The sequence below is a fragment of the Stappia sp. ABD4_338 genome, assembly GCF_056312175.1.
This window is the reverse complement of the sequence record NZ_CM149982.1, coordinates 2,772,632-2,830,302: the sequence shown is the minus strand read 5'-3', so window position 1 is coordinate 2,830,302 and position 57,671 is coordinate 2,772,632. Positions and strand designations below refer to the sequence as shown.

43 protein-coding genes and 1 tRNA gene (1 of these 44 cut by a window edge) are annotated in these 57,671 nt (G+C 64.1%); 28 read left to right on the top strand and 16 right to left on the bottom strand.

Annotated elements, in window-relative coordinates; all coding sequences use genetic code 11:
• Positions 1-66: 66 nt before the first annotated feature.
• Positions 67-3,588 (bottom strand): sensor histidine kinase, encoded by a 3,522-nt coding sequence (locus ACYX4S_RS12750; RefSeq protein ID WP_476360444.1) that lies wholly within the window; start codon positions 3,586-3,588, stop codon positions 67-69.
• 236 nt (positions 3,589-3,824) lie between these two features.
• On the opposite strand from ACYX4S_RS12750, the gene mscL reads away from it, so the two are divergent.
• The 6 genes from mscL (at position 3,825) to ACYX4S_RS12720 (ending at position 8,893) form a co-directional block, all read left to right on the top strand.
• Complete coding sequence (mscL, locus tag ACYX4S_RS12745; protein ID WP_476360443.1) at positions 3,825-4,262, top strand: large-conductance mechanosensitive channel protein MscL; 438 nt, start codon at positions 3,825-3,827, stop codon at positions 4,260-4,262.
• A gap of 58 nt (positions 4,263-4,320) precedes the next feature.
• Complete coding sequence (locus tag ACYX4S_RS12740) at positions 4,321-5,526, top strand: pyridoxal phosphate-dependent aminotransferase (RefSeq protein ID WP_293717777.1); 1,206 nt, start codon at positions 4,321-4,323, stop codon at positions 5,524-5,526.
• Between the two features lie 84 nt (positions 5,527-5,610).
• A complete protein-coding gene (locus ACYX4S_RS12735; RefSeq protein WP_293717737.1) occupies positions 5,611-6,780 on the top strand; it encodes a two-component system sensor histidine kinase NtrB in 1,170 nt (389 codons plus the stop codon).
• A gap of 5 nt (positions 6,781-6,785) precedes the next feature.
• Positions 6,786-7,394, top strand: coding sequence for a response regulator transcription factor (locus ACYX4S_RS12730; RefSeq protein WP_476362867.1), 609 nt, complete (start codon positions 6,786-6,788; stop codon positions 7,392-7,394).
• Positions 7,395-7,622: 228 nt separating this feature from the next.
• Positions 7,623-7,961, top strand: coding sequence for a response regulator (locus ACYX4S_RS12725; protein WP_476360442.1), 339 nt, complete (start codon positions 7,623-7,625; stop codon positions 7,959-7,961).
• A 224-nt stretch (positions 7,962-8,185) separates the two neighbouring features.
• Positions 8,186-8,893: a helix-turn-helix domain-containing protein gene (locus tag ACYX4S_RS12720; protein WP_476360441.1), complete on the top strand. Its 708-nt coding sequence runs from the start codon at positions 8,186-8,188 to the stop codon at positions 8,891-8,893.
• A gap of 85 nt (positions 8,894-8,978) precedes the next feature.
• Here ACYX4S_RS12720 and hemN read toward each other — a convergent pair whose 3' ends face one another.
• On the bottom strand, positions 8,979-10,328 hold the full coding sequence (gene hemN, locus ACYX4S_RS12715; protein ID WP_476360440.1) for an oxygen-independent coproporphyrinogen III oxidase: 1,350 nt from the start codon (positions 10,326-10,328) through the stop codon (positions 8,979-8,981).
• 199 nt (positions 10,329-10,527) lie between these two features.
• Between hemN and ACYX4S_RS12710 the strand changes: the two genes are divergently transcribed.
• From ACYX4S_RS12710 to ccoP, 5 genes are all read left to right on the top strand, one after another.
• Positions 10,528-11,601 (top strand): AbrB family transcriptional regulator, encoded by a 1,074-nt coding sequence (locus ACYX4S_RS12710; RefSeq protein ID WP_476360439.1) that lies wholly within the window; start codon positions 10,528-10,530, stop codon positions 11,599-11,601.
• Positions 11,602-11,931: 330 nt separating this feature from the next.
• Positions 11,932-13,587, top strand: a complete 1,656-nt coding sequence (gene ccoN / locus ACYX4S_RS12705) for a cytochrome-c oxidase, cbb3-type subunit I (protein WP_476360438.1) — start codon at positions 11,932-11,934, stop codon at positions 13,585-13,587.
• A 16-nt stretch (positions 13,588-13,603) separates the two neighbouring features.
• Entirely contained in the window at positions 13,604-14,338 is a 735-nt protein-coding gene (ccoO, locus tag ACYX4S_RS12700) for a cytochrome-c oxidase, cbb3-type subunit II (RefSeq protein WP_422068167.1), read from the top strand.
• A 12-nt stretch (positions 14,339-14,350) separates the two neighbouring features.
• Entirely contained in the window at positions 14,351-14,506 is a 156-nt protein-coding gene (locus ACYX4S_RS12695; RefSeq protein WP_293717721.1) for a cbb3-type cytochrome c oxidase subunit 3, read from the top strand.
• Positions 14,507-14,509: 3 nt separating this feature from the next.
• Complete coding sequence (ccoP, locus tag ACYX4S_RS12690) at positions 14,510-15,388, top strand: cytochrome-c oxidase, cbb3-type subunit III (RefSeq protein WP_293717719.1); 879 nt, start codon at positions 14,510-14,512, stop codon at positions 15,386-15,388.
• A gap of 168 nt (positions 15,389-15,556) precedes the next feature.
• On the opposite strand, the gene ACYX4S_RS12685 is transcribed toward ccoP, so the two are convergent.
• Together ACYX4S_RS12685 and ACYX4S_RS12680 are read right to left on the bottom strand one after the other, a co-directional pair.
• Positions 15,557-16,606 carry an AraC family transcriptional regulator gene (locus ACYX4S_RS12685; RefSeq protein ID WP_476360437.1) on the bottom strand — a complete coding sequence of 350 codons (1,050 nt, stop codon included), beginning with the start codon at positions 16,604-16,606 and terminating at the stop codon, positions 15,557-15,559.
• A 92-nt stretch (positions 16,607-16,698) separates the two neighbouring features.
• Positions 16,699-18,708 (bottom strand): copper amine oxidase, encoded by a 2,010-nt coding sequence (locus ACYX4S_RS12680; RefSeq protein ID WP_476360436.1) that lies wholly within the window; start codon positions 18,706-18,708, stop codon positions 16,699-16,701.
• Positions 18,709-19,526: 818 nt separating this feature from the next.
• Here ACYX4S_RS12680 and ccoG point away from each other — a divergent pair.
• The 5 genes from ccoG (at position 19,527) to ACYX4S_RS12655 (ending at position 24,584) form a co-directional block, all read left to right on the top strand.
• Positions 19,527-20,984 carry a cytochrome c oxidase accessory protein CcoG gene (gene ccoG / locus ACYX4S_RS12675; RefSeq protein ID WP_476360435.1) on the top strand — a complete coding sequence of 486 codons (1,458 nt, stop codon included), beginning with the start codon at positions 19,527-19,529 and terminating at the stop codon, positions 20,982-20,984.
• Between the two features lie 87 nt (positions 20,985-21,071).
• Complete coding sequence (locus ACYX4S_RS12670; protein ID WP_476360434.1) at positions 21,072-21,602, top strand: FixH family protein; 531 nt, start codon at positions 21,072-21,074, stop codon at positions 21,600-21,602.
• 34 nt (positions 21,603-21,636) lie between these two features.
• The gene (locus ACYX4S_RS12665) at positions 21,637-23,847 is read left to right on the top strand and encodes a heavy metal translocating P-type ATPase (protein ID WP_476360433.1); all 2,211 of its coding nucleotides are present in this window, start codon (positions 21,637-21,639) and stop codon (positions 23,845-23,847) included.
• Positions 23,847-24,038, top strand: a complete 192-nt coding sequence (gene ccoS, locus ACYX4S_RS12660; RefSeq protein WP_293717707.1) for a cbb3-type cytochrome oxidase assembly protein CcoS — start codon at positions 23,847-23,849, stop codon at positions 24,036-24,038. The genes ACYX4S_RS12665 and ccoS overlap by 1 nt, the downstream gene beginning before the upstream one ends.
• Before the next feature lie 51 nt (positions 24,039-24,089).
• Positions 24,090-24,584: a response regulator gene (locus tag ACYX4S_RS12655; RefSeq protein WP_293717705.1), complete on the top strand. Its 495-nt coding sequence runs from the start codon at positions 24,090-24,092 to the stop codon at positions 24,582-24,584.
• A gap of 90 nt (positions 24,585-24,674) precedes the next feature.
• On the opposite strand, the gene ACYX4S_RS12650 is transcribed toward ACYX4S_RS12655, so the two are convergent.
• Positions 24,675-24,872: a hypothetical protein gene (locus ACYX4S_RS12650; protein ID WP_476360432.1), complete on the bottom strand. Its 198-nt coding sequence runs from the start codon at positions 24,870-24,872 to the stop codon at positions 24,675-24,677.
• A gap of 348 nt (positions 24,873-25,220) precedes the next feature.
• On the opposite strand from ACYX4S_RS12650, the gene ACYX4S_RS12645 reads away from it, so the two are divergent.
• From ACYX4S_RS12645 to ACYX4S_RS12635, 3 genes are read left to right on the top strand one after another with little or no spacing between them, the layout of a single operon-like run.
• Positions 25,221-25,451 carry a YtcA family lipoprotein gene (locus ACYX4S_RS12645; protein ID WP_293717701.1) on the top strand — a complete coding sequence of 77 codons (231 nt, stop codon included), beginning with the start codon at positions 25,221-25,223 and terminating at the stop codon, positions 25,449-25,451.
• A 3-nt stretch (positions 25,452-25,454) separates the two neighbouring features.
• Entirely contained in the window at positions 25,455-26,507 is a 1,053-nt protein-coding gene (gene mdtN, locus ACYX4S_RS12640) for a multidrug transporter subunit MdtN (protein ID WP_476360431.1), read from the top strand.
• Complete coding sequence (locus ACYX4S_RS12635) at positions 26,497-28,326, top strand: FUSC family protein (protein ID WP_476360430.1); 1,830 nt, start codon at positions 26,497-26,499, stop codon at positions 28,324-28,326. The genes mdtN and ACYX4S_RS12635 overlap by 11 nt, the downstream gene beginning before the upstream one ends.
• Positions 28,327-28,364: 38 nt before the next feature.
• On the opposite strand, the gene ACYX4S_RS12630 is transcribed toward ACYX4S_RS12635, so the two are convergent.
• Positions 28,365-29,900, bottom strand: coding sequence for a TolC family protein (locus ACYX4S_RS12630; RefSeq protein ID WP_476360429.1), 1,536 nt, complete (start codon positions 29,898-29,900; stop codon positions 28,365-28,367).
• Positions 29,901-31,691: 1,791 nt separating this feature from the next.
• On the opposite strand from ACYX4S_RS12630, the gene ACYX4S_RS12625 reads away from it, so the two are divergent.
• The 4 genes from ACYX4S_RS12625 (at position 31,692) to ACYX4S_RS12610 (ending at position 39,955) form a co-directional block, all read left to right on the top strand.
• A tRNA-Thr gene (locus ACYX4S_RS12625) sits at positions 31,692-31,766 on the top strand.
• A gap of 373 nt (positions 31,767-32,139) precedes the next feature.
• Positions 32,140-33,345, top strand: a complete 1,206-nt coding sequence (locus tag ACYX4S_RS12620) for an AGE family epimerase/isomerase (RefSeq protein WP_476360428.1) — start codon at positions 32,140-32,142, stop codon at positions 33,343-33,345.
• A gap of 471 nt (positions 33,346-33,816) precedes the next feature.
• On the top strand, positions 33,817-39,099 hold the full coding sequence (locus tag ACYX4S_RS12615) for a glycosyltransferase family 9 protein (protein WP_476360427.1): 5,283 nt from the start codon (positions 33,817-33,819) through the stop codon (positions 39,097-39,099).
• A 61-nt stretch (positions 39,100-39,160) separates the two neighbouring features.
• A complete protein-coding gene (locus ACYX4S_RS12610) occupies positions 39,161-39,955 on the top strand; it encodes a hypothetical protein (protein WP_476360426.1) in 795 nt (264 codons plus the stop codon).
• Here the strand turns inward: ACYX4S_RS12610 and ACYX4S_RS12605 are convergent.
• From ACYX4S_RS12605 to ACYX4S_RS12570, 8 genes are all read right to left on the bottom strand, one after another.
• Positions 39,952-40,632 (bottom strand): HAD-IIIA family hydrolase, encoded by a 681-nt coding sequence (locus ACYX4S_RS12605; RefSeq protein ID WP_476360425.1) that lies wholly within the window; start codon positions 40,630-40,632, stop codon positions 39,952-39,954. The genes ACYX4S_RS12610 and ACYX4S_RS12605 overlap by 4 nt on opposite strands.
• The gene (rfaE1, locus tag ACYX4S_RS12600) at positions 40,629-42,074 is read right to left on the bottom strand and encodes a D-glycero-beta-D-manno-heptose-7-phosphate kinase (protein WP_476360424.1); all 1,446 of its coding nucleotides are present in this window, start codon (positions 42,072-42,074) and stop codon (positions 40,629-40,631) included. Before rfaE1 ends, ACYX4S_RS12605 begins: the two co-directional genes overlap by 4 nt.
• Before the next feature lie 39 nt (positions 42,075-42,113).
• A complete protein-coding gene (rfaD, locus tag ACYX4S_RS12595) occupies positions 42,114-43,097 on the bottom strand; it encodes an ADP-glyceromanno-heptose 6-epimerase (RefSeq protein WP_476362866.1) in 984 nt (327 codons plus the stop codon).
• A 150-nt stretch (positions 43,098-43,247) separates the two neighbouring features.
• Positions 43,248-44,741 (bottom strand): glycosyltransferase family 4 protein, encoded by a 1,494-nt coding sequence (locus ACYX4S_RS12590; RefSeq protein ID WP_476360423.1) that lies wholly within the window; start codon positions 44,739-44,741, stop codon positions 43,248-43,250.
• Positions 44,735-45,985 carry a glycosyltransferase family 4 protein gene (locus ACYX4S_RS12585; protein ID WP_476360422.1) on the bottom strand — a complete coding sequence of 417 codons (1,251 nt, stop codon included), beginning with the start codon at positions 45,983-45,985 and terminating at the stop codon, positions 44,735-44,737. Before ACYX4S_RS12585 ends, ACYX4S_RS12590 begins: the two co-directional genes overlap by 7 nt.
• 128 nt (positions 45,986-46,113) lie before the next feature.
• Entirely contained in the window at positions 46,114-46,767 is a 654-nt protein-coding gene (locus tag ACYX4S_RS12580) for an ABC transporter ATP-binding protein (RefSeq protein WP_476360421.1), read from the bottom strand.
• A gap of 9 nt (positions 46,768-46,776) precedes the next feature.
• Entirely contained in the window at positions 46,777-47,565 is a 789-nt protein-coding gene (locus ACYX4S_RS12575) for an ABC transporter permease (RefSeq protein WP_293718634.1), read from the bottom strand.
• A 55-nt stretch (positions 47,566-47,620) separates the two neighbouring features.
• Positions 47,621-48,940: a KpsE/RkpR family capsule polysaccharide export protein gene (locus ACYX4S_RS12570; RefSeq protein ID WP_476360420.1), complete on the bottom strand. Its 1,320-nt coding sequence runs from the start codon at positions 48,938-48,940 to the stop codon at positions 47,621-47,623.
• Positions 48,941-49,319: 379 nt separating this feature from the next.
• Here ACYX4S_RS12570 and ACYX4S_RS12565 point away from each other — a divergent pair, with 379 nt between their 5' ends.
• Positions 49,320-50,498: a GGDEF domain-containing protein gene (locus ACYX4S_RS12565; protein ID WP_476360419.1), complete on the top strand. Its 1,179-nt coding sequence runs from the start codon at positions 49,320-49,322 to the stop codon at positions 50,496-50,498.
• 58 nt (positions 50,499-50,556) lie between these two features.
• Here ACYX4S_RS12565 and ACYX4S_RS12560 read toward each other — a convergent pair whose 3' ends face one another.
• Positions 50,557-51,468 (bottom strand): LysR family transcriptional regulator, encoded by a 912-nt coding sequence (locus tag ACYX4S_RS12560; protein ID WP_476360418.1) that lies wholly within the window; start codon positions 51,466-51,468, stop codon positions 50,557-50,559.
• A gap of 132 nt (positions 51,469-51,600) precedes the next feature.
• On the opposite strand from ACYX4S_RS12560, the gene ACYX4S_RS12555 reads away from it, so the two are divergent.
• Entirely contained in the window at positions 51,601-52,839 is a 1,239-nt protein-coding gene (locus ACYX4S_RS12555; RefSeq protein WP_476360417.1) for an aromatic ring-hydroxylating oxygenase subunit alpha, read from the top strand.
• A gap of 4 nt (positions 52,840-52,843) precedes the next feature.
• Positions 52,844-53,905 carry an FAD-binding oxidoreductase gene (locus ACYX4S_RS12550; RefSeq protein WP_476360416.1) on the top strand — a complete coding sequence of 354 codons (1,062 nt, stop codon included), beginning with the start codon at positions 52,844-52,846 and terminating at the stop codon, positions 53,903-53,905.
• Here ACYX4S_RS12550 and ACYX4S_RS12545 read toward each other — a convergent pair.
• Entirely contained in the window at positions 53,870-54,520 is a 651-nt protein-coding gene (locus ACYX4S_RS12545; protein WP_476360415.1) for a TetR/AcrR family transcriptional regulator, read from the bottom strand. The two genes, ACYX4S_RS12550 and ACYX4S_RS12545, sit on opposite strands and share 36 nt — an antisense overlap.
• A gap of 136 nt (positions 54,521-54,656) precedes the next feature.
• On the opposite strand from ACYX4S_RS12545, the gene ACYX4S_RS12540 reads away from it, so the two are divergent.
• Complete coding sequence (locus ACYX4S_RS12540; protein WP_476360414.1) at positions 54,657-56,693, top strand: oxidoreductase; 2,037 nt, start codon at positions 54,657-54,659, stop codon at positions 56,691-56,693.
• Positions 56,694-56,821: 128 nt separating this feature from the next.
• Positions 56,822-57,671, top strand: partial view of a hypothetical protein gene (locus ACYX4S_RS12535; RefSeq protein WP_476360413.1) — the start only. Its footprint extends 6,896 nt past the window's final position; only the first 850 of its 7,746 coding nucleotides appear in the window; it begins with the start codon at positions 56,822-56,824; its stop codon lies beyond the right edge, outside the window.

Here is a 57,671-nt window from a genome sequence, read left to right as displayed (position 1 = left end):
AAGGCGGTTGACTACAAATCCAGTTGATCACAGTGGCTTGCGCACTCACGCGGGACGAGGCGCGACCTACTCCGCCGCCACGAGCGCCTGGACACGGGCGAGGTGGGCGCGCAGCGCGGCGGGCTTCACCGGCTTGTTGAGCAGGTCTATTCCCTTGTCGGCGGCCTCGGAGCGTACCGCCTGCGAGCGGTCGGCGGTGATCAGGATCGCCGGGGTCTCGGAGCCGAACAGCCAGCGCAATTGCACCGCGGCCTCGATGCCGGTGCCCTCGTCGAGATGGTAGTCGACGAGGAGCACGTCCGGACGGAACCCGCCCTCCGTCGCCTTGCGCGCCGCCTCGCGCGGGTCGAGCGCGGTCTCCACCCGGCACCCCCAGCCGCTGAGCAGCACCTGCATCCCGTCGAGGATCTGGGGTTCGTTGTCGATCGCCATGACCTTGAGCCCGGTCAACGCGCCCGGTGATGCCGGGGCGGGGGCTGCCCTGGGCGCATCGGGCAGGCTGGCGGCAGCGGGCACCTCGATCGCGAAACGCGAGCCGTGGCCAGGCTTCGACGAGAGCGTCACCGGATGGCCGAGCACCCGCGAGATCCGCTCCACGATGGACAGGCCGAGCCCCAGCCCTCGTGCTTCCCGCGCGCCGTCGTCGAGACGATGGAACTCGAGGAAAATGATCTTCTGCTTGGTCTCCGCGATGCCGATGCCGGTGTCCAGCACCTCGATCACCGCCTTGCCGCCGCGCCGGCGCGCGCCGACGAGCACCCGGCCTTCGCGGGTGTATTTGATCGCGTTGGAAACAAGGTTCTGCAGCAGCCGGCGCAGCAATCTTCGGTCCGAGCGCACGCTGAGGCTAGATTCGAGGATGCGCAGGTCGAGGGCCTTTTCACGTGCCACGGGTTCGAATTCGAGCCGCAGCGGGCCGAGCACCTCCTCGATGCGGAAGACGCTCAGCTCGGGCTTGAGCGCCCCGGTGTCGAGACGCGAGATGTCGAGCACGGCACCGATGATCTCCTCCACCGATTCCAGCGAGGCGTCGACGTTCCGCACCAGGTGCTTCAGCTCCCCTTCGGCGAAGCGCTCGTTCAAGGTGGAGGAGTAGAGACGCGCGGCGTTGAGCGGCTGGAGGATGTCGTGGCCGGCGGCGGCGAGGAAGCGAGTCTTGCCCAGGTTGGCCTCCTCGGCGAGCCGCTTGGCCTGGCTCAGTTCCTCGTTGACGCGTGTCAGTTCCAGCGTGCGTTCGCGCACCCGGCGCTCCAGGGTCTCGTTGGCCCGCGCCAGCGCCTCCTCGCCGAGCACGCGCTCGGTGATGTCGGTGTAGGTGGTGACGATGCCGCCGTCGGGCATGGGGCTGGTGCGGACCTCCAGCACCAGTCCGGAGGTCGCCAGATGCTCCTGAAAGGTCTCCTGGCGCACGGCGAGCTTGGCGATGCGCTCGCCCACCAGCGCCTCGACGGAATCGGAGCCGAAGGCGCCGCGCTTGGCGTTGAAGCGTATGATCGCGTCGAGCGGCGTGCCGACCTGTCCGTATTCGGCCGGCAGGCCGAGCAATTCGCGGAACTGGCGGTTCCAGCAGATCAGCCGCAGGTCCCGGTCATAGACCGAGATGCCCTGGCGCACCTGGTCGAGGGCGGTCTGCAGCAGGTCGCGATTGTACTGGATCGCGACCGTCGCGTCGTCCAGCAGCTTCATCGCCCCCTTGCCGCTCGGGTCGCGCCGCTTGACCAGAAGCGACAGCACCAGCCGTGACGAGGCCGCCCCGATGGCGCTGGCCAGAAGCTGCTCGGAAAAGCGCAGGATCTGCGCGTCCGCCGTGGCGGTGAGGTCGTAGTCCCGCCCGCGTTCGCGCGCGAAGCGCTGGAAGGACCGCTCGGTGCGCTCCTCGCCAAGGTAGCGGGCGATGGTCGCCTTGAGGTCGCCGACGGTGACCGAGGTGCGCCACAGCCTGAGACCCGGCGCCGGCGAAAGCTCGGACGGCACGAAGATGTTGGCCTGCAACCGCTCGATGGGTTCGGGCGCCCGCGACAGGGACACGAGCACATAGGTGGCCAGATTGACCGCAAGGCTCCAGAACACGCCGTGGGTGAGGGGATCGAAGGCCAGCGAGAACAACGCCTGGGGCCTGAGCAGCCACAGGCCGAAGGGGCCGTTTTCCAGGAAATGGAGCGGGATCAGGCCGGACTGGGCGAAGGTCGGCAGAAGCAGCGTGTAGACCCACAGCGCGAAGCCGGCGAGCATTCCGGCAATCGCACCGCGCGCCGTGCCACGCCGCCACAAAAGGCCGCCGAAGAAGGCGGGCGCGAACTGCGCCACGGCCGCGAACGACAGCAGGCCGATGGAGGTCAGCGCGGCGGTGTCGCCGGCGGCGCGGAAATAGGCGTAGGCCAGCAGCAGGGTGAGAAAGATCGAGACGCGGCGGATGAGCAGCAGCAGGCGGCTCATGTCCTCGCCCTTGGAGGCGATCACGGTGTCCTCGCTGGAGCGGCGCAACACCAGCGGCATGACCAGGTCGTTGGAGATCATGATCGCCAGGGCGACGGTGGCCACGATCACCATCGCCGTGGCGGCGGACAGGCCGCCGATGAAGGCGAAGAGCGCAAGCCACGGAGACTCGAAGGCGATCGGCAGCGCCAGCACATAGGTGTCCGGGTTGACCGAGGGCGAGAGCAGCAGCATTCCGGCCGCCGCGATGGGGACCACGAACAGGTTGATGGCCACCAGATACAGCGGGAAGAGCCAGGTTGCGCGCCTGAGTTCCGCACCGGAATTGTTCTCCGTCACCGTGACGTGGAACTGGCGTGGCAGCAGGATCACCGCGAAGAACGACAGCAGGGTCATCACGACCCAGTTGCCGCCGGCAAGCTCGCCCGTCATCACCTCCATGACCTGCGGATCCGCGGCCATTTTCGAGACCATCTCGCCGGGGCCGTCATAGACCCAGTAGGTCACCCAGATGCCGATGGTGAGGAAGGCGACGAGCTTGACCACCGCCTCGGCGGCGATGGCGAGCATCAGTCCCTCCTGATGCTCGGTTGCGTCGATGTGCCGGGTGCCGAACAGGGCCGCGAAGATCGCCATGCCGATGGCGATCACCAGCGTGATGTCGTTGAGCCACGGCAGATGGGCCGCGCTGGCCGGAAGATCGAACCGCGCGACCATGGTGGTCACTGAAAGCGACACGGCCTTGAGCTGCAGGGCGATGTAGGGGATCACGCCGATCACGGCGATGATGGCCACAACGGCCGCCACCGGCTGGCTCTTGCCGTAGCGGGCGGCGATGAAATCGGCGATCGAGGTGATCCGCTCGCTCTTGGCAAGCCGGATCACCCGGCGCAGCAGCGGGTAGCCGAGCGAGAACAGCAGCACCGGACCGATGTAGATGGTCAGGAACTCCAGCCCCGCATGGGAGGCGGTGCCGACGGAACCGAAGAAGGTCCACGACGTGCAGTAGACGGAGATCGACAGCGCGTAGATAAGCGGCCGGCCCTCGCCGGAACGGATCAGGCGCGTCGTGCGATCGCCGAAACTCGCGATCGCGAACAGCAGCAGCACGTAGCCGACCGCCGCCACGAGCACGACCCAGCCCTCGATCATCTCCGCTGCATCCTCCCTTCGGCCCGGCATGCCGGCCTTGCCGCCTGTTTTGGAGCCGGGATGCGAGCATGTTTGCCGGCCCTTGTCCATTGCCACAAGGGGGAAGCCGGCCGCCCGCGCAAGGGGGAGGGGGCGCGTGAACTTCTGCGATACCGGTCCGTCGCGGGGCGTGCTAAAGCAAAAATGACGGTTGCAGCGGACGGTTGCCTGCGGCCGGGTCGAAAAGGGGGTGCGCGATGCTTGCGGAATTCAAGAAATTCGCCCTGAAGGGCAACATGCTGGACATGGCGGTCGGCATCATCATCGGCGCGGCCTTCAGCGCCATCGTGTCGTCGCTCGTCGATGACATCCTCATGCCGCCGATCGGGCTTCTGCTTGGCGGCGTCGACTTCTCCGATCTCTTCGTGGTGCTGAAATCCGGCACGCCGGCGGGTCCCTATGCCACCGTGGCCGCCGCCACCGAGGCGGGAGCCGTGACCTGGAACGTCGGTCTTTTCGTCAATGCGATCATCAAGTTCGCCATCGTCGCCTTCGCGCTGTTCATGGTGGTGCGCGGCATCAACCGGCTGCGCCAGGAAAAGGAAGTGGCACCGGCGACCCCGCCCGCGCCGAGCAAGGAAGAAGTGCTGCTGACCGAGATCCGCGATCTTCTGAAGGATCGGCCCGCCGCCTGACGCGGCACAAAGACCGACGCGCCGGGAGGGTTGTCTGTTGAGAAATGTGAACGACACAATGCCGGGTGCGGCGGCGGATGGCCTTCGCGACGTGACACCGGCCGCGCTGGAGTCGCTTCGCCGGGAGGCGCGCTGCGCTCCCGAAAGCGGCATCGTCGAGGTGGTGAACTTCGCCCGGGACCGCTCCGACCTGATCCCGCTGTGGGTGGGCGAGGGCGACCTGCCGACGCCCGAGTTCATCAACCGGGCCGCGATGGCCTCCCTGGCGCGGGGCGAAACCTTCTACACCTACCAGCGCGGCATCCCGCCGCTGCGCGAAGCGCTGTCGCGCTATCATCTGGAGCATTTCGGACGGGACTGGGGCGCGGAGCGCCACTTCGTCACCGGCTCGGGGATGCAGGCGATCCAGATCGCCGTCTGCGCCATCGCGGGCGCCGGCGACGAGGTGGTTTATCCATCCCCCGCCTGGCCGAATTTCGCCGCCGCGCTGGAGCTTGGCGGCGCGCGGGCGGTTCCCGTCGCACTCGACTTCGCGCCCGAGGGCTGGAGCCTCGACCTGGAGCGGCTCGAGCGGGCGATCACGCCGCGTACCCGCGCCATCTACCTGAATTCGCCTTCCAATCCGACTGGCTGGGTGGCCGACAGGCAGACGCTGGCCAGCCTGCTGGAACTGGCACGCCGTCGCGGCCTGTGGATCATCGCCGACGAGGTCTACGCCCGCTTCGTGCCGGAAGGCATGTCCCGTGCTCCCTCGTTCATGGATGTGGCCGACCCGGAAGACCTGGTGCTCTATGTGAACACCTTCTCCAAGAACTGGGCCATGACGGGCTGGCGTATCGGCTGGCTGTCCGGTCCTCCGGTGATCGGACAAACGGTCGAGAACCTCATCCAGTACGCGACCTCGGGTGTCGCGCAGTTCATGCAGGCGGCGGCTCTCGCGGCGATCGAGGAGGGCGAGCCCTTCCTGGCCGAACAGCGCGCGCGCGCCGATGCCGGCCGGCGGATCGTCACCGAGGCGCTGGCCGCGAGCGGCCGCGTGCGCATGGCCGAGCCCAAGGGCGCCTTCTACCTCTTCTTCGGCATTGAGGGGTATCCGGACAGTCGGGCGCTGGCCAAGCGCATCGTCGCCGAGACCGGCGTCGGCCTGGCCCCCGGGATTGCCTTCGGCGATGCCGGCGAAGGCTTTCTCCGGCTGTGCTTCGCCCGCTCGCCACGGCATCTTGAAGAGGCGGGAGAGCGGCTTTTCAACTGGATAACGCGTTGACCGACTCGCGGCTCCTGGGCTACGCCTTTCTCAGTAGGAACCCGTAGACCGCAGGATCATGCGGCGCGAAAGGCTGGGTCAGGCATGAGCGAAAACGCCGAGCGCGCAGGGGGCGCGCCGCCGACCGTGTCGGAAGCCCAGCTTCTGAGTGTGCTCGACACGGCGGTGGACGGCATCGTCGTGATGGACGATCGCGGTCGCATCATCCTTTACAACAAGGCGTGCGAGACGCTTTTCGGCTACACCGCCGACGAGGTGCGCGGCAAGAACGTGAAGGTGCTGATGCCGGCGGACTACGCCCGTGCCCACGACGGCTATGTCTCCAACTATCTGTCCACTGGCGAGAAGAAGATCATCGGCATCGGGCGCGAGGTGCGTGCGCGCCACCGTGACGGGACCGAGTTTCCCATCGAGCTGTCGGTCGGCGAGGCAAAGACGCCGGACGGACGGCAGTTCATCGGCATCATGCGCGATATCCGCTCCCGCAAGCAGGTGGAACGGCGGGTGGCCGAACTCCAGTCCCAGCTTGTCAGCGCGACACGCATTTCCGCGCTCGACGAGATGGGCGCGGCGATTGCCCATGAACTCAACCAGCCGCTGACGGCCATCATGCTCTATCTGCAGGCCGCAAAGCGCAAGGTCGCGGCCGAGAGCAACGACGGAAAGCTCGTCGAGATCGTCGACAAGGGGGTTCGCGAGGCGGAACGCGCGAGCCAGATCATCCAGCGCATGCGCCGTTTCGTGGAAAAGCGCGAGCCGGAGCGGCGCCAGGTCTTCGTGCCGCGCCTGATCGAGGAATCGCTGGAACTGGTACAGCTCGGCACCGCCGTCGACGGCCTGAGTGTCGAGATCGACGTTCCGGAAGAGCTTCCCGAGATCAGCATCGATCCGGTCCAGATCCAGCAGGTGCTCATCAATCTGCTGCGCAATGCCGTGCAGGCGGTGCGTGAGGCATCGATTCGCCGGATCGGGGTTTCGGCCGCCGCGCAGGACCACGACATCGTCATTCGCATCACGGATTCCGGCGGGGGCGTGCCGGCGGAGGTCGTTCCGACACTTTTCAAGGCCTTTTCGGGCCAGAGGAAGGGTGGGCTCGGCCTGGGGCTGGCGATCTCCCGCTCAATCGCGCAAAATCACGGCGGGGATCTGTCGGTCGAACCGAAGGGATCGGAGCTGGGGGCGGCCTTCGTGCTGCGCCTGCCCATCGACACGACGGAACAGTCGAGCCAGGACGAAGAGGGAACCTCGTCATGAACGCCATGCCGCATGTCATCCATATTGTCGACGATGATCCGGCGATCCGTGACGCGCTGACGGTGGTGTTCGAACTCGAGGGCTTTGCCGTTCGGGAGTTCGACGATGGCGAATCCTTCCTCGGCGTGGTCGACGGGGAGCGGCCCCACTGCGTCATCATGGATGTGCACATGCCCGGACAGTCCGGCATCGAGATCCTGCGCCGCCTTCATGCCGCGGGCTTCGACGTTCCCGTCTTCGTCATCTCCGGCCAAGGCGACATCCCCATGGCCGTGGAGGCGATCAAGCACGGCGCGCATGACTTCATCGAGAAGCCCTTCGATGCGGACACGGTCGTGGGGCGCGTGCGCGATGCCATCGCCGCGGCCGAGAAGTCCGGCAACGGCAAGGGGCTCGCCGCCGACTTCCCCGGATCGGACAGCCTGACGCCGCGCGAACGCGAGGTTCTGGCCGAGATCACGGGCGGAGCCTCCAACAAGGAGGCGGGGCGCACGCTCGGCATCAGCCCGCGCACGATCGAGGTCCATCGTGCCCGCATCATGGAAAAGCTTGGCGCGCGCAATGCCGCCGACCTGGTGCGTATCGTGCTTTCGCGCGAGGGCACGGCTCAATAAGGCGCAGCCACGAGCGAGGCGCCGGAGCATCGCGCGCCTGTTTCCCGGGAGCGGAGATGCGTACCGGCGTGGCCGCGACTGCGTGTTCCTCCCAAGTTCGCGTCTTCCCCAAAAGGCCTATATTCGCCGCGTGCTGTCCACTGGATGGCCTGCCGCAACGACTTGCGGTCCGGCGACGTGTTTCCCGCATGCCGGATACCGCAAGGGCCTTCCGAATGGGGAAAACAGGTGTTCGTTCACATCGTCGAGGATGATCCGGGCGTAGGCGACTCGCTGGCTTTGTTGCTGGCGCAGATCGGCCACGAGTCGCGTGTCTATCCCGACGCCGAATCCTTTTTCGAGTGCCATCCGCCCGATCCCGATGACACGGTGATCGTCGACCTCGGCCTGCCCGGCCTCTCCGGAATGCAGGTCGTGCGCTGGCTGTCTGGCCTCAAGACCCCACCGAAGGTCATCGCCATCACGGGGCAGCCGAGCCGCGCCATCGCCGAGGTCGTGGACGGTCATCTGCCCGCGATCCTGCTGCGCAAACCCCTTACCGAGGAATCTCTCGTCTCTCACCTGTGAGCCGGGCGAGGGGGCCCTTCGCCGACCGGATTTTGCACCGCGGTAGGTAGATGGTCGTACGAAAACGACCGAATTTCTCTTCCTCCCCGGGAGGCATAGGGTCGGGACAGGTCGATGGACAGTTTCGCACCGGACGGGGTGCGGGCTGAGGCGCGAAGGATGGACGGTCCGTACGCGCCGGAAAAATCCTCCAGCCGACCACCTGCAGCCAAGGAGGGGACATCATGGCCTATTTCGAGCATTCGGTCGCGCATTCCGACAGCGCCGCAAGCGGCGCCGATCGCGGCCTTGCCGCTCTGGCTGCGGACACGGCACGCCAGAGCCGTACCCAGCGGCTGGGCCAGCACAGCATCATCTTCTACGAGGGCGACACGGCGGATCGGGTCTACGAACTCAGCGCCGGCACCGTGATGCTCTACAAGCTTCTGCCCGATGGCCGTCGCCAGGTGGTGGAGGTTCTCACCCCCGGCATGGTGTTCGGCGTGTCCGCCGGCGAGACCTACGACTGCTCGGCCGAAACCCTGACGCCCTCGGCGGTCCTGTCTCACGAGCGGCGGGAGGTCGAGGAGACCGCTTCCCTGCAGCGCCATGTGTCCCGTTGCCTGATGGCGCAGATGGAACGCATGCACGACCATGCGGTTCTGCTGGGGCGCAAGTCGGCGCTGGAGCGTGTCTCCACCTTCTTCATCCGCATGGTGCCCAACCGGGGCGGCGAGGGATGCATCGGCCCGGCCGACGCGGATGTCGACACCCATGACATCGTGCTGGCCATGACCCGCCAGGAAATCGCCGACTACCTCGGCCTCACCATCGAGACCGTGAGCCGTGTGATCTCCGAACTCAAGCGGCGCGGGCTCGTGCGGGTCGAGCGCCAGGACAGCATTCACATCACTCGCGTCTGCGGCATCTGCCAGCTTTCCGGGATGCACTGACCGGTCATCCCGCTCGCCAAGAAGGCCTGTTTCCCGCCCCCGGACGGTTCGACGTCCGGGGGTTTTTCGTTGTCGGACCGTCAGGTCACACCGCCACCGAGTGGCGGGCGGTGCCGCGTTCCAGATAGGCATCGAAGGCGGCTGCGGCGACACGCGCGTAACGCTGGCCCGCCTCGCTCACCTCCACGAGGCCGCTCGTGCGGCGCACCAGCCCGTCGGCAACCATCTCCTCGAGCTGCGCGAAGGCCGTTGCGAACTGGGAGAGCGGGAAGCCGTGACGGGCCGCGATCTCGGCGACGTCGGCGCGATGGTCCGTCATGAGCCGCTCGATGATCTCGGCACGGCAGCGGTCGTCGGCGTCGAGCGCGATGCCGCGGGCGACCGGCAGTTCGCCCGCATCCACCGCACGGCCCCAGCCGCCGATGTCCGGCATGTTCTGAACGAAGCCCTGCGGGAGGCGGCCGATGGAGGAACAGCCCAGGCCGATCAGCGCATCCGCCGTGTCGGTGGTGTAGCCTTGGAAATTGCGCCGCAAGGTGCCGTCGGCATAGGCGATGGCCATGCTGTCGTCGGGAAGCGCGAAATGGTCGAGCCCGATGGCCGTGTATCCGGCCTCCGCGAGGCGCGCGCGTGCGAAGTCGGCGGCCGCGATGCGGGCGTCGGCGTCCGGCAGGCTTTTCTCGTCGATGAGGCGCTGGTGCTTCTTGAACCAGGGCACATGAGCATAGCCGAACAGGGCGATGCGGCCCGGGCGCAACTTGCGGGTCAGCCGGATCGTCTCGGCGATCGTGTCGAGTGTCTGGTGCGGCAGCCCGTACATCAGGTCGAAATTGATGGCGTCGATCCCGACCGCCCGCAACGCGCCGACGGCGGAAGCCACCTGCTCGAAGGGCTGGATCCGGCCGATGGCCTTCTGCACGGTATGATCGAAGTCCTGAACGCCCAGGCTCGCGCGGGTGACGCCCGCCTCGCGCAGGGTCCCGGCCAGCTCCGGCGTGACCGTGCGCGGGTCCAGCTCGATGGCGTGCTCGTGGTCTTCGGTGAAATCGAAGCGCTCGCGCAGGACCCGCATGATATCGAGGAAGCTCTCGCGCGGCAGCAGGCTCGGTGTGCCGCCGCCCCAGTGGATGTGGCTGACGGAGCGCCTGTCGCCGAGCCTGTCGGCAACCAGGGCCACCTCGCGCGCCAGTTTCAGGGCGTAGGCGATCACCGGATCGTCACGCCGCGCGCCCTTGGTGTGGCAGCCGCAGTAGTTGCAGATTGACCGGCAGTAGGGGACGTGCAGGTAGAGCGAAAGCTCCATGTCCCGGGGCAGGTCGGAAAGCCAGCCGCCGAGCGTCTCCGCGTTCACGCCCGCATGGAAATGCGGCGCGGTGGGATAGCTCGTGTAGCGCGGTACGGCGCGGGTGGCGTAGCGGTCATCGATCGTGCTCATGGGGCGACTTAACCCCATTTGCAGGCCCGCGACGTTGATCTGGCTCAAGCTTCGCGGGCTTTTGAGCACGCCCCTTCGCGGCGCGCTGGCGGCGCATATTTCTGCCGTTCGGGACGATGAGAAAGATGCGCCCGGGCGTCAAGGCGCGTAGGATCGCCTTGCCCGCCACGCAACCGACTCGCCCCCGACGATCCTCCTCATGACCCTGTTCCCCCAGGCTTCCGCCGTTCTTCTCGTGACCCTGAGAACTCTCGCGATCGGCGCTGCCGGAGGCTATGCCTTTCACGCGCTGGGCTTTCCCGCCGCCTGGCTCGCGGGGCCGATGATCGTCGTCGCCGCGGCCGTCCTTTCCGGGATGTCCGCGAATGTTCCCTCCCGCCTGCGCGACCTGCTCTTCGTCGTTCTGGGCCTGACCATGGGCAGTGGCGTGACACCCGAAACGGTGGAGCGGGTCGGGGAGTGGCCGGTGACCATGGCCTTCATCATCGTGGCCGTGGTGGCAATCCTGCTGGCGACCTATGTCTACCAGCGGCGTATCGCCGGCTGGGACCGGGAAACCGCCTATTTCGCCGCGATTCCCGGCGCGCTTTCCTATGTCATGGCGCTGACGCTCGACTATCCGCGCGCCAACGTGCTGCGCGTCGCGGCATCGCAGAGCCTGCGCGTGTTCCTGCTCGTGGCGGTGCTGCCCATGGTGGTCACCGGCAGCGAGGGCGGGCTGCACGAGGTCGTGCGGACAAGCGTGCCCATGGCGCCGCTCGCTCTCGCCCTGCTTCTGGCGGCGGGGCTGGCGGCGGGGGCCGTGACCCAGCGTCTGGGCGTTCCGGCCGGCTGGCTGACCGGCCCGTTCGTCCTGAGCGCCGTGCTCAACGCCAGCGGCCTCGTGGCCGTCAGCCTGCCGGACTGGCTGAGCATTCCCGCGCTGATCGGGCTCGGCAGCGTCATCGGTTGCCGCTTCTCCGGCGTTACGCCTATGGAACTGGTGCGGATGCTCGGCGTGTGCCTGGGGGCCTTCGCCGTGGGCATGAGCATCTCGGTGGTGGTCTGCGTGGTGATCTGGGCGACGCTCGGACTGCCCTTCGGACAGCTTCTGCTGGCCTATGCCCCCGGCGGCCTGGAGGCGATGACGCTGCTTGCCTACCTGCTCGACCTGGATCCGGCCTTCGTCGCCGCGCATCAGCTCGCCCGCTACATGGGCATGGTCCTGATTCTGCCGCTGGTCACCCGTCGCGTTCTCGGCCCGCCGTCGCGCGACCCCGCTTCGCGCTCCTGAGCGCGGACACCTCTGCCCGGACATCGCTGCCTGCTAGGGAATAATACGGGGGGCTTTGACTTCCCTGCGTTATTCATGGACCTTTCGTCGCAGGGAACCTGCGTCGCAGCGACGTTGTCATGGGCATATCGTAACGTCGCTTGACCTGGATCAAGGTGGGTTTCGCTGCATGCGTCATACCCGACCAGGAACCCATTGGGGTTTGGATCGCCGGCCCGCCCGCCTTCCTCGGGATGTGGGCGCAAGCTTCGGCAAATGCAAGCGATCGGTTTCGTGCGGTGGGCATCCTGATGCCGCGCGGATCGGTCTGAGAGAATTTGGGGCGCTGACATGGCTCACGCAAAAGCCAAATACCTGTCGATCGAGGAGGGGCTCTTTGCCGCATTCCTCGTTCTTCTAGCCTTCGTCTGCCTGATCATCGCGGGAAAGACCTACGATCAGGTGATGGCGTTTCACACCGCTATTGGCTCTCTGTTTGCGGCCATCGGTGCGTTCATCATCTTCAAGAACTATTTTGACGATGGTGGCGTGGTCGTGCCGCAGGAGATCGACGGCAAGCCGAACTACAATCTGGGACCGATCAAGTTCGGTGCCTGGGCGGCCGTCTTCTGGGGCATCGCCGGCTTCACGGTCGGTCTCATCATCGCCCTTCAGCTCGCCTACCCGGTGCTGAACTTCGACCTTCCCTGGACAAACTGGGGCAGGCTGCGCCCGCTGCATACCTCCGCCGTGATCTTCGCCTTCGGCGGCAACGTGCTGCTTGCCACGTCCTTCTACGTGGTGCAGCGCACGTGCCGCGCCCGGATGCCCGGCAAGATCGCGCCTTGGTTCGTGATTCTCGGCTACAACGCCTTCATCGTCATCGCCGGCACGGGCTACCTGCTCGGCGCGACCCAGTCGAAGGAATACGCCGAGCCGGAGTGGTACGCCGACCTGTGGCTGACCATCGTCTGGGTGGCCTACCTGCTGGTCTTCCTCGGCACGCTGTGGAAGCGCAAGGAAGCCCACATCTACGTGGCGAACTGGTTCTACCTCGCCTTCATCGTGACGATCGCGATGCTGCACATCGTCAACAACCTGACGGTTCCGGTGAGCGTGTTCGGCACCAAGTCCTACATCGTCTGGTCTGGCGTGCAGGACGCCATGGTGCAGTGGTGGTACGGCCATAACGCGGTGGGCTTCTTCCTGACCGCGGGCTTCCTGGCGATCATGTACTACTTCGTGCCCAAGCGCGCCGAGCGGCCGGTCTATTCCTACCGCCTGTCGATCGTGCACTTCTGGGCGCTGATCTTCCTGTACATCTGGGCCGGTCCGCACCACCTGCACTACACCGCCCTGCCGCAGTGGGCCTCGACCCTCGGCGCCACCTTCTCCATCATGCTGTGGATGCCCTCCTGGGGCGGCATGATCAACGGCCTGATGACCCTGTCGGGGGCCTGGGACAAGCTGCGCACCGATCCGGTCCTGCGCATGATGGTGGTGTCGGTCGCCTTCTACGGCATGTCGACCTTCGAAGGCCCGCTGATGTCGCTGCGTGCGGTGAACTCGCTGTCGCATTACACCGACTGGACCATCGGTCACGTGCACTCCGGTGCGCTCGGCTGGGTCGGCTACATCTCCTTCGGTGCCCTCTACTGCCTGATCCCCTGGCTGTGGAACAAGAAGCAGGTCTATTCGCTCAAGCTGGTGAACTGGCACTTCTGGATCTCCACCATCGGCATCGTGCTCTACATCTGCGCGATGTGGGTGTCCGGCATCATGCAGGGCCTGATGTGGCGCGCCTACGATCAGCTCGGCTTCCTCGAGTACTCGTTCATCGAGACCGTCGAGGCGATGCACCCCTTCTACGTGATCCGTGCTCTTGGCGGCGCCCTGTTCGTCATCGGCGCCCTGATCATGGCCTACAATCTTTGGATGACCGTTCGCTACGGCGAGGCCGATGAGGCCGAGACCGTTGGCGCCGGCGCCATGGCCCCTGCCGAATAAGGGGGGAGAGGCGACTATGTCGATCTGGAACAAACACGAAATCTTCGAAAAGCACTCCCTGGTGCTGACAATCGGCATCCTCGTGGTCGTCGCCATCGGCGGCCTCGTGGAAATCGCCCCGCTCTTCTACCTGAAGAGCACCATCGAGAAGGTGGAGGGCATGCGTCCCTACACCCCTCTCGAACTGGCGGGCCGCAACGTCTACATCCGCGAGGGCTGCTATCTCTGCCACTCGCAGATGATCCGCCCGATGCGTGACGAACTGGAACGCTACGGCCACTTCTCGCTGGCGGCGGAGTCGATGTACGACCACCCCTTCCAGTGGGGCTCCAAGCGGACCGGTCCGGATCTGGCGCGTGTCGGCGGAAAGTATTCCGACGAATGGCATCGCGAGCATCTGACCGATCCCCGCTCGGTCGTGCCGGAGTCGATCATGCCCGGCTATCCGTTCCTTGCGGAGGCGAAGGTCGAGACGCGTGACATCGCCGATCACCTGAGGACCAACACCGTCGTCGGCGTGCCCTACACGGAAGAGCAGATCGAGGGCGCCGCCCGGGACCTGGTCGCACAGGCGTCGCCGGACAGCGACAATGTCGATGCCTTCCTGGAACGGTACCCCAATGCGGTCGTGCGTGACTTCGACGGCGATCCGTCGAAGGTCACGGAGATGGACGCGCTTGTCGCCTATCTGCAGATGCTCGGCACGCTTGTCGACTTCTCGGTCTACGACAACAAGGCCAACCTCAGGTAACGGGAGAGACACATGTCGGAAGGTTACACGACCGTCGCGAGCTTCGCCCAGACCTGGGGTCTGATCTACTTCGTGGTTCTTTTCCTCGGCGTCCTTTTCTACGCGCTGCGGCCCAAGAACCGCCGCCGCTTCGAAGACGCGGCCAATATCCCCTTGCGGGAGGATTGAACGATGGCTGACACGCATAAAAAGGAAATCGACCGGGTCACCGGCGTCGAGACCACCGGCCACGAGTGGGACGGTCTCAAGGAGCTCAACAATCCCCTGCCGAAGTGGTGGCTGTACATCTTCTACGCCTCCATCGTCTGGGCGATCGGCTACTGGGTGGTCTACCCATCCTGGCCGCTGATCTCGAGCTACTCTGCCGGCGTCCTCGGCGACAGCCAGCGCGAAAACGCCCTTGCCGCCTATGATGCCGGCATGAGCGAGCGCGCCCAGATCGGCGAGAAGCTGATCGATGCCTCGCTGAGCGACATCGAGGGCACCCAGTCGCTGCTGGAATTCGCCATGGCCAACGGCCGGGCGGCATTCGGCGACAACTGCGCCGCCTGCCACGGCACGGGTGCGACCGGCTCGAACGGCTACCCCAACCTCCAGGACGACAACTGGATCTGGGGCGGTTCGCTCGACGCCATCCACCAGACGCTGCAGTACGGCATCCGCTCGACGCATGACGAGACCCGCTTCGGCGAAATGCCGGCCTTCGGCCGCGACGGCATGCTCGACAAGGAGCAGATCACCCAGGTTGCCAACTACGTGGCGAGCAAGGTTGGTCTGGACACCGAGTCGGGGGTCGATCTGGCGGCCGGCGAGCAGGTCTACGTCGACAACTGCGCCGCCTGTCACGGCGAGGACTTGAAGGGCATGCAGGAGGTCGGCGCGCCGAACCTCACCGCCCGGAACTGGCTCTACGACCGCTCGCTTGCGGGCATCGAGGCCCAGGTCAACAACCCGCGCAACTCGGTGATGCCGGCATGGACCGACCGTCTCGATCCGGCGACCGTCAAGTCGCTCGCGGTCTACGTCCATTCGCTGGGCGGTGGCGAGTAAGGACGCAATGCCCGAAAGGGCCAGGCTGATGGAAAGGGCGCCCCTCGGGGCGCCCTTTTTGTTTTGGTCACTGGCGTTGGAAGAGTGGGCGCCAGAAGGGTAGGCGCCAGAAGAGTAGGCGTCAGGCGAGTGCGCGTCAGCGGGGCGAGAGAGTTTCGGCGGCCCGTTTCACGCCTTCGGAAGCTCCCGGCGTGCGCCTGACGGCGAGATGCCGGCCTGGCGGCGGAAGGCCCGTGCGAAGGCGCCCTGGTCGTCGTAGCCGAGCCGCCAGGCGATTTCCGCGACAGGAAGATGCGTCTCGCGCAGGGCCCACAGCGCGTAGGACAGCCTGGCATCCTCGATCACCCCGCGAAACGACAGCCCGGCCAGCGAAAGCCGGCGCCGCAGGCTGCGCCGCGACAGGCCGCAGTCGGCGGCGATGGTCGACTGGTCGAGCGGCCCCTGACCGAGACGGGCGTAGACCGCCTCGACAATGCCTCCCGCCACCGAGGTCCCGCCGTTCCCTTCGGGTTTTTTCATTGTCTGCCCGCCGTGCAGGAGGGCGGGGGCGCGAAGGTCGGCTGGAACCGGTTCCTCGAGCAGGGCCGCCGGAAACGCGAGAAGGTTGGTCGGTTGGCCATGCAGTGGCTCGCTGCGGCTTTCCCCGGCAAGGTCCGCGCTGCTGTCGCGCTCGTGTTCGAAGGCGAGCGTCACCGTGCTGGGAGGAAGCGAGCCGCTGCAGCGCGTGACGATCCCGTGCAGGAAACCCAGCGTGAACTCGGCATCGCGCGAGCGCGGCCAGATCGAAGGATCGATGATGCGATAGGACACCAGGCACAGGCCGTCCTCGACGTCGAGACGCATGCTGGTGCCTGCCTGCAGCCGCTGTAGGTCCGAAAGGACGCCGGTGATCAGCTCGCCGAGCGAGCGGCATGTGGCGCCGGCTGGAAAGAGCCCCCTGAGCGCCGGTTCAACGATCTCGCGTCCGCAGCGCCACAGCGCCGGGTGAGCGGGCAACTGGGTGCCTGCCCGCTGCAGCAGGGCGGTAAAGACGGAAAGCGGAATGCTGTTCAGAGCCGCATCGCGCGCGAAGGCGAGGTGGGCGGGCAGGCCGACGGCGGCAAAGGCCGCGGGGGCATCGAGCCCGCTTGCCGCCATGGCGCCGGCAATGAGGGGAAGGGCCGCGCCGCCGATGGTCGGCGCGGGGATGCGTGCGACCGGCCTTGCGTCCCCCTGCATGCCCGTTCTCTCCCTCACGAGAACAAGGAGCCTGAGGCGCGCGACCTTCCACGTCAAGGCTCCGGGGGGAATGCCCCCCGGAGCCGGATGCTTCAGTTGTCCAGGCGCAGGGTCAGGGCCGGGTTGTGCGGGAAGAAGTTGAAGGGGCGCAGCATGAAGCCCTTCCACATGGTCGACATGACCGGCCAGTCCTCGGTGTGGGGCACGTGGTGGAAGCCCATCGTGTACCAGGTCACCACGTCGGTGTCGGCGATGGGGCGGTCCTGCGCCGCCCAGGTCGCCAGCGTGTCGGATCCGTCGCTTTCGAAGGCGAACTGGCCGCCCGCATACCGCTCGTCCGCCTTGTAGGGCGTGTTCCAGAGCGTGTACTCGACATAGGCGTTCCGCTTCATCGGCATGTCGTTGACATAGTCGAAGGGCGAGTAGGCGACCGAGTTGTTGGGCACGATCATGTAGCCTGGCCGATGTCCGAGCGGACCTTCCGCACTCATGTTCATCACATGGTACATGGCCGGGGCCATCGGGTTGACCTTGTAGCGGCCCTCGAGCTCGCTCGTCGCGGGCTTCGTCTCGGTCACCCAGAACGAGCGGCGCGGGGCGTCGTCCTCCGGCGTTCCCGGCACCAGTCCGGTGCGCATGAAGGTGTTCTTCTGTCCGTCGATGTCGAAGTCGAGGCGGAAGTTGAAGAAGTGGTCATGGTTGGGCGCGATGAGGTTTGGCGCGATCAGCGTGCCGTGACGGGTTTCCTCCGCCGCCCCCGCGTCGTTCATGGACTTCGCCGCGGCCCCCTTCACCGCGTCCAGGCCGGTCGAGCCCACCATCACGTCGATGCGGCCGTCCTGATGGAAGACGTAGTCGACGAGATAGTCGTAGTTGCCCACCTCGGAGGCCGAGCGCACGACGAGTTGCGTCGCCGGACGACCTTCCGCCGGCACCTGCTGGTCCTCGCTCTGGGCGAAGATCTCGTAGTGACGCCAGGCCGGATCGCCGATGTTGCGTTCGAACAGGCAGATCGCGTCGGGGATCGTCAGCGGTTCGCCGTTGTCCTGGTGAACCACCGCCGGCAGGAAGGTGGCGTAGTCCGGGCAGTCCACGTTGCGCCGCAGCGGCGTGAGGAAAATGCCGAAGCCGTATTCGCCGCTGTCCATGTAGGTGCGCCAGTACCAGCCCGCGTCGGGGTCCATGTAGGGCACGAAGACCTCGGACAGATGCGCCTGGTAGAGCACCGACCGCCAGCGTTCACCGTCCTTCACGTCGATGTTGGACAGCACCACTCCCGGACGCTTGTCGACACGGGCGCGGAAGCGCCAGATGTCCCAGGAAATCAGACCGTCCTCGATGGTGATGTTGCTGCCGCCGGGCTGGGACAGTTTCGCCGGCGACATTTCCGGGCGCAGGGAGCCGGTACGCGCGGCGACCTCCTCTTCCGTGTAGCCCCAGGCATCTTCCGAGATCGGCACGACTCCGCTGTCGAGCACCTCGACCACGTTGCGGGCATTGAGGTCGACGACGGCGTAGAGCCCCTCGATCGGCTTGGCGTAGAAGTTCGATCCTGTCGGAAGCACGTAGCAGGGCACCTTCATCAGGCGCCGGCCCTCTTCCTCGGGCAGGCCGAACTGGCCTGCCGTCAGCGGCAGGCAGAAGACATCCTCGGGCTTGAGATCGCGTTTCGCCAGTCCTTCGACAAAGGCCGGGTCGCCGGTCGCAAGCTCCATGGCCGTCAGGAATTCAGCCAGAAGGATCATGGTCTCGCCATCTGCGGGCTCGACGGATGCGACACTGTCGGCGGCGAGATCCACCTCGGCGACGAAGGCCCCGTCGCCGGAGCGGTAGTGCACCTCGACGACGCGCGGGCCCGGGGTTCCGGGCTCCCAGGCGAGAACCTCCGACTTCTCCGGCTCCTTCAGCGAAATGTAGGGAAACAGCGTCGCGTCATCGACGCGCCCCGCCTCGCGGAGCAGGGCAACGGCCTCGGTGATCTCGTCCGTCGTAAGCGCGTCGAGCGGATGGGCCGAGGCCGTGTGGGAAAGGCCCGAAAGGGCGGTGAGGCCAAGGGCCGCGGTAAGCGCGGTGGCCCCCGGGCGCAAGCGTCCGGTCAGCATGAGTGAAATCCTCCTCGTGAGGGCCCCGCATGGGGGCTGTCCGTCTCTGGTCGGGGGCCGACCTTGTCGCGGTCGTGTCACCCTCGAGAGGCAGTGTAGCGGGGACGAAGGCGGCGCGTTGTGCAGGAGAGGCCAGAATGTCGCAGGCAGCCCGACGGATTTTGCATCTCGCGGAAGTGTCTGGCTCCGCGGCGGGTAGAGATGGCGGCGATGGGCCCGTTCGGGCATCGCGGGCCGTCTCCCGGGCGTGTGGACTTCTTCGGCAAACACGGTGCGCGGGAGGCGGGCCGTTTGCCGGCGGCAAGCTCCGGTTTCCTTGCGCGCCGGATCATGATTTTCGCCCCGGAGTTTTTTCACGCGACGCGACGTGTTCCCTGTCCTTTTCCTTCTTCTGACGTTTGCCGTGGGGCCCGCCATGGCTGAAAGCGGGATCCCCTGCTGCCGGTCGTCGCCTGCACCGGCTTGATGCGGATCAAGGCGGTTCGCCGACCGCTTGTGGTAGGATGCCTGCAGGATGGGAACTTTCTCCTCCCGGCACGTGGTCCGGCAGGGGAAAGGCTTCCGGACGCGAGGCGGAGCCGCCGTCACGGTCCCCGTGATTTCACGAAGGTGACCGATTGTCGCGGAGTTGACGTGTCGCAATCCCGTGCGCCGGTCCAGCCGCTAGGTTGCGGGCGTTGCGAGCCGGATCCCGTCCGCGCGACGGCCCCCAGGGGCCGGCAAGGGCCGCGGGGAACCGGCGGTCGGTCTCCCATGGGGCGGGAGCCGACCACGAGGGGCCCCGGCAACGGCCGACGAGACAAGGAATGGACGGAACGATGCGTGCAGAAACGGATCCTGCCGGCGCCGGTGGTCAACCGGAGGAATGGTTCGCCTCGGCGAAGAAGATCTATCCGATGGCGGTGCACGGCACCTTTCGGAAGATCAAGTGGGCTGTGCTCTTCATCACGCTGGGCATCTACTACTTCCTGCCCTTCATCCGCTGGGATCGCGGCCCCGATGCCCCCGATCAGGCGGTTCTGGTCGATCTGGCGGGACGGCGCGCCTATTTCTTCTTCATCGAGATCTGGCCCCAGGAGGTCTATTACCTCACCGGTCTTCTGATCCTCGCTGCCATGGGGCTCTTCCTCATGAACGCGGTCGCGGGGCGGGTGTGGTGCGGCTATCTCTGTCCGCAGACCGTCTGGACCGACCTTTTCCTCTTCGTTGAACGCAAGGTCGAGGGAGACCGGCGCGAGCGGATGCGTCTGGACCACGAGCCGTGGACGGCCGAGAAGGTGGCGCGCAAGGGTGCCAAGCACTTCCTCTGGCTGATGATCGCCTGGTGGACCGGCGGTGCCTGGGTGCTCTATTTCTCCGATGCCCCGACGCTGGTGTGGGACCTGGCCACCGGCCAGGCGCCGTTTACCGCCTATCTGTGGATCGGCATCCTGACTTTCACCACCTATTCGCTCGCCGGCCACATGCGCGAGCAGGTGTGCATTTTCCTCTGCCCCTGGCCGCGCATTCAGGCGGCGCTGACGGACGAGGACGCCCTCAACGTCACGTACCGCTACGATCGTGGCGAGCCGCGCGGGTCGTTGAAGCAGAACAAGAAGCGCGAGGCCGAAGGGCTGCCGGCGGGTGATTGCGTCGACTGCCACCAGTGTTTCCATGCCTGCCCGACCGGTGTCGACATCCGCGACGGAACGCAGCTCGGCTGCATCCAGTGCGGCCTGTGCATTGACGCCTGCGACGCGGTGATGGACAAGGTGGGCAAGCCGCGCGGCCTGATCGCCTATGACACCGACGAAAACATCAAGCGTCGCACCGAGGGACGCGAGACCCAGGTCCGCATCCTGCGTCCACGCACGCTGATCTACGTGGCGATCATTTTGCTCGTCTCGGGCATCATGGCCTATGCGCTTGCCACGCGGCAGTACGAGGACCTGAACGTGCTGCATGACCGCAACCCGATCTATGTCGAGCTGCAGGACGGCGCGGTGCGCAACGGTTACACCATCCGCCTGCTGAACAAGCGCACGCTCGAGCGCAACTTCATCCTTTCGGTCGAGGGCATGCCCGCAGGCACCCGTATCGAGGCGGTGGGCATCTCGGAGAACGTGCTCGGCAAGCCGGTCATCCCGGTGGGTCCCGACACGACCCGCGAGATCCGGGTGCTCGTCTTCTCGCCGGCGGATGCCACCCTGCCGACCACGACCCCGATCACCTTCCGCATCACGGAAACGGTGATGGGCAAGGTCGCGACGGCGGGCGACTTCTTCAAGGCGCCCTGACGGTGCCTGCATGAGCGACTTCCGGCGGCGGGCACGGGCTTGTGTTCGCCGCCGGAGGATGCGACATCCTTTCCGGAGTTCCCCCCAATGACAGCAGCGACCGATCCCATGTCCCAGACCCCCAAGGGAAAGCCGATCACGGGCCGTACCGTTCTCTTCTGGCTCCTCGGCTTCTTCACGGTGGTCTTTGTCGCCAACGCCATCTTCATTCAGCTTGCGCTGGATTCCTTCCCTGGCGTGACTTCCGACAGCGCCTATGAGGACGGCCTCGCGTACAACAGCACGCTTGCCGCCGCGCGCGATCAGGCGGCGCTGGGCTGGGAAGTCGCAGGTGAGGTCAGCCGGGTCGAGGGCACGCCCGATGCGATGATCGCTGTTAACGCGCGCGACGCGGACAATGCCCCGATCGCCGGGCTTCTCGTGACCGCGAAGCTTCAGCGCGCGGCCTCGCCCGAGGCGCCGCGCACGCTGGTGCTGCAGGAGGGAGAGGTCGGACGCTACACGGTCGATGTCTCGGGTCTGGAAAGCGGCAACTGGCTGCTGGAGCTTGTGGCGGCACGCGGCGAGGGCGATGCGCGCCAGGAGTTCCGCTCCGAGAACCGCATCTTCCTGCGCTAACCGCGCCGGACCGACCCTGGCAAGGAGAGAGCCCATGAGCGCGCACGAGCGCGACTGGGATGCCTTCGTGACGCTGTCGCCCGAGGGCGTCGCCCACATGGATCTGGCGGTGGAGGGGGTGACCTGTGCCGCCTGCATGGTGGAGATCGAGCGCGGCCTGTCCGCGCGCGAGGGCGTGGAGCGCGCGCGTCTCAACCTGACCAGCCATCGCCTCGCGGTGGACTGGAAAGCCGGTGAAACGTCCGCCGAAACCATCGTCGAGACGCTGTCCAGGCTCGGCTATCGCGCCCATCCCTTCGACCCGGCGACGGTGCGCGCGCAAGCCGATGCGTCCGGCAAGGAACTGCTGCGCTGTCTCGCGGTCGCCGGCTTCGCCATGATGAACGTCATGCTTCTGTCGGTGTCCGTGTGGTCCGGCAATGCGTCGGGCATTTCGGCCGAGACACGCGACTTCTTCCACTGGCTGTCCGCGCTCATCGCCCTGCCTGCGGCCGCCTACGCGGGCCGCCCCTTCGTGCGCTCGGCGTTTTCGGCCCTTGCCGCGCGCCGGCTCAACATGGACGTGCCGATCTTCATCGGCGTGACGCTGGCGCTGTTCCTGTCGGTCATGCAGACGCTGCAATCCGCGCATCACGCCTATTTCGAATCCGCCGTGATGTTGCTCTTCTTCCTGCTGATCGGCCGTTACCTCGACCACATGATGCGCCGGCGCACACGCGACTTCGCCGAGAACATCGCCGCGCTGAAGGCCGAGACGGCGGTCGTCATGCGCCCCGACGGATCCTTGCGCGAAGTGCCGCTGTCCAAGGTCGAGCCGGGGCAGGAGATCTTCGTGCGCGCCGGCGAGCGCATCGCCCTCGACGGCGTGGTGGAAAGCGGAACCTCCGAGATCGACCAGAGCCTGGTGACCGGCGAAACGGCGCTGGCGGGTGTCGCGCCCGGAGCCCGTGTCTACGCCGGCACGCTCAACGCGTCCGCCAATCTGGTCGTGCGCGTGACGCTCGCCTCGGGTGCCACGCTGCTCGACGAGGTTACACGGCTGCTCGAGACGGCAAGCCAGGCCAAGTCGCGCTACGTGCGTCTCGCCGACCGGGCCGCATCCCTCTATTCGCCCTTCGTGCATCTTGCGGCCCTGTTCACCTTCCTTGGTTGGCTGGCCGCCGGGGCTGGCTGGCAGCAGGCGCTGGTCGTCGCCATTTCCGTGCTCATCATCACGTGTCCCTGTGCGCTGGGCCTTGCCATTCCGGCCGTGCAGGTGGTGATTTCCGGGCTCCTTTTCCGCTCCGGCGTGTTGCTGCATTCCGGCGACGCGCTCGAGCGTCTGGCCGAGGTCGACACCATCGTCTTCGACAAGACCGGAACCCTGACGCTCGCGGTTCCCGAACTCGTCGAGACGGAGGAGGCCGAGGTCGATGCGGGCGTTCGCGCGCTTGCCGGCCGACTGGCCCTGTCGAGCCGGCATCCGCTTGCCGCCGCCCTTGCCCGCGCCACCGATGCGCGGCAACCGCTCGACGATGTGAGCGAGGAACCGGGCGCGGGAGTGAAGGCCGTCCTGGAGGGGCGCGAGTTACGCCTCGGCAGCGCGGCCTTCTGCGGCCTTTCCGAGGACGATGCCGAAGAAATGCTGGCCCGCTGCCCCGGTGCGACGCTCATCGTCTTCCGGGACGGGGAGGGGGCACCCGTTCCCTTCCTGGTGGCGCAGCGCCTGCGTCCGGATGCAAGCGCCACCGTCGAGCGCCTGCGGGCTGTCGGCTACGGTCTCCAGATCCTGTCGGGAGACCGCGAGGCGCCGGTGGCGGAGGCTGCCAGGGCGCTTGGCATCGATGCCTGGTCCGCATCTCTGAAGCCCGCCGACAAGATCGCCCGGCTCGAGGCGCTGAAAGCGCAGGGGCACAAGGTCCTGATGGTCGGTGACGGGCTCAATGACGCTCCGGCACTTGCCGCTGCCAACGTGTCCCTGTCGCCGGTCACGGCGGTGCATGTGGCGCAGGCGGCGGCGGACGCGGTGTTTCTGGGCGACCGGCTGGCGCCGGTGGCCGAGGCGCTTCGGCTCGCGCGGCGGGCCCGCGGCGCCATGATGCAGAACCTCTGGTTTTCCACCCTCTACAACCTCGTGGCCGTGCCTTTCGCCGTGGCCGGTTTCGTGACACCGCTGCTGGCCGCGCTCGCCATGTCGCTGTCATCCGTGGTGGTGACGCTCAATGCCCTGCGCCTGCGGCTCGGGGCCAGTGACAGGTCCGTCTGATGGATGTTCTGATCTATCTCATTCCCGTTGCCCTTCTGCTCGGCCTGTTCGGCCTTGCCGGTTTCCTCTGGTCGCTCAAGACGGGCCAGTACGACGACCTGGAGGGCGCGAAATATCGCATTCTCTACGATGACGACCTGCCGGAGAGGCACGATGGCGGCACGCAGGGCAAAGAAAGTCGCGACAACTAACCGTTGCTTCAGATTTTTCGTGCCATAAGGGAGACGCTCTGGAGGTTTTTCGTGTCTCTCGATCTGGCATCGCTGACGTTTCTTCTCGTCGAGGACAGCGCTTACATGCGCACGATCCTGCGCACCATGCTGCAGGGGTTCGGCGCACGGCGCATCGTCGAGGCCGAGGACGGGGCCTCGGGCCTCGAGGCGATGGAGCGTGCCAACCCCGATATCCTGATTCTCGACTGGGTGATGCCGATCCTCGACGGCGCCGACATGGTGCGCATGATCCGCAACCCGCACAATCCCTTCGCCTATATCCCGATCATCATGGTGACCGGTCACACCGAGCGCAGCCGTATCATCGAGGCCCGCCGTCTCGGCGTGCATGAACTGCTGTCCAAGCCGATCTCGGCCAAGGCACTCTATCAGCGGGTCAGCTCGGTCATCATGCACCCGCGCGATTTCGTGAAGACGCCGAGCTACTTCGGCCCCGCACCGCGCGAGATCCGCAATCGTCAGAAGATCTGGCAGGGTGCGGACGGTGGCGGGCAGGCCGCCTGAGGCCCTGGCTGCCCAAGGCCCTGCCTGATTTCCCCCGACAAACGAAGCCGGACCGCTCCCGGCACGCACTCATGCGAGGGTGCGAAAGGCTCACTCCTCGTCGAGCAGCGACCGCTTTGTGCTCCCGGCCTGTTTCGGTGCGCCCTTGCGCCGGCGCAGGTTTGCGCGCAGGGCGGAGGCGAGACGGTCCTCGCGGGTGCCGGGGGCATCGGCCGCCCGCCGCGTCTTGCTTTCGGGCCCGTCGCCGGCGACGGGCTTTTCCGACGGAGACTTCGGCGTGTCGCTCATCTGGACCTCCATGACGGGTGGCTGCAGGCAGTACGCGCGCGCTTGCACGGACGCCTTTCCGCCTCGCGGGCAATAACGGGGAGGCGATAGCAGTTGGCCGAGGAAATGCCAACAAGCCCGCCCTTGGCCATGGCCTGTCTTGACGGGCTGGCGTCCGTGCCGCGAACGGCCGCTCCCGCACGCGGGACGGGAGCCTCGAAGCGGCGCGTGTTGCATGGCATCGGATGAAGGGAAACGCCTGCAGGTTCAGGGGGGGCACAAATTGCACCCCTGGACCAATCGTACTAAGGTTCGCGCTCTGCGTGCGGCCTCGCACTCGGCTATCTGCCTGAAGAACAGTGATCTGATGTGACGACATCGCCTGCCCTTACCAGTCTGGCTCCCTCGATTCCGCTCTTCGGGAGCTACTTTCCGGCGTGGCTGCTTTGCCTGTTCGCGGCCATTGTTCTGACGCTCGTGGCGCGGGCCCTGCTCGTTGCGACGGGGATCGACGACATCTTGCGCTGGAGGGTTCCCGTCTACATGAGCATGAGCCTCGCGTTCACCTATCTGTCCCTGACAGTGTTCTTTGGCCGCTGAACCATGCCCCTAGCTATAAAGTCAGGACGGCTCGCCGCCGTTGCCGGTGCAACGATCAGTCTCCTGATCATCGCGGCGGCGGCCGGTCTGGCCTATCGCAGCCATCTGATCTCGCAGGCCAATCCTCTGTCGGACGATGCTTCCGTGTTTGCCGATGTCACCCGGATGGCGACCAGCGTCGGCGGACGGGTGAAGGCTGTTCACGTCCAGGAAAATTCCTTCGTTCGAAAAGGCACCCTTCTTCTGGAACTCGAGGACACGGCCTATCGGTTGGCGGTCGAGCAGACCCGCGCGGACCTCGAGATCGCGGAGGCTGCGGTCAGCGACAGGTCCCGCAATATTCAGGCCGAACTCGCCAATGCGGATATTGCCGCGGAGCAGGTTGAACGGGCCCGCTCAAACCTGGATCTGGCAACGCAGTCGCTCGAGCGGCTGCAGCCCATGGCCGAAAAGGGATATGTCTCCGCCCAGCAACTGGACGATGCCCGCACGCTCAAGCGGGACGCCGAGGTCAGCCTCAGGGAAGCCCTTCGACAGCAGGATGCCGCACAGGCACTGGTGGGGGACGACCTCGCGGCGGAGGCACTGGTGCGTGCAAGGCGTGCCGCGGTTGCGATCGCGGAGCACGAGCTTGCCGGAACCAGGCTCTATGCCCCGCATGACGGCCACGTCGTGGGCGTGACGACCTCCGCCGGCGACTACACCTTGCCAGCGCAGTCCCTCTTCACCCTCATCCAGAGCGACGTCTGGTACGTCAACGCCAATTATACCGAGACCGTCATTCCCGGGATCGCCGCCGGCGATTGTGCCTCCGTTCATGTGCTCGCCGACCGCGATCGGGTGATCAGGGGAGTGGTCGAGAGTGTTGGCTGGGGCATTGGCTCCAAGGACCTGATCAACCTTCCCGTCTCCTTGCCGATCGTGCCGAAGTCGCTCGAATGGGTTCGGGTCCAGCAGCGTTTCCCCGTGCGGATTCGCCTTTTCGATCCGCCTGCCGACCTGATGCGCGTCGGCGCGTCCGCCGTGACGACCATTCATCGCGACAATGCCTGCTGAAGGGCCGGTCTCCAGCATGGTCGCGCAGGCCTGGCGCGATCTTCAACCTTTCGAGGGGAGGTTCGGTCAGGCTTGGCGGGTTGCCCTTCTGTGTGCCCTGGTGACCGGCGTCGCCATGGCCTACCGGATCCCGGAGCCGGCGATAAGCTGCTACCTGGTCATTTTCCTGATGAAACGCGATGCAGTCATGAACTGCCTGCTCGGCGCCGGTCTGATCGCCCTGGCTTCCCTGGTGGTTCTGGCCATGATTCCGGTCATCAACCTGAGCATCGACAGTCCTGCCCTCCGGTTGGCGATCATGTTCTTCACGTCCTACGTCTTTCTGTTTCTCAGTTCGACGACCCCTCTGGGGGAACAGGCGGCGATCGTGGGATTGATTGTCGCTTTCATCATGACGCTTGTGACCGACGTTCCGGTCGGGCAGATCGGGGATCAGGGCCTTCTCGCGGCGTGGAAGATGGCCTGCATGCCGATGGCGCTCATGATCCTGTTCAATCTCGTTTTTGGAACGCCGTCGCAGGTTCTCGTGCGCGAGCGGATCGTCGATCGCTTGCGGTCGTCTGCCGACGCACTGGAAAACGATGGCGAGAGCGCAAAGCTCACCGAGCTTCTGGCCGAGGGCAACGACGAGTCGCTGAAGCAGATGCTGCTCGTGAAGCTTCTTCACCTGGTTCCGCGCGACGAAGCGCGCTGGCTGAACGGTGCGGTCGAGACCAGCTACAGGATCGCGCTTGCGGCTCAGGCCCCCGGCGAGGCTATCCTTGCGGACAGGCGCGGGATGCTGGCTGCCCGGTTGCGGGATGTCGCGGATCTGGTCTCGAAACGGACGTTTCCTATTTTCGCTCCCGCGCAGGACGCCGAACAGCAGCCGTCAACTCCCGTCGAAGGTGCCCTGCGGTCGGCGCTGAACAGCCTCGCCCACCCCGATGCCGGCGCCAGTCCCAAGCCGGAGCCCGAGCCGCTGCTTGCCGCTGACGCCTTTTCAGCGCCGCGGCATCAGCTCTATGCGCTCAAGACCTCGATCGCTGCCGTTGTCTGCTATCTCATCTATACCGGCATAGACTGGAACGGCATCCATACCGCGATGATTACCTGCTACGTCGCTGCGCTTGGCACGACCGGAGAGACCGTCCGCAAGCTGACCCTCCGGATTGCCGGGTGTCTTGTCGGAGCCGCCATGGGTGCCGCCGCGCTTCTGTTCGTGATGCCGAACCTCACGGATGTGGGAGGGCTGATGGTCCTCGTCTTCTGCGCCGTTCTCATTGCGGGATGGGTTTCGTCCGGCAGCGAGCGCATTTCCTACGCCGGTGTCCAGATCGCGCTGGCTTTCCTGCTCACGACATTGAACGGGTTCGGCCCCAGTTTCGAATTTTCGCAGGCGGGAAACCGGATTGTCGGTATTTTCCTGGGAATTTTCGTGATCTTCGTGATCTTCACCCAGTTCTGGCCGGTGAGCATCGTCAACAGGTTGCGCTTGCGGCTCCTGACGAGCGCGAACGCACTTGTCGATCTTGCCAGACAGTCCCCGGATGCCCGTATGGCCGACATCGCGGCCTCCTCGAAGATCCTCTCAAGCCTCGAGGAGGCCCCCAATCTCCTGAGTATGGCGTATTTCGAGCCGCGCCGGCAACGGGCGAGCGACGGGCAACTTGCCCGGCTCGCGACGCTTCGCCGGGACCTTGAAGCGATCTATCGTCACATACGCTTCCAGGAGAGGGTTTCCGAAGACGTCGCGGCAAGGCTGGATGAGATCCGCCGCGAGCTTCAAGAACAGTCCATTGGTGCTCCCAGGCCCGTTCTGCTCGCCCAACGAACATAGTCTTCAAGGGAGCCCTGGCATCCGGCCCGGGCTACCTCCTAGCGCAGGGCCTCTTCCGGGGCGGAGCTGGACGTCATGTTGCCCAGCATGAACGCGAGGGACGATGCGGCAAGAAGGGAGGCCGCATGTGCATCTGCCTGTGCCTCCCGGGCATCGAGGAGGGAACTGTCGGCGGCGGTGACATCCGTGAGCGTTCCAAGACCGTTCTGGTACGCTTCGAAAGCCGCATTGTAGGTGACGGTCGAGGCCCTGCGCAGTTCCGATGCCGCTTCATAGGAGGCAAGCGCGGATCTGAGCGAGTTGGACGCGAGAAGGATCTCCCGGATGGAGGCCTCCCTGGTTTGCCGATGAAGTGCGGCGGCGGCCCGCGTCGCGGATGCAGCCTGACGTTGGCGGTTCTTGCGGATCTGACCATCGAATATGGGAACGGTAACGCCAAGCATCACGCCGCTTGCCGTATTCTGCAGGCCGACGCCCGGCAAGCCGCCTGCCTGCACGCTCCCCTGATTGGCGGCCGCGACGGCGCCCAGATAGACCTTCGGCAAAAAGGCTGCGGCGGCCGCGCGTTCATTCGCCTGGCTCGCCTTCAGGGCAGCATAGCTCGCCAGAACGTCGGGACGTCGCGACAGGGCCTGCCGGATGACCTTGTCCGTGGGTTCCACGCGCGTGCCCGGCAATCGGCGGTTCGTGGACGAGGCCACCTTAATTCGCACATTCGGTGCCAGGCCAACGGCACCGGTCAGACCCTGATACGCATCGTCGAGACCGTCTTGCGCCTGTACGAGCCTGAAACGGGATTGCGCAACCAGTTGTTTTGCCTGGGCAACCTCTATGCTGGTCCCGATGCCGCTGGAATACCGTCCCTGCGCGGCCGCCAGTATCTTGCGGCTGTTGCGAAGTGAGTATTCGGCAATTCCGCTTTTTTGTCTGGCAACGCCATAAAGGTAGTAGGCTCTTGTGATGTTGTGAATGAGAGCCTGATGCGTTCCGTTGAAAGAAACATTCGCGGCGAAGGCGGTTTGTTTGGCGGCGTCCAGAAGTGCCTGCCGCTCGCCGAAATCGAAGAGCAGCCATTGCAGGGCGATGCTTGGAACGACGCCACTCGCCTTGGTCGATACATAGTCGGTGCCCCCGAAGGGCGTGGGGAGCGGGGTCGTGACGTCCTGGTATCCGGCGATCACATTGGCCGAAATCATGGGAAGGAATGTGCCTTCCGCGATACCAACGGCGGCAGCGGCCTGGCGAGCCTGCTCCCAGGCCACCCGCGTCGAGGGGTGAGATCGCTGACCTAGATCGATCAACTCGGAAAGCGTGTAGACCTTGCCACCCTGGATCCGGATCCGGGGAGTGGCCGATGTTCTCGCGAGCGTGTCGTCGACGGGGCCTTGAACGGCGAAGCTTCCACTGTCGCCGGCTGGTCCCCACGGTTTGTCGGGTGCGGAGGAGGTCAACTCGGACGGGTCGCTCAGGCACCCGCTCAACAGCACACAACCGAACAGAAGAACCGCATGCCTCGCATGTGTCGATTTCATGAAACTCACGCTAAATTCATGTTTCTGTCCGCCGACTTGCAATGAACCACAGGATCAATCTGTTGCACAACCCGTTGAGGTTTTTCAGTCGCCCGGGATCATGAGGGGCCCCGCGTCCGGCGCCAGAGGCATGTCAACTCAACGTCTCTCGAACGTTGGAGAGGGGCAAGGCATCGCCGGACCTCTTCGGAGCCCTCCCATGAAGGTGCATTGCTCATTGGCGGACCTCGGTTGCTAGTTTTCCCTTTTGGCGAATTAACTTAGAGAAAAAAGCATATATTTGCATAATATTTATTGAGCATAGGAAGCCATATAGCGCGCAAAATATTGGAAGAATAAGAGGGCTATTAAAACCTCTTGCTAGATGAGAGGTATTTTTTACAATTCTCTCATCAGACGTAAAGAGAACAGATCCAAATATAAAAGTAATGAAGATGACATATAGGATATAGTATAGCGAAAATATGTTAACAGGCCTGTATGCGGAAGGGGTACTAGCCATCTCACTCCTGTATTTTTGAGAAAAGGTTATTGATTGAAATAATACAAGAATTGAAGATAATGTTATTGCTGTTGTATAATATATTGCATGGGTAGTGCCGATGGTCATTATTTGACCGTATCGTACTTCTAATATTGGTGCGAATTGTATTATGTGGCGTGATATTTCTTTCATATCATTTTCTGTGAGAAAATTTTTCATTAATAGGTATGCTATATGTACAGCTGCGACGTATGCCGTGATTGGTGTAAAGATCCTGAGGGGGGTGAAATAGAGATCGAAGCCTGGGTAGTCGCCGTCCCTGATGGGGGCATTTTTTGCTAACTTTTCAAAAAAGTATTTGATTTTATGAAGCATAAATACCGCCGATCTCCGTGAGTTTATTGGGGGAACTCGTCCGGTCCTTCCATAAGTGCCTACGCCATTTCTCAGCCCGGTTACAGGCTATGGTCATTGCCACATCGTACTGCGTCGGCAGCCATCCTGGAGAATTCCAAACTCGCAGCAACCTTACCCGCCCGTCGATTCCGACAGCTCCGTCACTTCGTAAGGAGCATTTCCGTCTTTGTTGCCGAGTGCAATCCGTACGTGCAAGTTTTCGCAGGCGATGGTGCTTTGCGTTGATTGCTTGTGAAGCTTTTTTGATGGGGGTGGGCTTTTCGTGGGCAGGCAGCAAAAAGACAAATCGCGGGGAGGGGCTACATGACGGACACTCGCCAACGCACAAGATGGCGTTGGCGAGTGTCCGCCAGCGTCTTGAGTTAAATTGGTTGTTTGTTGCGGGGGGGGGCTGCGTGCAATGCCGCCAGTGGGTCTGTCGGAGGCGGCTTTTCGAGTACCCGGAAAATGATGCCACCGCCTCCCGAGGTTTGAAAATCATTTCCCGTTCGTGTCGAAAGGCCCGGTGTAGGCCATTACCTTTCAAAATCTCTGTGGAACACTGATCGTGTTGGCTGCAAAGTTTGCACGTTTGAACAAGGTGGCCATAGCAGAATCGTGGACGAAAACGACGCTGCTCAGCCCCACGGGCATTCCGACTTCCGCAATTCGAGAGCCGCAAGATCGCCGCTTGAACACCTCCCGCGGACGGGGCCTGCACTCCGCTGATCTATACCGCGAGGTGTGCCAAAGGCTCTGACGACGGATAAAGATTGTAGGGACATTGCGTGAACAATGCTGTTTGGATGTCGTACGAGATGGCCGGCCCGATCCCCGCGCGCTCATGAAAAGTCCGGTTGGATGGCGACCGGCGAGGGGATGAAAATTTCCCACAAGGAGAACCCCGAACCGGCTTGACGGCTTGGGTTTTACGCCTTACACCCGCGCACATCGCTGCCGTAGCTCAGGGGTAGAGCACTCCCTTGGTAAGGGAGAGGCCGAGAGTTCAAATCTCTCCGGCAGCACCATTTTGTTCCCATCAAATCCTGTTTTGTATCTGTACTCGGACGCATGCATGCGTGCGGAGACTTGCAATGGCATGTGCAGAACAGCATGTGCTGCCGCGCAGGATCCGGCAGTTCCTCCCGGGCCAGCTTCAAACCGCAAGCAGCAAGTCGTCAGGGAAGGTGCGGGGACGCCAGCGGGGCGGTGTGCGCCTCGTCGGTCGGTCGGCTGGTGTTTCTGAACATGCCTATGTTATCTCACAAGGAAAGGTTCCACTCTTCGTTGCGCTGAAGGCATGTGCCGCAACGAAACGCGGGACCGTGCAAGCGTGACAGGCGCAAGGTGGCCAGCGCGCAACGGGAAGCGAGCCGGCGACCGGGCGGGGAGAGGCATTCGATGGATCAAGACGCGCATATCGCCTGGCTTCGTGCCGCGAGCGAGCGGTGTACCCGGTGGTTGTCTGACGATGCGATGCCGCAATGGACCGGCCTGGGCATCGACCCCGCTGACGGGGGATTTCTGGAGGCCATCGATCCCGCCGGGCCGCATGCCGTTATCGCTCCGCGCCGCGGGCGGGTTCAACCCCGGCAGATCTATGCAGTGATCGAGGCGGGGCGGCTTGGCTGGACCGGCGACTGGGCCGCGATCACGGGCCGCGCGCTGGACTGGTATCTTGCGCATTTCAGGCTTCCCGACGGAACGTTCGCCGACCTCGTTGCCCCCGACGGTGCAATGCTGGACACGCGGTTCGACCTGTACAATCAGGCCTTTGCCCTGTTCTCACTGGCCCATGCATCCGCCGCGCTGCCGTCCCGTCGCGGAGAGTTCGAACCGATCGCCCGCTCGTTGCTCGAAAGACTGGAGGCGCACTATCGGCATCCGCAGGCGGGCTTCGAGGAGAGCTGCCCGCCGAGCTTGCCACTGCGCGCCAACCCGCACATGCATCTTCTGGAGGCGACCCTCGCCTGGGAAGACATATCCGACGACACCGAGTGGAGCAGGGTCACCGACGAAATCATGGAACTGGCGCTGGCCCGGTTCGTTGATCCGCTGACGGGAGCCTTGAAGGAGTTCTTTGCGTCCGACTGGCGTCCCATGCCCGACGACAGCGGACGCCAGGTCGAGCCGGGCCATCAGTTCGAGTGGGCCTGGCTTGCGCTTGTCTGGTCACGGCGGCGCGGGCGTGCCGATGCCGCGATCGCCGCTCGCCGGTTGTTCGCGATCGGCGAAACCTGGGGCATCTGTCCCCGGCGGAAGGTCGCGGTTCTGGAGCTGAACGACGACTTTTCCGCGCGGGCTCCCATTGCCCGGCTGTGGGGGCAGACGGAATGGATCAAGGCGGCGCTGGCGCTGGCGCGTGTCTCCCAGGGGGCGGAGCGTGCGCACTATCTGGCTTCCGCGTGCCGGGCGGTCGAGGCACTGGAAATGTTCTTCCTGGAAAGCCCGACCGGCTTGTGGCGCGACAAGCTGCAAGAGGATGCCCGCTTCGTCGAGGAGCCGTCGCCGGCGAGTTCGCTCTATCATATCGTCTGTGCGATATCCGAACTGAACAGAGCCTTTGCGCCGGGTGGCTTTCTCTCAAAGCCCTCCTTGACAGTATAAAGTTTGTGGAGCGGTGCACGCGCCGCTGCCGGCCTCCCTGATTTCGCCGGAAAATGATGCCCAAAACCATCCCGTGACCGGAAGGCGAAGGAAGGACGTCCGCCATGCGGCGGCGTCCGCACATGGCTGGATGCGGTCTTTCCAATGTCGCGGAAGACGAGATGAGGTTGTGGGGCGCGGGGTTTTCCACTGTGTGTGGAGCGGATGTTGCCGTGCGGAAACGAAGTCTGTTGTGCAGCAGCAAATACGATAGGGTTCGGCAACGCGAATCTTGCCGCAGAACGTTTCATTGTCGGATCGGGTGAGGATTGCCGGTAGAGCGATGGGAGAGACGATCTCGTGATCAAAACGCTGCCGAGGATTGCGCGCTATGGCATCCGCAGCCGTCACTTCTGGCTGTCCCGCGTTGCATCGTTGGCTCTTGTCCGGTTGTATCCCCGGCGCCATGAAGGATGGCGGCTGAGGCTTGAAGTGGCCTCGAAGTCCGGCAGCGACGTCGGCGAGTGCGTCCGCTTGTACCTGGAGGCACTGGCGCGCAACAAGCTGGACGACAAGGCGAAAACGATCCAGGCGTCGCATCTCCTCAATCTGTGCATTCGAAAAGGGGGCGGTGCTTCCGTCAATGTCGGATGGCGGCCGGGACTGGGAAGTCCGAGGTCATCCGAAGCGCCCGGCCCGCTGGAAGCGATTGAAGAGGCGACGGCGCTCGTCGCCGCCAGACAGGCGATGTCGCCGGAGTATGCGGTCTCGACAGGCCGGCTGATCGGGGACCTGCTTCGTGCGAAACCGGCCGAGGAGGCCGCCGTTGCCGAGGCCGTCGCAAGGTTGACCTTGGCTAGCGTGGAGGCCTTGGCTCCCTCTGAGATACGGTTGGCCAAACCCCGGCGTATCGTCGGGCTCTACATCCTGCAGGGTGTTCTGGCACCGGCGGACGCGCAGGGAGCCGACGCACTTGGCGGTCACCTTGCGACGGCCGTCGTCCAGGGGCTACAGCAGGCGGACTTGAGCGTTTTCGGTACTCGCGAGAAGGGCCGGGTCTCGACCGGTCTTGTGAACTGGATCCGCCGGACCGGCCGCTCCGCCGCGCACAGCCGCATTCTCGAGCAGGCCCGGCAATCGGTCGAAACGACCATCGGCGGTCCTCAGAAGGCGGATGCCGCCTTTGCGGCCGGAGACCACGCCAGGGCGCTCGACCTCTACGCGGCCCTGTTCTCCGCAAGGCCGCAGGATCGGCGAAGCCTTGACCGCATGACGGCTTGCCTGAAGGCGATGAAACACCCCGATGCGGCCAGACGTCTTGCCGATCTTGCCGGGCCGGCCATTGCGACCGTGAAGAAAAACGAGGTCCTGCTTCATCGGCTCGCGATCGCCATGGCATCGCTGGAAGGTGAGGGGCGGCATCTGAAATCCCCCAACAGGCTTCAGGCCGAGGATTTTCTCGATGCGGCCCTGCGACGCGAGCCTGGTGATGCGGGTCTGTGGAGCGAACGCGTCTACATCCACCTCTCCCGGCTGGAATTCAGCGAGGCCGAGGCGGTGATCGCCGACATGGCAAAGGCCTGTTCCGGCGATCCGCTGATTCCCGTTCTGAAAAGTGTCGCGGCCCGCATGGCCGGACGGCTGGATGAGGCCGTCGATCATGCCGAAGAGGCGGTGTCCCATCCGCAGGTGAAGATGACGCAGGCGGCGCTGAGATACGGCGATGCCTTGCGGGCGCGCGGCCAGATTGCCGCTGCGGAGTTGGCCTACGGTCTCGCGGTGGAGAGTGCGCCCGGCAATGGCGAATCCCGGCGCAAGCGCGCTGAGATGCGGATTGCTCTTGGTGCCGTCGCGGCCGCCGCGCAACTGAACGAACCCTCGGCGCTTGATGACGTCCTTGCCGGTACGCTCGATACTCCGACGCAGCCGCGAGACGTGCATCTTGTCGTTCGTGCCGACGATGGCTTTCCACCTCTCGGGCAGGTGTTGGAGGAGGCCGGGTCGTCCGGCTTCATCGTGCTGGCATCACGGGAGATCGATGCGGAGGCCGTGGACACGCTCGTGCGGGAGGCGCGGGACAGCGTCGGCCTGACCTATCTGGCAGCCCCGGAGAATGAGCCGTTCCAGTCCGTGCCGGATGTCTCGCGAGCCCATGCCGTCGCCCTGCGCCGGGCCGATCTCGCGCTGGCCGGCGAACAGGCAGGCTCCTTCGCATCGCTTTCCGAGATCCTGCAGGTCGCGGCAGCTGCATTGAATGCCCAGTTCGTACCTGGAGGATTGAACGGATCGTCCGCGACGCCGGGCCTGGAGCGGGTTTTCGCCGTCGAGGAAAGCGGTGAGGGAAGCCAGCGTGTTCTGGGCTTGAAGGCCGCACCCGCTGTCGATGCGGGACGTGTCCTGTGCGCCGATGCCTCCCTTGCGGAAGCGGACGGGCGCGAATTCATCGAACCGGGCACATTGCGCGCTGCGTCTTTTGCCGATCCCGCGTCGCCTGTCGTCGTTGGCTGGCGGAACCTGTCCGAACCGCTGGATCTGGCCGGTTTGCGCGCGCCATTGATCATCAGTCTGGACGGGCTTCCGCAGGTCGAGCGGGAAGCGCTTGCGTCCGACGAGGCCCTTGCGCGGAACTGGCGTCTGCTTTTGAACCGGGCCGCATCGGTGATCGTGACCGACGTGGCGGTCGAGCATTGGCTGGAAGACACCTTCCGGATCGGTACCGCGGTCAGCGAGACCGCAGAGAAGGGGCTCGACCGCGCGCTTTCCTTCCTCGGTCGCCGTTTCCTGCTCATGATCGGTGCGGGGATCGGCAACATGCTGCTCTCCACGCCGCTGATCCGCTTCCTCCACGCACGGCTCGGCGTTCCGGTGGACATCTGCGTTCACTCGAAGGTCGGGGTGGCACATGAGCTGTTCGGCGAGAGCGATCATGTGAACCTCGTCTATCACGCCGGAGCGAGCCTCGGCGGTCGCGACTATGACCACGTGTTTCAGGCATCGACCATGGGCGCGATGGCGATGCCCGCGTTTGCGCCTCGGGTGTTCTTCCAGCGTGCCGTCTATGACTTTTATGGCACGACCCGCTACATGTCGGAGGCGCGCTACTACTTCAATGGCCTGTCGACCTTCCTGGAATGCGACCCCAGGGAAACGGATGCGGAGATCGTTCCGTTTGTTCGCGGGTTCGACGAGCCCGCGCATGGAACGAGTGCGCCCAAGCCGACGAACGGCGCGAAGGTCGCCATCGCGGCCGGCCGGAGCGGGGCGATCTGGGGCAATCGTCAGTGGCCGCATTTTGCGCAACTGGCGCAGGACCTGTCCGATGTCGGCGTCATCGCCCACAGTGTCGGCGGACCGGGAGAGGCGATCGCCGGATGCATCGATCTGACCGGCTTGAAACTGCGTGACTCCATCGAGCGCCTGCGCGAGATGGATGTGTTCGTCGGAGCGGATGGCGGCGCCTTCCATATCGCCGACGCGCTTCAGGTGCCCACCGTCGTGATCTTCGGGCCGACAGGCGTGCTCAAGAACGGGCCGATGGTGCCTTCGGCATCCGTGATGCGATCCACGCGGTCCTGTTCGCCCTGCCAGTTCCGCAAGGAGTTTACCTCCTGCAACGCCCCCATGTGCATGTCCGATGTCACCTTGGCATCCGTGCTCAGCGAGGTTCTCGACAAGATCCGGCTTGGCGGGACGCACGTCGGTAACAGTCTTTCGCGTGCGATCGAGATGGAGGTCGAGCGCCGCGGGGTCCTGGTTCGGGAGCCATATCAGGCCCAGTTCGCCGCCGACTCCTTCTCGCTCTATCCGTATCTTTCGGGGAAATGGTCGGACCCGTTCAAGGCGCTGGTTGGGCGCAAGCGCATGGACCGGGCGCGTCAGGTGCTCGACTGGCGTGTGCGGACGGCCGGCGTCGATGATGAACTGCGCTATGAGCGTGCGCGTTTTTCCTATGTCGCGCGCGACTACGACACCGCGATCACCTATTGTCTCGACGACATCGGTCGCGTCGAGCGGCCCTGGGTGTTGCGCAACATCCTCCTCAGAAGTCACATCGCGCGTGGCGAGGCGGAGACCATCGTTTCTCTGTGGCGCTCGTGGGATGTCGATGAGGAGGTTCCCGAGGATCGCATCGCCTGGGTCGAGGCCGCGACGATTGCCTTGCGCGCCTTTGCCTCCCTTGGAGAGGGGCAGGAGGCCGCTCGTTTGAAGGACAGGCTCCTGGTTGCGGCGCGGGGCGACGGCGGCCCGCTTGCGACGTTGAAGCAGGAACTCGGCGTAACGCTGCCCAAGACGCTGCCCAAGACGCTGGCGCAGGTCGTGGTGCGACTGGACGACACGCCCTACAGGCTGCCACATACCCGTTTCGATCCACCGGAAGGGAAGCTGGCCTTTGCTCTCGTGGGAGACTGGACCTCCCGGCCGGAGGAACTTGCCGCCTTCAACGAGGAAGTCGACGTCTTCTGCCTGAAACCCGGCGAACTGAAGAGCGAGGAGATCGCGGGCAGGATGGACTTCGTCATCATGCGGGAGGATGCGGTTGACAAGGCTGCTCTCGCTGGCACGTGGGAGCGGCTCGACATGGCGGCTTCCTGCCGCGATGCCGAAGGGCGCGAACTGGCCCTTTTCGCGAACGCGCGGGGCGGGAAACAGGACGGCGCGGCTGCCTCCCTGTCCGACCTCCTGCGGCAACACGGTGTTGCGCGTCCTGTCACGGGCGGAAAGCGGCTGCTCTTCGCGGCGCATCACCACCTTGAGAAGCATAATCCGCGCGGTGGAGAACGTTCCACGCGGGCCATCGTCCAGCAGCTCAAGGAGGAAGGGTACGAGGTTCTTGTTGTCGTCGAGAACAAGAAGACCGCCGAGGCCTGCCTGGATGAAACGGACCTCTGCCGGTATGTGGTGGCCGGTCAGTATGTCTTCGCGGACACGCTGGCGGCCGCCATCGCCGGCTGGCGCCCGGACGGAGTGTTGACCTATGGCGGCGCGGGTCTCGCTGCAGTGCAGGTCTGCCAGGCGACGGATGTTCCCTATATCTTCTTCCCGCGCGATTGGGGGGAGATCTGCCCCAAGCCCTATGTCGACCTGCTGGACCGGTCGCCGGTTCGCAATGAAAAATCGCTGTACAGGTCGGCCTATGCCGGCGCGTTCAGGATCATCACCAACGCGCGCTATGTCGCCCAGGTGCTGAAACGGCTCTATGACGTCGACGCCACGACTTCCTATGTTCCCGTTACGCCGCCACCGGGTGCTGCCGGGATCAGGCCCCTCGCGGAACGCTCCGAGATCCTCCTGATCAATGCATCCAAATGGCGCGGCGGCGACCTCGTCCGCCAGTTGGCGGCCAACCGTCCCAACTGGAGGTTTCGTGTCATCGGAGGGGACGGGAAGCCGTTCCCGGCGAATGTGCGGGTTGATCCCTTCTTCGATGGCGCCGATTTTTCCAGCATGTACGAGAACGCCAGGGTTTTCCTTTTCCCGCTTGGAAACGAGGACCCTTGCGGAACCGGTCGTGTGGTGTTCGAGGCGCTGATCTGCAGGACGCCGACGATCTCGACGGATCGCGGTGGAATGAAGGAAGTGCTTCCGCCCAGATGGCTGGCGCCGGACGACAACGTCGATACCTGGCTCGAGCTGCTGGACCGCACGATGTCGGAGGATGTCGGCGATGCCGAGTTTGAAAGACTGATGGAACCTTTCGACGTCGAGACGCAGTTGAAATGTGTGTCCGATGCGGTCGCCGACCTTGTCCGGACCAAAGAGATGCAGCCAGGCTGAACCTGCTTGCGGACATCGATCCGTCCTCGGGATCTCTCCTGCGGACGGCGGATGGGTCGACTTGCGCAGCGTGCCCAAGACCGGAACGGACATGCTCGGCATCAATGCATCGCCCACGACCGGTGAACGGTTCGTCGTAAGCTCCGAGTCCGTCCTGCTGACACATGACGGCGCCGACCAACGGCTCAAGCTCAACAAGGCGGCGGCGGCAGACACCGCGTCGCTCCTGTTCCAGACTGGATACAGCGGACGGGCGGAGGTCGGCATTGCCGGCGACGACCATTTTCGCATCAAGATCTCGGCGGACGGCGCCGTTTTCCGGTCTGCTATTGATATCAACCCGTCAGATGGGGATTTCACCTACGCCCTGTCCAACGGCGGAAGCATTCAGTTCAGTAGATATGGTGTTGGAGCCAGCGCGCGTCTTCTGGCCAATGCAGATCAGACTGATGGTGCGCGCGCCTACATGTCATTCCGTCATTCCAACATCGAGTATGCCGCGTTTTACACCCAATACAACTCGGCGACCGGCAAAGCGGACTTCAGCATTCGGTCGGTCGAAGATGATGGAGATATTTTCTTCATCACCCGTCATGCCGGTGTGACGCAGTGGGCTCATCTGAAGCTCGATGCCGCGACGGGGTTCACGGGCATCGGGACGCATACGCCCAGCACCAAGCTCGACGTCGACGGGCCTGTCCGCGTCAAGGGCTACACGGTTGCCGGTCTGCCCTCGGCGGTGGAACACGGAGCGGGGGCGATTGTCTTCGTGAGCGATGAGAGCGGAGGACCCGTCCTTGCCTTTTCCGATGGGGCGGAGTGGCGAAGGCTGAACGACCGGGCCGTTGTCTCCTAGCAGGAAGACGCCCGGTCCGGGGCGGGCGGGAACGCGGTCGCGGCAACCTCCGGCCAGCCCACCGCCTGCCAGGGGCGAATGTCATAGGTGAAACCGTCGATCGTTCCGCGTGCCGGCTTGTCATCCGGCACAAGCATGAGCCCGCGTTTCAGGCCGGCTGCGGCGGCCGCTTCCATGTCTCCCTTGCGATCTCCGACGATGAAGGACGTTCCAAGCGCCACAGGAAGCAATCTTGCCGCTTCCAGCAACATGCCGGCTCGCGGTTTTCGCCAGGGGTGGTCGGCAACCGCGAGCGCGTCCAGGCCCTCTTCATGATACGCGCAGGCCAGAATGGCATCGATGGTTGCACCGGCTGCCGCGAACTCCTTCAGGATCCGGCGGTTCACCGCGTCGAAGTCGCCCCAGCCGTAGTATCCGCGTGCGATGCCGGACTGGTTCGTGACAACGACAACGGGACTCTCGCGGCGGTTAGCGGCTCTGACAAGCGGGGCCGTATCCGTCCAGACCTCGAGCGTTCGCGGATCGCCGACATATCCCGTGTCGCGATTGAGAACCCCGTCCCGGTCTAGGAAGAGTGCGGGCCTCGTCGTGCCCGCGAAGGGGCGAAGGATCTCCCGCCACAGGCCCGGCGCGATACGCCTCGGGTCGTCGTGCCGGAATGTGTTGCCGGTGCTCACGTCTTGATCTTGCGGATGGTCTCGGTGGTGCTGCGCCCCTCCACCAGATCGAGCAGGATCACTTCACCCCCGTTCGCCTGCACGCTGTGCGCGCCCACGACCGTATCCAGCGTGTAGTCGGCGCCCTTGAACAGCACGTCCGGCTGCAACGTCTCGATGAGCGACAGCGGCGTGTCGTCGTCGAACACGACGACGGCGTCGACGGAGCGCAGCGATGCCAGAAGCATGGCGCGGTCATGCACCGTGTTGACCGGACGGCTCGGCCCCTTGAGACGGGATACCGATGCATCGGAATTCAGGCCCACCACCAGCCTGTCGCAGTGCTCGCGCGCGCGTTCGAGCATGGACGCGTGCCCCGCATGGAGAATGTCGAAACAGCCGTTCGTGAAGCCGACCTTCAGCCCCTCCGCCTTCCACTGGCTGCGGGTCTGCAGAGCTTGCGACAGGCTGGAAAACGACGGCATCACCGTGCCGGGAATATGCTGGCGGGCCATCTCGCTGCGCAGTTCCTCGCGGGAAATGCGGGCCGTGCCCCGCCTCTGGACCGCCAGCCCACCCGCGACATTCGACATGCGCGCGGCCGCCTGAAGGCTTGAGCCGCTCGCCAGCCCGACGGCGAGCGTCGCCACGACTGTATCCCCGGCGCCCGAGACGTCGAAGACCTCGCGGGCCCGGGCCGTCAGGTGAGTTGCCGTGTCGCGCTCCACGAGCGACATGCCCTTTTCGCTGCGCGTTGCGAGCACGAAGTCGAAGCCGAACCGGTCGATCAGCTCCCGGCAGGCGGTAACCACCTCGTCATCATCGTGGAGCTTGCGCCCGACGGCCGCGCTCAACTCCTTGAGATTCGGAGTTATTCCCGTCGCGCCGCTGTACCGGCTGAAGTCGTTGCCCTTGGGGTCGACGATCACGGGCTTGCCCAAAGCCGTGCAGGAGCGGATGAGAGACTGGCCGAGCGGGCCGTGAAAGATGCCCTTTCCGTAGTCGGACAGGACGATGCAGCTGGCTTGCGAGGCGTGCTTCTCGATCAGTGTCGCAAGGACCGCATGCTCTTCGTCGGCGAGCGGAGAGTCATCTTCCTCGTCGTAGCGGATGACCTGTTGCCCATCCACGACGAAGCGGGTCTTGGTGGTGGTCTTTCGGTGGTTCGAGGGAACGATCCCGCTCGGCTCCACGCCGTAGTCCTCGCAGATGCGGGTAAGGAGGGGGCGTTGATCATCCGCCCCCGAAACCGAGAGAAGGGTCGCGTTGCCACCCAGGGAAACGATGTTGGCCGCGACATTCCCCGCGCCGCCAAGGGTGTGTGTGGCGTATTTGTGCCTGAAGACCGGGACGGGGGCCTCCGGGGAGATCCGCGTGATCTGGCCGTGGATGTGACGGTCGAGCATGATGTCGCCCAGGACCAGCGTATGCGAAGGGGGGATCTGGTCGGAGGTCGTGTCCATCTGGGGTCTGTTCCCGTGTCGCGTCCCGGAAATCCGGGGCTACCGATGCGGATCGGTCTTCAGAAGGTAGTCGCGCATCGTGATCTCCACGCCGCGCTCGATCGAGGTGCCGCCGCCGTTGTAGCCCGCCTGGCGCAACCGTGTCATGTCGGCCTCGGTAAAATACTGGTACTTGTCGCGAAGCGAGACCGGCATGTCGATGTAGCGGATATTCTCCGCTTGCCCGGCGGCCTTGAAGGTGGCGGCGATCAGATCGCGGAAGCTGCGCGCCTGTCCGCTGCCCACGTTGAAGACCCCGTTTTCAAACCGGTTCGAAAGCAGCCAGCAGACAATGTCGACGCAGTCGTCGACGAACACGAAGTCGCGAAGCTGGCCGCCGTCCTCATAGTCGGGGCGATGCGACCTGAAGAGCGGCACTTCCTCTCCGGCGGCGCATTTTTCCCGGTTCTTCGACACGATGCTCATCATGTCGCCCTTGTGCAGTTCGTTCGGCCCGTAGACGTTGAAGAACTTGAGGCCGGCCCATTTCGGCGGTGTGGCGCGGCCCCTGGCCTGTTCCGACAGGGCCCAGAGATCGAAGAACTTCTTGGACCAGCCGTAGAGGTTCAGCGGCTGAAGCTGCTTCATCTGCTCGATGTCATTGTCGTCGCGAAAGCCCTGGCTGCCATCGCCATAGGTGGCGGCGGACGACGCATAGATGAAGGGGACGGAGCGATCCGCGCAGTATCGCCAAAGGCTCTGCGACAGGTCGATATTGGTCCGGACGATGAGATCCGCGTCGCTTGCCGTGGTCGCGGAGATCGCCCCCATGTGAATGACCGCGGCGAGATCGGGAGAGGAGGCCAGGAAGTCGCCAAGCGCCTCGGGGGCGATGATCCGGTAAAGCAGACGGTTCTTGAGGTTCTGCCACTTGATGTTGTCGTCGCCGAGCCAGTCGCAGACCACAACCTCGTGCCCGTCGTCGCAGAGCCGCGCGACGATGTTGCTTCCGATGAAGCCGGCTCCTCCGGTGATCAGTATCATCCTCATGTCTCCGTGTTCCTGAGTCGCCGTGCACCACCTGGAAGGGCTCACGGTCCTGGGCGCCCGCTTGCCCGGATGAGAAGGCGGACAGGGTGGCGCAACGTCCGGTGGCCGCCACGGTTTGAAGAGCGGTACCCCGAGGCGCAACCTTCACAAGGATGCGTTGTCCGCTTGCATGTGCCTGTTCAGTACCGCGCAGTAGGCCTCCCGTGCCCTGCCGACCGAGTATTTTTCCCAGATATGGGAACGTGCCGCGCCACCAACGCTGTCCCGCAACCGGTTGTCGCCCAGGAGCTGGTCGATCCTTGCCCACAGGGCGCTGTAGTCGCCTCGGCGCACCAGATATCCCGTTTGTTCATCCACGATGGTTTCACGATAGCCTCCACCCTCGAACGCCACGACAGGCTTTCCCATGATTCCGGCCTCGAGCGGAACCCTGCCGAAGGGCTCCGGCCAAATGGTTGGAAGGGCGACGACATCAGCGCTCCCAATCGCCGCATACAGGCCCTTTCGATCCAGGAACCCGAGCATCCTGACCTGCCCGTCGATCGTGTTCTCACGGCAGAAGTCCACAATTTCCTTCGACAGGGCCTGGCCCCGCCCGGCAATGTGAATTTCAATTTTCGGGTCGGACCTGATCCTGTCCAGGCTGTTTCGGATGAACTCGAATTGCCCCTTCGCCTGGGTAATGGAGCCAATCATCAGGACAATGCGGCGGTCGTCCGGTCTGGCGGGAGACGCTGCGGGCTCCGGGGCATCACCGACGAAATTCGGCACGATATGCACCGGCACGCTGGATTGAACCAGCCCCTCGATCTGGCTTTGCAGGTATTCACTGGTAACGATGATGTCGTCGAAAGCTCTCAGGCTTCCTCGGCGCTCATCCCGCACGCCTTCCAGGACGCGACGGAAGTCGGGCGTTGCAAAAGGGGCATCCTCGTCTGCGCAGGCGAAATCGCATCTGCTGCACACACTGCCGTTCACGACCATGATCTGATTGTGTCGGGCGCAGAAAAAGCGATTGTCCCGCACATACGCGATCTTGTGGATGTTGCTCCAGAGAGCCTTCGATCGATCCATCGCTCTTCTGGTCAAGACGATGCTGCGGGTATTGTTCGCGATGACCCTGGACACCCGCAATCTGGATGCGATCTCATTCAGGAACCGGGTCCTGAAAACGTAGTTCTCGGGAATGGCATCCGCAGGTATGCCGCCGACAGGTTTTTCCCGTCGCAAAAGAAGCCTGTAGTAGGCAAACCGCAGTCTGGTTAGGCCGAACCTGAGCGCATAGGCATAAGAAACGGGAACGTCGCTTACGCGTACGCCGAAGAATTTCAGGCGCGAGATCGGGTGCGGGAGAGCGTTGTTGAACATCTCGTGTGGAAGCAAGCGGGGGGCAACGATGACCTTGATGCCGTCCTCCACATAGAACCGAAAGTCATTGTCCGCGCCGGTGAACTTCACAACAAGGTATTCGTTCGGATTCGCGCTTTCCTTGATAAGCTGGTGCATGCTTATTTCGGCGCCGCCGGTCGTTTCCGGCGGGTACTCGTCCGAAACGACAAGCGTCGATACAATCCCGTTGAAGGCGCTCTCGATCTCGCGTAGCGCAGTGTTGATCTTACGCCTTGTCGAAATCAGCACCACATACGCTCCACGATATGCTTCCAAGTCAGGTGGTTTGCGATGGTCGTCCGAGCATCGTCAATATGCTTTTTGTATTTGTCTTCATCTTTGTATTCGGCCATGAGCGCCACTGTACGCTCGACATCTTGATCCGAGGTCAGGCCGCGTTCGCCAATTCCATACACGCTTAGCAGATCGTCCAGTCCCTCATGTCCTGACAGAATGGGCAGGGTGCCAAGAGCGACCGCTTCGAGAGCGGTTATTCCAAAGCCCTCGTAACCGCCGGTCTGCGCATCCATCTCGGATGGCAGGATCACGTGGTCACTGATCTCCATCATCCGATTTCTGTCTTCGTTGCCCAGGCCGCCATGAAAGAAGATCTTGCTCTCCAGGCCTCGCGACGCTGCCGCGTGTCTGAGGGACTTCTCGTGGGGGCCGCTGCCGATCACATGAAGGATGCTGTCGGTTCGCTCCAGAATGCCGAAGATCCTCTCAACCCGCTTGTGCTTTACGAGACGGCCGACGTAGCACAGGTGGATCTCATCTCCGGCCCATCCGAACGCCTGCCGCTTTCGCTTTTTCCGGTCAGGTCCCGCAGGTATCCAGTCACCTGATCTCGTGTAGTCCCTGATGTCTATGCCGCACCCGCATACGGAATACTCCCTGTTCCCGTGTATGTTTTTCGCGAGATGCATCGTGAAACGGCTGTTGCAATAGATGTTCGAAGACCGTGTAAGGGCGCGGTACAGTTGAAAGGGACGCGACCCGATCAGATGTGCCTTGAGGTGCCCGGCCGCATCGATGCACTCGGGAAACTGGCTGGATATTTCGGTGCCATGCAGGACCAGATCGCAGTCGATCCCCAATTCCGCTGCCGCGGCCATGGCTCCGTCGCCATAGTAGTAGTGATGGACAAGCAGTATCTTGTTTATGCTCTTCTTGTTGCAAATATCACGGATCAGGTTCCGCGTTCTCTCGTCTTCGAGCCTCTTGCGTTTCTCGTAATTCCGGACCCTGGATTTCGTGTCCGGCACGAGATCGTATCTGCTTCCTTCCGGAGTTGCGCCTTTCGAAGAGGATGGAGCCAGCAGGGCCGCATAGTCACAGCGTTCCGCGATCGCATTGGAGATGTGATGCGCGAAATTGGATATTCCGCCAACTTTCGGCAGCGCATCTACCGAAACGATCAGGACTCTTTTGTCTTCCAAGCGATTTGCATCCATTTCGAGAAGCGGCCGGTGATGATCGCCAGTTACGTCCACTACCGCACTTCATGTATCTGAACCGGAGGGGACGGGGTTGCCGGCGCCGTCGGACTTCATGACGTGGCGCCAACCGGAAGAACAGGCCGGCATGGCATTGTTGTGGCCTTGCGCCGTTTTCGTCGCGATCAGGCTTGCGCGCGAGTGTGCGCCTCGATCGCCGCTTCCACATCCTCGTAGTAGCGCAGGCGCCCTTCATGCAGAAAGCACCCGCTCTTGCAGAACTTCCGTATCGTGCTCATGCTGTGCGAGATCATGATGATGTTCGCGTCCTGCATCTTTTCTTCAAATACCTGATCGCATTTGCGTTTGAAGCGGGCATCGCCCACGGAGGTGACCTCGTCGATCAGGTAGCAGGAAAAATTGATCGCCATGCTGACGCCGAAGGCCAGGCGCGCTCTCATGCCGCTGGAGTAGGTCTTGATCGGCAAGGACATTGACCGGCCGAGTTCGGAGAACTCCTCCACATAGGTCACGACGCGCTCCGTATCCTCGCCATACATGCGGGCGACGAATTTCGCGTTTTCCATGCCTGTCATGTCGCCGTTGAACCCGCCGCTGAAACCCAGCGGCCAGGACACGATGCCATGGCGAAGGATCCGGCCGCGATCCGGCAGCTCCGCGCCTGCGATCAGCCGCATCAGCGTGGACTTGCCGGCGCCATTCTCGCCAAGGATGGCGATGTTGCGGTCCGAAGGCAGATCAAGCGTCACATCGTCGACGATGACCTTTCGGACGCCTTTGAGGCGGTAGGTTTTCCTGACACCGCGAAAGCTGATCATGACGCCGCCCTAGTTCTGGTGCTTCCGATAGAGGCGTTCCGCTCCAAAGGCCACGAAAAACAGGATTGCGATGTACATGCACAGATAGGGTACATCAAGGACCTGACTGTGATAGTTGCTGTAGTAGCCGACACGGAAAAGGTCGATCGCCTGAAGAATGGGATTCCACGACAGCCAGTATCTCATGGTCGGCGGGAAATTCGACGGGATGAAGAACACGCCCGACAGAAAAAACAGCGGTCGCGTGATGACCGCTTCGATCCTTCGCCAGGTCGGCCAGAGCATGTAGATGACGGCATTGGTCAGCCCGGCGCCCAGGCCGAGCGCCGCGATTGCCCCAATGGCGAGAAGCACCACGTCCAGGCGATGCGGAAAATGCGCGAGCCCCAGCGTGATCAGTCCCCCGAAGAAAATGATGTAGATGAAAAGATAGGTCATCAGGATCACGAGAAACCGCGCGAAAACCACGTCGGTTTCCTTGACCAGAGGATAGGCCAGGAGTCCGCGATTGGCCTCGAAGACCGCCATCAGTGAGCCCGACAGCTTCTGATACAGATTGTAGATGAGAATGCCCGTGGCGAAGAACAGGGCGAAACTCGTCCCTATCGGCGGATGGCGCGATATGAGCGAGAAGATGAACGTGAGCAGTGCCGTTCCCAGAACCGGCTCGAAGATCGCCCAGAAGTAGCCGAGCTTCACGGCACCGAAGGTCACGCGCGCCTCGCGCAGCGCAAGAGCGCCGACGACGCGCGCCTTGATGACGATCGGGTTCTCGCGAGATCGCACTGCTGTGGTCATTCGTCTTTCGTCCGCGCCATGGCCGGATCAGGCCCCGCGCCGCGATACACAGTCGCTACTGCATGTTGTCCCGGATCGAGTACGCCAGAAGCACCCCGATTCCCCAGAGGATGAGCGACACAATGAATACCAGTGCGGTGTCGATATACCGATAGGGGTAGAGTGCCAGTTCCGGAACACTGGGCGATTCGAACACCGCGAGGAAGCGCTGCTGTCGGTCTGCCTCCGCACGCGCGCGTTCGAGAGCGGAGAGCGAGGCGGCATAGGCCTTCTGCGCGAACTCGAGATCGACCTTGAGCTTTTCGTAGTCGGAGAGCAGCGCGGACAGCCCGCCGCCGGAGCGCAGCGGATCGGGAACGTCCTCGTTCACTTCCGTCTGCTTCTCGAGCAGTTGCTGCTCGAGTGCTGCTATCTGCTTTCTCAGCTGCACGACGGACGGTGCATCGTCGCTGAGGGAGCTCTCGAGGGTTCCAAGCCTTGCGCGCAATTCGACCAGTCGGCCTTCGATGCTCGCGACCAGTTCCACCTGTGCGGCGGCCGAGGCGGCCGGGTCGACGGCGCTTGACGACGTCCGGAACTGGCGCATCCGGTCCCGGATGACCTTCAGCCGCAGTTCCGCGCTCGCCGTTTCCCGCTTTGCGAACTGCACCGCGTCTTCGCGCGCCTGCGCCGAAAGGCGATTGATGAGGTCCTGACTGTGCTTGACCACCTGAGCCGCGATGGCTTCCGCATCGGCGGGGGTAAACGCCTGCACCTCGAACTTCGAGATCGCGGACGTGTTGTCATAGGACGGCGAGACCATGTCGCGCCAATAATCCACGAGGTCCTCGATCGGCGCCTGAGGATCCAGACGATAGGCGAAGTCGATTCCCGGTCGGCTGAACGCCGCCCTCAGGTCGAACTCCTTTTCAACCTTCTCCACGATCTCCCGACTGTGCAGGTACTGAAGCAGGATGAAGGAATCGGTCGTTGTGGTTCCGACGCTGGAGAGGCCGCTGATTGCACCCAGGAAATCGCCGCCGGGCACCGTATTGTCCATGCTGCGGACCGAGAAGCTCGCTCCGGCGACATAGCGGTCGGACGCGATCAGCAGGAAGTAGGCAGCTCCAAGCAGCGTCGGTATGAGCACGCAGAGCACGAAGGACGCCTTAAGGATCAGCCGTCGCACGCCCTGGGGCCGGATGTTCTGCTCGGCCTTGCGAACAATGGCCGCGGCCGCGCGGTCGATTCTCAGGGGAACGACGCGGGGTTCCTTCGCCGCCTTGTCGGCAACCTGGCCTCCCGCCGACGCTTCCTTGACGCCGGTTTTCTCCTTGAGAGCCGCTACACCACTCGCCTTGGTGTCAACAGGTTTCGCTTCCGCGTTGTCAGACATCTATTGAGGCACCGCAGTTGGTTTGCACGGCATTAAGAGATACCACCAAATCACAACGATCCGTTGCCAAATTGGAAATTTGATGGCGACGAACAGGCGCCGGGGTGACCGGGAGCGTGTTTCCGGTCACTACAGCGTGGAGTTGGTCCGTTGTTTTGAACGCATGCGGCGTCGGTTTGCAAATTCAATCTCGGGTCTCCTCGCCTGGGGCTTATCCGCAGCATGGTTTTTGTAAATTTGTCCCGGCATTCATAGTGACTTGTTCAGCGGCGCGGCTTATCAGACACGGCGGTTGGCATTGCATGGGGGAGCGAGCCGCAGGAGCTGCTTCGGGCATGACGCCTGGATGTGGCAAGAGCCTGACAGTTGGCGAGCCTTCATGACCCTCGATTTCACGACCCTTTACGTTGTCATCCTCCTGAATTCGATCGGCATTGCCGTCGTCTGGGCCGGTGTCGCCATTTCCTATCCCAAACTCGTGGCGGCGCGCTTCTGGCTGGGAGCGCTGATCTGCACGAGTTTCGGCGGGATCATGTTGTACATCGAGGCTGCCGAGAGCGCGCGATTCTGGACCTTTCTGGGGATCGCGGCGATCGGCCTGGGCTACAGTCTGATCTGGCAGGGGGTGCAGGTCTTTCTGGGCCGCTCCGCGCGATGGCCGATGGCCATGGGCTACATGGTGGCCTGCGTGTTTGTTCTGGCGCTCGCCGGTGACACGAGAGCGGGGCAGAATGTCGTCTTCTCCGCGATCCAGATCCCTCCGATGATCTTCAGCGCCCTGGCGCTCAGGTCGGAGAAAAGTTTCGGACTGGGCACCCTGGTGGCGCTCGCCGCCGCCGGTATCGCTCTTTTCGGCCAGTCGGTCGAGGTGGTGACCAATCTCATGCGCATCGCTGGTGCGCTCTCCGATGAAGGCTACTACGCCTTCGCGGCCTGGCTTCTGATGGCGACGATCATCGGCACCAGCACGCTGAATTTCGGTTTTCTCCTGATGGCGATCGACCAGTTGAACTCGGAGCTGGCAGCTCTTGCCACCCGTGACGATCTCACGGGGCTTCTCAACCGGCGCGGCATGCGCGAGCGTTCGGCGTTGATCGCCAAGCGCGCGAAGCGGCAGGGGGAAAAGGTCTGCGTGGTGATGATCGACCTCGATGGCCTCAAGGTGATCAACGATACCCATGGCCACGGTGCGGGCGATGCCTGCCTCGTTCACGTGGCCCGGCTTGCCAAGGGCCTGCTGCGTCCGGCGGATGTGCTGGCGAGGTTGGGCGGAGATGAATTCGCGGTGCTGCTGCCGGTTCATGAGGTCGGCGCGGCGGAGCGTTTCGCCGAGGCGCTTGCCGGGGCCGTATCCTCGACGCCCGCCGTTCACCTCGGCTCCGTCATCGAGACCTCCGTCAGTGTCGGCCTGAGCGTCTGGGACCCGGCGAGCGGAAAGCCGCTGTCCGATCACCTGCAGGATGCGGATACGGCGCTCTACGAGACCAAGCGAAGCGGCCGGAACGGGTATTCCGTATTCGATCCGGAACGTGGAGTGCCCGCAACCTCGCCGACGTGATGCCGCGCCCTTGGGGGCGGTGTCCGCAGGCCGATATCGGGGGGGATGCCTCACTTCATCAGGCGGGTCCGGACGCGTGGCGCGGTGGCGCCTCCGCGCTTTTGACGAGCCAGTCGGCGAACAGGCGGGCGCGGCTCGTCGCGCGCGGGTGGACCCTGAGCTCGAAAGGCGAGGGGGAGGGGATGTTGTCGGCCACGAGCTTCACCAGCCGCCCTTCTCTCATCAGGTCGCCGACGAGGCCGTCCCAGCCCAGGACCGCTCCCACGTCGTCCTGCGCCGCCTGAAGCGCGATCATGTAGTTGTTCACGTGCAGCCTGCGGCGCTTCGGTTCGCCGTGTCCCAGGGCGGCGAACCAGTCGTCCCAGGTGGTCCAGCCGGTCTCCTTGCCGCTCGCGTGGATGAGGGGCGCCTTGTGCAGGTCCTCAAGCGTCGAAATCTCGAAGTCGGCAGCGAAACGCTTCGTTCCAAGCGCGACGATCGTGTCGCGGAACAGCTCGCGATAGTCGGCTCCGCTTTCCTGCGTGCCGCCATAGTGGATGCTGAGGTCGCATCTGGCAGTCATGCCGGGCACGTCGCTGATGATCTGCGAAACCGTGATCTCCGGATGGATCTTCCAGAACGCGGTGATCTTCGGCGTCAGCCAGAGAGCGCTGAAGGCGGTGCTGGTGCCGATGGTTACGTCGACCGTTTCTGGGCGGTCGCGGATGTGGGCGAGAGCGTCCGATATGCCCTCGAAACCCCGCTGCGCCGCGATGAAAAGAAACGCTCCCTTCTCGGTCAGCTCGACCCCGCGATGCTGACGCAGAAACAGGCTGCAGCCGAGGTCGGTTTCCAGCGCCTTTATCTGATGGCTTATGGCCGCCGGTGTCACGTTCAGTTCCTGCGCGGCCTTCTTGAAGCTTGAACTCCTGGCTGCCGCCTCGAAGCAGACGAGTGCGGTCATCGAGGAAAAGTCATAGGGGCGTGACATGTGAGGCGGCCCTCGCCCTGCGGTTTTGGATTACTTCAGATAACTCAAGATGAATTTTAGTGATATTGTCAATGCGGGATCTGGAGCGAGAAGATTTATCTCAGTTGAACATGCTGAGCCTGGGTTCCGCAAATGACAAGCAATGCACCTTCCCTTGATGAACTCCTAGCCCGCCGGGTGTCCGGCTACAGCCTGGAGCAGCCTTTCTACGTCTCTCCCGAGGTCTACGACCGCGATCTGGAGGTCATTTTCGGCCGGGAATGGCTCTATGCCGTGCCCGCCTGCCAGCTCCCGCGAACGGGCAGCTATGTCACGATGCGGGTCGGCGCGAACGAGGTGATCATCGTGCGCGGCCGCGATGGCAGGATCCGCGCCTTTCACAATTCCTGTCGTCACCGCGGGTCCCTGATCTGCAAAGCCCGGGAAGGGCAGGTGGCCAAGCTTGTGTGTCCCTATCACCAGTGGACCTACGAACTCGACGGCAAGCTGATCTGGGCCAATGACATGGGCCCCGAGTTCGATCCGTCCCGATACGGCCTGCATCCGGTGCACCTGCGTCTGCTCGAGGGCCTCGTCTTCATCTGCCTTGCCGACACGCCGCCCGACTTCGAGTCCTTCGCCGAGCGGGTCGCTCCCTATTTTGCGGTTCATGATCTTGCCAACGCCAGGGTCGCCTTCACCTCGACGATCATCGAGAAGGCGAACTGGAAGCTGGTGTGGGAAAACAACCGCGAATGCTACCACTGCAGCAGCAATCATCCCGCGCTCTGCCGTTCCTTCCCGCTCGACCCGGAAGTGGCTGGCGTTCAGGCGGATGGCGGCGTGTCGCCGCGCCTTCAGGCGCATTTCGATCGTTGCGAGGAGGCAGGCGCGCCGGCGCAGTTCCACCTATCGGACGACGGGCAGTTCCGGGTTGCCCGGATGCCGCTGCAGGAACGTGCCGTCAGCTACACGATGGATGGCAGGGAGGCGGTCGCACGGGCTCTCGGTCGTGTCGCGCCACGCGACGCCGGTACACTGATGACCTTCCATTATCCCAGTACGTGGAGCCACTTCCTGCCCGATCACGCGCTGACCTTCCGCGTCATGCCGGTCGGGCCGCACGAGACGGAGGTCACGACGACCTGGCTGGTGCACAAGGACGCGGTGGAGGGTGTCGACTACGATCTGAAGCGGCTGACCGAGGTCTGGCTTGCCACCAACGACGAGGATCGCGGGATCGTCGAGGTCAACCAGCAGGGGATCTTCTCGTCGTCCTATCGCCCTGGCCCCTATTCGCCGGGGCAGGAAAGCGGCGTGGCCCAGTTCGTCGACTGGTATGCGGAGCGGCTCCAGAGTGCGCTGGTACCGCGCCAGGTGGCGGCGGAGTGATGCGATGAGCCGGTCAAGGTCGCTGTCCTTCTGGACGGACGCGGAACCGCTCGAGTGCGTTTCCCGTCTGCCCGAAGCGCCGAATGTCGTAACATTCAGCTTCCGCAGCCCGTCGGGTGCCCTTTTCAATCACGATCCCGGCCAGTTCATCACGCTTGAACTGCCGGTGCCCGGCGGACCGCTCCATCGCACCTATACGATCTCGTCGTCACCCTCGCGGCCCGTGTCGCTCACGGTGACGGTCAAGGCGCAGCCGGATTCCATCGGCACGCGCTGGATGATCGACAATCTCGAGAAGGGGATGCGGCTCAAGGCGATCGGGCCGGCGGGGCGGTTCTCCATAACGGAGCACCCTTCGGAGAAATATCTCTTCATCTCGGCCGGCTCCGGCATCACGCCGATGGTCGCCATGACGACGTGGCTCTACGATTCCGGTGAGGAGCCCGATGTGGTCTTCATCAACTGCGCGCGCAGGCCGTCGGAGATCATCCTGCGCGAGCGGGTCGAGATGATGGCCTCGCGCATCGAGGGGATCGACGTGAAGTGGGTGGTCGAGGAGGCGGACCGTTTCCGCCCCTGGTCGGGGTATCGCGGCACCTTCAATCAGATCATGCTCGGCCTGATGGCGCAGGACTATCTGGAACGCGAGGTCTTTTGTTGCGGCCCCGAGCCCTTCATGCAGGGCGTGCGCGAGGCGTTGGTCGCGCTTGGCTACGACATGAGCCGCTATCATCAGGAGAGCTTTTCCGGTGCGCTGGAACGTGCGGAAGCGGTTCCCGACGACGTTGTGCCCGACGAACAGAACCAGGCGGAGGTGGCCTTCTCGGTGTCGGGTGTGACCGCACGCTGCAGCGAGGCCGACACGGTGCTGGCCGCGGCCCGCGCCGAAGGGCTGGTCATCCCTTCAGGCTGCACCATGGGGATCTGCGGCACGTGCAAGGTGCTCAAGACCGGTGGCGAGGTTCATATGGTGCACAATGGCGGTATCACCGACGAGGATATCGAGGACGGCTACATTCTCGCCTGCTGCTCACGCCCTCTCGGCCGCGTCACGGTCGAGGCGTGACGCATGGCGGGCGAAGAACCGGTCGAGTTCGCGCTGCTCGGGCTTCTGGCCGGTGAAGATCTCCACGTAGGCGGGAATGCGTTTCAGCCGCTCGCCAGCGTCTTCGCGTGTCTGCATGGAAATGTAGCCGATCTGGGTCAGGTAGATGGTGCGCGCACGCACGTCCGCGCCTGCCGGGTCGTACCCGAAGCGCGTGAACATTGCTGCAAGAGCCTCGATGCGACGGGTGTCCGCACGCTGGACCTCCGCAAGGGTCTCGGGCGACTGCAGGGCCCAGCTCCGCACCGCGAACTCCAGGCGGGAATCGAACAGTTCTGGGTCGAGCCAGCAGTCGAAGACGTTGAGCATCGCCTCGGCGATCGTCTCTGCATAGGCCTCGGCGCGACCGACAAGATTGCCTGTATTCCTGTCGCGCCAGAGCGAAACCAGCGCGTCGAGCAGAGCGACGCGGTCCTTGAAGAACCAGTAGAAGCTCGTGCGCGACAGATCGAGCCGCTTGGCAAGCGGCTGGATTTTCACCGCGTCGACGCCGCCTTCCAGCAAGGCCTGGTACGCCGCCTGCAGCCACAGGTCCCGCGACCCGCGCCATCCACTGTCGTTCGTCGTGTCATCCATGGCGCTTCATTAGGGCGTGGGGAACATCGAAGTCAATTTCATTGACACTAGTGAACTTGAAATTGACACTAGTGAACATTTCTGGATAGCCTCTTTTTTCGAGACGACCGCCAAGCCAGACAGCGGAGCCACGCACATGTCGAGCGATCCCCTTCTCCAGCCGTTCCAGCTCAAGCACCTGACGCTGCGCAACCGCATTCTCATGACCTCCCACGAGCCGGCCTATCCGGAAGACGGAATGCCGAAGGACCGGTATCGCGCCTACCACGTGGAGCGGGCCAGGGGCGGCGTCGCGATGACCATGACGGCCGGGTCCGCGGCGGTGTCGAAGGACAGCCCGCCGGTGTTCAACAACCTGCTCGTCTACAAGGACGAGGTTGTGCCGTGGATGAAGGATCTGACCGACGCGGTGCACGAGCAGGGTGCGGCGATCATGATCCAGCTCACGCACCTCGGCCGGCGCACCCGCTGGGACAAGGAGTTCTGGCTGCCCGTCGTCTCTCCCTCGCACAACCGCGAACCGTCTCACCGCGCGTTTCCCAAGAAGATGGAAGACTGGGATATCGAGCGGATCATCAAGGACTATGCGGATGCGGCCGAGCGCATGAAGGCCGGCGGCATGGACGGCATCGAGCTTCAGGCCTACGGCCACCTGATGGACCAGTTCTGGTCACCGCTGACCAACACGCTCGACGGTCCCTATGGCGGCTCGCTCGACAATCGTTTGCGTTTCGGTTTCGACGTGCTCGGTGCCATTCGCGAGCGTGTCGGGCCGGACTTCATCGTCGGCGTGCGCTACACCGGTGACGAGATGCTCGAAGGCGGTCTGTCGCGCGAGGACGGGCTGGAGATCTCGCGCCGGCTCAAGGACAGCGGGCTGGTCGACTTCCTCAACGTGGTGCGCGGGCATATCGACACGGATGCGGGGCTGACGGACGTCATTCCCATTCAGGGCATGGCCAACTCGCCGCACCTCGATTTCGCGGGCGAAGTGAGGGCCGCGACCGACTTTTCCACCTTCCACGCGGCCAAGATCCCGGATGTTGCAACGGCGCGTCACGCGATTGCCAGCGGCAAGCTCGACATGGTCGGGATGACGCGGGCGCATATGACCGACCCGCATATCGTGCGCAAGATCATCGAGAAGCGGGAAGAGGAGATCCGCCCCTGTGTCGGCGCCAACTACTGTCTCGATCGCATCTACCAGGGCGGGGCCGCCTATTGCATCCACAATGCCGCCACGGGGCGCGAGCTCTCCATGCCGCATGTGATCGAGCGTGCCGAAAAGCGTCGCAAGGTGGTGATCGTGGGAGCGGGGCCGGCGGGGCTGGAAGCGGCTCGCGTCGCGGGTGAGCGCGGTCACGACGTCGTGGTGCTCGAGGCCGCGCCCAATGCCGGCGGACAGGTCCGTCTGAGCGCGCAAAGCCCCCGGCGCAAGGAGATGATCTCGATCATCGACTGGCGACTGGCGGAATGCGAGCGGCTTGGCGTTTCCTTGCGGTTCAACACCTGGGCGGAAGCGGACACGGTTCTCGCGGAAACTCCGGACATCGTCGTCATCGCGACTGGGGGATTGCCGCACACCGAGGTGCTCTCTCAGGGCAACGAGCTTGTCGTCTCCGCCTGGGACATCATTTCAGGCGACGTGAAGCCGGGCACGAACGCGCTCGTCTATGACGATGCAGGCGACCATGCGGGCCTTCAGGCGGCGGAGGTTCTTTCCGGGGCCGGGGCAAAGGTGGAAGTCATGACCCCGGACCGCACATTCGCGCCGGAAGTCATGGCCATGAACCTCGTGCCCTACATGCGCACGCTGCAGGCACGTGATGTAACCTTCACGGTCACCTTCCGCCTCGAGGCGGTCGAACGACGGGGCAACGAACTCGTGGCCCGCATCGGCAGCGACTACGGGGGCGTCGCAAGGGAGAAAGCATTCGACCAGATCGTGGTCAATCACGGCACGATCCCGCTCGACGAGCTCTATTTCGAGCTGAAGCCGGGCTCGGTGAACCATGGCGAGATTTCCCACGACGAACTCGTGGCCGGTTCGCCGCAGACGGTTGTTCGCAATCCGGAAGGGGCGTATCGGCTGTTTCGCATTGGCGATGCGGTCGCCGCGCGCAACACCCACGCCGCGATCTACGATGCGTTGAGGCTTCTCAAGGACGTCTGACCTTGAAACACATCTCAATTCCGCATCGGTGTCCACGGAACGTGGGCGCCGGTGCCCGGAATACCTGGACATCCTCCGTGGAATCACCAAGACTTCAGCAAATATATTGATATTCAAGGAAATTGCTGGTGACCGGATCCGAGCGACGCCGAATTGCACGCAGTCGGTTGGCGCTCGGGACATCTGTTGCCGCACTCCTCGTTTCCGGGGCAGTCCAGGCCGACGCGGCAACGCTTCCCGCCTGCGACACGCAAGGCGCGACGGCCACTCTCGAGATCGCTCGACAAGGCGCCAACGGTCCTGACGGCCACGGCACGGTCCCTCCCGGGGCCGGCGGGACCGGCGCCACGATTTCCTGCCGGCTGGACGATGACAACGGCAAGACGCTCGTTCCCACCGTGGCCAGGTCGAATGGCGGTACGGGTGGCAAGGGCGACGAGTTCAACGCCATTTTCGTGATTGTCGGGTCGCCCGGCGGGGCCGGCGGCGCTGGCGGAACGGTCAATCTGGCCATCGACGGAACCCTGAGCAGCAACAATTTCGGCTATGGCGTGCTGGCGGTCGGCGGCGTCGGCGGCGATGGCGGCGTGTCGTTCAAGAGCAAGCGCGGGAGCGGCGGAGCGGGCGGCGCTGGCGGAAACGGCGGCGACGTCACGCTGACCCATGGTGGCACGCTGACGGTTGGCGGCTACGAAAGCTCAGCTCTCGAGGCAACCAGCACGGGACGCGCGGGTGGCCTGGGCGGCGGCTCCTCCAAGGATCTGGGTGACGCGGTATTCTTGGGTCTTGCCGGAGGCGAGGGCGGCAAGGGGGGCGATGGCGGCAAGGCCTCCATCGTCAACGCCGGCCATATCGTGATCGGCAACGGTGCCTATGTCGGCATCAGGGCGCGCAGCACCGGCGGCGACGGCAACACGGGAGGAGTGTCCGACAGGGGCCTGCTCGGTCAGGTGAAGATCGGCGCCAGGGGCGGCCATG

Excerpts from the sequence above, each read along its gene's own strand:
- ACYX4S_RS12750 (WP_476360444.1), bottom strand. The coding sequence starts at position 3,588 with ATGATCGAGGGCTGGGTCGTGCTCGTGGCGGCGGTCGGCTACGTGCTG.
- mscL (WP_476360443.1), top strand. The coding sequence starts at position 3,825 with ATGCTTGCGGAATTCAAGAAATTCGCCCTGAAGGGCAACATGCTGGAC.
- ACYX4S_RS12740 (WP_293717777.1), top strand. The coding sequence starts at position 4,321 with ATGCCGGGTGCGGCGGCGGATGGCCTTCGCGACGTGACACCGGCCGCG.
- ACYX4S_RS12735 (WP_293717737.1), top strand. The coding sequence starts at position 5,611 with ATGAGCGAAAACGCCGAGCGCGCAGGGGGCGCGCCGCCGACCGTGTCG.
- ACYX4S_RS12730 (WP_476362867.1), top strand. The coding sequence starts at position 6,786 with ATGCCGCATGTCATCCATATTGTCGACGATGATCCGGCGATCCGTGAC.
- ACYX4S_RS12720 (WP_476360441.1), top strand. The coding sequence starts at position 8,186 with ATGGCCTATTTCGAGCATTCGGTCGCGCATTCCGACAGCGCCGCAAGC.
- hemN (WP_476360440.1), bottom strand. The coding sequence starts at position 10,328 with ATGAGCACGATCGATGACCGCTACGCCACCCGCGCCGTACCGCGCTAC.
- ACYX4S_RS12710 (WP_476360439.1), top strand. The coding sequence starts at position 10,528 with ATGACCCTGTTCCCCCAGGCTTCCGCCGTTCTTCTCGTGACCCTGAGA.
- ccoN (WP_476360438.1), top strand. The coding sequence starts at position 11,932 with ATGGCTCACGCAAAAGCCAAATACCTGTCGATCGAGGAGGGGCTCTTT.
- ccoO (WP_422068167.1), top strand. The coding sequence starts at position 13,604 with ATGTCGATCTGGAACAAACACGAAATCTTCGAAAAGCACTCCCTGGTG.
- ACYX4S_RS12695 (WP_293717721.1), top strand. The coding sequence starts at position 14,351 with ATGTCGGAAGGTTACACGACCGTCGCGAGCTTCGCCCAGACCTGGGGT.
- ccoP (WP_293717719.1), top strand. The coding sequence starts at position 14,510 with ATGGCTGACACGCATAAAAAGGAAATCGACCGGGTCACCGGCGTCGAG.
- ACYX4S_RS12685 (WP_476360437.1), bottom strand. The coding sequence starts at position 16,606 with ATGCAGGGGGACGCAAGGCCGGTCGCACGCATCCCCGCGCCGACCATC.
- ACYX4S_RS12680 (WP_476360436.1), bottom strand. The coding sequence starts at position 18,708 with ATGCTGACCGGACGCTTGCGCCCGGGGGCCACCGCGCTTACCGCGGCC.
- ccoG (WP_476360435.1), top strand. The coding sequence starts at position 19,527 with ATGCGTGCAGAAACGGATCCTGCCGGCGCCGGTGGTCAACCGGAGGAA.
- ACYX4S_RS12670 (WP_476360434.1), top strand. The coding sequence starts at position 21,072 with ATGACAGCAGCGACCGATCCCATGTCCCAGACCCCCAAGGGAAAGCCG.
- ACYX4S_RS12665 (WP_476360433.1), top strand. The coding sequence starts at position 21,637 with ATGAGCGCGCACGAGCGCGACTGGGATGCCTTCGTGACGCTGTCGCCC.
- ccoS (WP_293717707.1), top strand. The coding sequence starts at position 23,847 with ATGGATGTTCTGATCTATCTCATTCCCGTTGCCCTTCTGCTCGGCCTG.
- ACYX4S_RS12650 (WP_476360432.1), bottom strand. The coding sequence starts at position 24,872 with ATGAGCGACACGCCGAAGTCTCCGTCGGAAAAGCCCGTCGCCGGCGAC.
- mdtN (WP_476360431.1), top strand. The coding sequence starts at position 25,455 with ATGCCCCTAGCTATAAAGTCAGGACGGCTCGCCGCCGTTGCCGGTGCA.
- ACYX4S_RS12635 (WP_476360430.1), top strand. The coding sequence starts at position 26,497 with ATGCCTGCTGAAGGGCCGGTCTCCAGCATGGTCGCGCAGGCCTGGCGC.
- ACYX4S_RS12620 (WP_476360428.1), top strand. The coding sequence starts at position 32,140 with ATGGATCAAGACGCGCATATCGCCTGGCTTCGTGCCGCGAGCGAGCGG.
- rfaE1 (WP_476360424.1), bottom strand. The coding sequence starts at position 42,074 with ATGGACACGACCTCCGACCAGATCCCCCCTTCGCATACGCTGGTCCTG.
- rfaD (WP_476362866.1), bottom strand. The coding sequence starts at position 43,097 with ATGATACTGATCACCGGAGGAGCCGGCTTCATCGGAAGCAACATCGTC.
- ACYX4S_RS12580 (WP_476360421.1), bottom strand. The coding sequence starts at position 46,767 with ATGATCAGCTTTCGCGGTGTCAGGAAAACCTACCGCCTCAAAGGCGTC.
- ACYX4S_RS12575 (WP_293718634.1), bottom strand. The coding sequence starts at position 47,565 with ATGACCACAGCAGTGCGATCTCGCGAGAACCCGATCGTCATCAAGGCG.
- ACYX4S_RS12570 (WP_476360420.1), bottom strand. The coding sequence starts at position 48,940 with ATGTCTGACAACGCGGAAGCGAAACCTGTTGACACCAAGGCGAGTGGT.
- ACYX4S_RS12565 (WP_476360419.1), top strand. The coding sequence starts at position 49,320 with ATGACCCTCGATTTCACGACCCTTTACGTTGTCATCCTCCTGAATTCG.
- ACYX4S_RS12560 (WP_476360418.1), bottom strand. The coding sequence starts at position 51,468 with ATGTCACGCCCCTATGACTTTTCCTCGATGACCGCACTCGTCTGCTTC.
- ACYX4S_RS12555 (WP_476360417.1), top strand. The coding sequence starts at position 51,601 with ATGACAAGCAATGCACCTTCCCTTGATGAACTCCTAGCCCGCCGGGTG.
- ACYX4S_RS12550 (WP_476360416.1), top strand. The coding sequence starts at position 52,844 with ATGAGCCGGTCAAGGTCGCTGTCCTTCTGGACGGACGCGGAACCGCTC.
- ACYX4S_RS12545 (WP_476360415.1), bottom strand. The coding sequence starts at position 54,520 with ATGGATGACACGACGAACGACAGTGGATGGCGCGGGTCGCGGGACCTG.
- ACYX4S_RS12540 (WP_476360414.1), top strand. The coding sequence starts at position 54,657 with ATGTCGAGCGATCCCCTTCTCCAGCCGTTCCAGCTCAAGCACCTGACG.